The sequence below is a fragment of the Arthrobacter sp. S2(2024) genome (genome assembly GCF_036662515.1).
Classification (GTDB): Bacteria; Actinomycetota; Actinomycetes; order Actinomycetales; family Micrococcaceae; genus Arthrobacter.
The window spans coordinates 169,429-227,099 of record NZ_JAYKZI010000005.1 but is presented as its reverse complement, the minus strand read 5'-3'; the positions used below and the strand labels follow the sequence as shown (position 1 = coordinate 227,099).

48 protein-coding genes (2 of these 48 only partly in view) are annotated in these 57,671 nt (G+C 65.5%); 15 read left to right on the top strand and 33 right to left on the bottom strand.

Annotated elements, in window-relative coordinates; genetic code table 11:
* Positions 1 to 851: the 3' portion of an iron uptake transporter deferrochelatase/peroxidase subunit gene (efeB, locus tag VLA65_RS13230; RefSeq protein WP_332602772.1), read on the top strand. It extends 541 nt beyond the left edge of the window; 851 of the gene's 1,392 nt are visible here — the last part of the coding sequence; its start codon lies beyond the left edge, outside the window; it ends in the stop codon at positions 849 to 851.
* Between the two features lie 50 nt (positions 852 to 901).
* Here efeB and htpX read toward each other — a convergent pair whose 3' ends face one another.
* Both htpX and VLA65_RS13220 read right to left on the bottom strand, forming a co-directional pair.
* Positions 902 to 1,771 carry a zinc metalloprotease HtpX gene (gene htpX, locus VLA65_RS13225; protein ID WP_332602771.1) on the bottom strand — a complete coding sequence of 290 codons (870 nt, stop codon included), beginning with the start codon at positions 1,769 to 1,771 and terminating at the stop codon, positions 902 to 904.
* A gap of 154 nt (positions 1,772 to 1,925) precedes the next feature.
* Positions 1,926 to 3,197, bottom strand: coding sequence for an MFS transporter (locus tag VLA65_RS13220; protein WP_332602770.1), 1,272 nt, complete (start codon positions 3,195 to 3,197; stop codon positions 1,926 to 1,928).
* A gap of 207 nt (positions 3,198 to 3,404) precedes the next feature.
* On the opposite strand from VLA65_RS13220, the gene VLA65_RS13215 reads away from it, so the two are divergent.
* The 3 genes from VLA65_RS13215 to VLA65_RS13205 all read left to right on the top strand — a co-directional run bounded on the left by VLA65_RS13215 (position 3,405) and on the right by VLA65_RS13205 (position 6,170).
* The gene (locus VLA65_RS13215) at positions 3,405 to 3,884 is read left to right on the top strand and encodes a Fur family transcriptional regulator (protein WP_332602769.1); all 480 of its coding nucleotides are present in this window, start codon (positions 3,405 to 3,407) and stop codon (positions 3,882 to 3,884) included.
* A 7-nt stretch (positions 3,885 to 3,891) separates the two neighbouring features.
* Positions 3,892 to 5,376, top strand: a complete 1,485-nt coding sequence (locus VLA65_RS13210) for a catalase (RefSeq protein WP_332602768.1) — start codon at positions 3,892 to 3,894, stop codon at positions 5,374 to 5,376.
* Positions 5,377 to 5,534: 158 nt separating this feature from the next.
* Positions 5,535 to 6,170: a DUF2461 domain-containing protein gene (locus tag VLA65_RS13205; protein WP_332602767.1), complete on the top strand. Its 636-nt coding sequence runs from the start codon at positions 5,535 to 5,537 to the stop codon at positions 6,168 to 6,170.
* A gap of 45 nt (positions 6,171 to 6,215) precedes the next feature.
* On the opposite strand, the gene VLA65_RS13200 is transcribed toward VLA65_RS13205, so the two are convergent.
* The 9 genes from VLA65_RS13200 to VLA65_RS13160 form a co-directional block, all read right to left on the bottom strand.
* Positions 6,216 to 7,787 carry an amino acid permease gene (locus tag VLA65_RS13200; RefSeq protein WP_332602766.1) on the bottom strand — a complete coding sequence of 524 codons (1,572 nt, stop codon included), beginning with the start codon at positions 7,785 to 7,787 and terminating at the stop codon, positions 6,216 to 6,218.
* 112 nt (positions 7,788 to 7,899) lie between these two features.
* Positions 7,900 to 8,316, bottom strand: a complete 417-nt coding sequence (locus VLA65_RS13195; protein WP_332602765.1) for a DUF779 domain-containing protein — start codon at positions 8,314 to 8,316, stop codon at positions 7,900 to 7,902.
* Positions 8,316 to 9,338 carry an alcohol dehydrogenase AdhP gene (gene adhP / locus VLA65_RS13190; protein ID WP_284990979.1) on the bottom strand — a complete coding sequence of 341 codons (1,023 nt, stop codon included), beginning with the start codon at positions 9,336 to 9,338 and terminating at the stop codon, positions 8,316 to 8,318. Before adhP ends, VLA65_RS13195 begins: the two co-directional genes overlap by 1 nt.
* A gap of 124 nt (positions 9,339 to 9,462) precedes the next feature.
* Positions 9,463 to 10,986: an acetaldehyde dehydrogenase ExaC gene (exaC, locus tag VLA65_RS13185; protein ID WP_306959029.1), complete on the bottom strand. Its 1,524-nt coding sequence runs from the start codon at positions 10,984 to 10,986 to the stop codon at positions 9,463 to 9,465.
* 132 nt (positions 10,987 to 11,118) lie between these two features.
* Positions 11,119 to 11,745, bottom strand: a complete 627-nt coding sequence (locus VLA65_RS13180; protein ID WP_332602764.1) for a hypothetical protein — start codon at positions 11,743 to 11,745, stop codon at positions 11,119 to 11,121.
* 82 nt (positions 11,746 to 11,827) lie between these two features.
* Positions 11,828 to 13,192 (bottom strand): GAF domain-containing protein, encoded by a 1,365-nt coding sequence (locus VLA65_RS13175; protein ID WP_284990976.1) that lies wholly within the window; start codon positions 13,190 to 13,192, stop codon positions 11,828 to 11,830.
* A gap of 70 nt (positions 13,193 to 13,262) precedes the next feature.
* The gene (locus VLA65_RS13170) at positions 13,263 to 13,535 is read right to left on the bottom strand and encodes a hypothetical protein (protein ID WP_332602763.1); all 273 of its coding nucleotides are present in this window, start codon (positions 13,533 to 13,535) and stop codon (positions 13,263 to 13,265) included.
* Between the two features lie 26 nt (positions 13,536 to 13,561).
* Positions 13,562 to 15,007: an amidase gene (locus VLA65_RS13165; RefSeq protein ID WP_332602762.1), complete on the bottom strand. Its 1,446-nt coding sequence runs from the start codon at positions 15,005 to 15,007 to the stop codon at positions 13,562 to 13,564.
* Positions 15,008 to 15,124: 117 nt separating this feature from the next.
* Complete coding sequence (locus VLA65_RS13160; RefSeq protein WP_332602761.1) at positions 15,125 to 16,558, bottom strand: FAD-dependent oxidoreductase; 1,434 nt, start codon at positions 16,556 to 16,558, stop codon at positions 15,125 to 15,127.
* Positions 16,559 to 16,744: 186 nt separating this feature from the next.
* Here VLA65_RS13160 and rarD point away from each other — a divergent pair, with 186 nt between their 5' ends.
* The gene (gene rarD / locus VLA65_RS13155; protein ID WP_332602760.1) at positions 16,745 to 17,752 is read left to right on the top strand and encodes an EamA family transporter RarD; all 1,008 of its coding nucleotides are present in this window, start codon (positions 16,745 to 16,747) and stop codon (positions 17,750 to 17,752) included.
* A 122-nt stretch (positions 17,753 to 17,874) separates the two neighbouring features.
* On the opposite strand, the gene gabT is transcribed toward rarD, so the two are convergent.
* The gene (gene gabT / locus VLA65_RS13150; protein WP_284990971.1) at positions 17,875 to 19,239 is read right to left on the bottom strand and encodes a 4-aminobutyrate--2-oxoglutarate transaminase; all 1,365 of its coding nucleotides are present in this window, start codon (positions 19,237 to 19,239) and stop codon (positions 17,875 to 17,877) included.
* A 69-nt stretch (positions 19,240 to 19,308) separates the two neighbouring features.
* Positions 19,309 to 20,739 carry a gamma-aminobutyraldehyde dehydrogenase gene (locus tag VLA65_RS13145; RefSeq protein ID WP_307052452.1) on the bottom strand — a complete coding sequence of 477 codons (1,431 nt, stop codon included), beginning with the start codon at positions 20,737 to 20,739 and terminating at the stop codon, positions 19,309 to 19,311.
* Between the two features lie 144 nt (positions 20,740 to 20,883).
* On the opposite strand from VLA65_RS13145, the gene VLA65_RS13140 reads away from it, so the two are divergent.
* From VLA65_RS13140 to VLA65_RS13130, 3 genes are all read left to right on the top strand, one after another.
* Entirely contained in the window at positions 20,884 to 22,326 is a 1,443-nt protein-coding gene (locus VLA65_RS13140) for a PucR family transcriptional regulator (protein WP_332602759.1), read from the top strand.
* Between the two features lie 174 nt (positions 22,327 to 22,500).
* Positions 22,501 to 23,766: an MFS transporter gene (locus VLA65_RS13135; RefSeq protein WP_332602758.1), complete on the top strand. Its 1,266-nt coding sequence runs from the start codon at positions 22,501 to 22,503 to the stop codon at positions 23,764 to 23,766.
* Complete coding sequence (locus VLA65_RS13130; RefSeq protein ID WP_059387243.1) at positions 23,763 to 24,443, top strand: FadR/GntR family transcriptional regulator; 681 nt, start codon at positions 23,763 to 23,765, stop codon at positions 24,441 to 24,443. The genes VLA65_RS13135 and VLA65_RS13130 overlap by 4 nt, the downstream gene beginning before the upstream one ends.
* A 204-nt stretch (positions 24,444 to 24,647) precedes the next feature.
* On the opposite strand, the gene VLA65_RS13125 is transcribed toward VLA65_RS13130, so the two are convergent.
* From VLA65_RS13125 to VLA65_RS13070, 12 genes are all read right to left on the bottom strand, one after another.
* Entirely contained in the window at positions 24,648 to 26,027 is a 1,380-nt protein-coding gene (locus VLA65_RS13125) for an MBL fold metallo-hydrolase (RefSeq protein ID WP_332602757.1), read from the bottom strand.
* 110 nt (positions 26,028 to 26,137) lie between these two features.
* Positions 26,138 to 27,604 carry an FAD-dependent oxidoreductase gene (locus VLA65_RS13120; protein ID WP_332602756.1) on the bottom strand — a complete coding sequence of 489 codons (1,467 nt, stop codon included), beginning with the start codon at positions 27,602 to 27,604 and terminating at the stop codon, positions 26,138 to 26,140.
* Between the two features lie 30 nt (positions 27,605 to 27,634).
* A complete protein-coding gene (cobA, locus tag VLA65_RS13115) occupies positions 27,635 to 28,891 on the bottom strand; it encodes a uroporphyrinogen-III C-methyltransferase (protein ID WP_332602755.1) in 1,257 nt (418 codons plus the stop codon).
* A 79-nt stretch (positions 28,892 to 28,970) separates the two neighbouring features.
* Positions 28,971 to 30,011, bottom strand: a complete 1,041-nt coding sequence (locus tag VLA65_RS13110; protein ID WP_332602754.1) for an LLM class flavin-dependent oxidoreductase — start codon at positions 30,009 to 30,011, stop codon at positions 28,971 to 28,973.
* Positions 30,012 to 30,078: 67 nt separating this feature from the next.
* Positions 30,079 to 31,029, bottom strand: coding sequence for an ABC transporter permease (locus VLA65_RS13105; protein WP_284990962.1), 951 nt, complete (start codon positions 31,027 to 31,029; stop codon positions 30,079 to 30,081).
* On the bottom strand, positions 31,019 to 31,756 hold the full coding sequence (locus VLA65_RS13100) for an ABC transporter ATP-binding protein (protein WP_307053605.1): 738 nt from the start codon (positions 31,754 to 31,756) through the stop codon (positions 31,019 to 31,021). The genes VLA65_RS13105 and VLA65_RS13100 overlap by 11 nt, the downstream gene beginning before the upstream one ends.
* A gap of 106 nt (positions 31,757 to 31,862) precedes the next feature.
* Complete coding sequence (locus VLA65_RS13095; RefSeq protein ID WP_332602753.1) at positions 31,863 to 33,017, bottom strand: ABC transporter substrate-binding protein; 1,155 nt, start codon at positions 33,015 to 33,017, stop codon at positions 31,863 to 31,865.
* Between the two features lie 279 nt (positions 33,018 to 33,296).
* The gene (locus VLA65_RS13090) at positions 33,297 to 34,709 is read right to left on the bottom strand and encodes a sulfate adenylyltransferase subunit 1 (protein ID WP_332602752.1); all 1,413 of its coding nucleotides are present in this window, start codon (positions 34,707 to 34,709) and stop codon (positions 33,297 to 33,299) included.
* Positions 34,709 to 35,695, bottom strand: a complete 987-nt coding sequence (gene cysD / locus VLA65_RS13085; RefSeq protein ID WP_332602751.1) for a sulfate adenylyltransferase subunit CysD — start codon at positions 35,693 to 35,695, stop codon at positions 34,709 to 34,711. The genes VLA65_RS13090 and cysD overlap by 1 nt, the downstream gene beginning before the upstream one ends.
* The gene (locus tag VLA65_RS13080; protein WP_284990957.1) at positions 35,692 to 36,459 is read right to left on the bottom strand and encodes a phosphoadenylyl-sulfate reductase; all 768 of its coding nucleotides are present in this window, start codon (positions 36,457 to 36,459) and stop codon (positions 35,692 to 35,694) included. The genes cysD and VLA65_RS13080 overlap by 4 nt, the downstream gene beginning before the upstream one ends.
* Positions 36,456 to 38,201: a nitrite/sulfite reductase gene (locus VLA65_RS13075; RefSeq protein ID WP_284755363.1), complete on the bottom strand. Its 1,746-nt coding sequence runs from the start codon at positions 38,199 to 38,201 to the stop codon at positions 36,456 to 36,458. The genes VLA65_RS13080 and VLA65_RS13075 overlap by 4 nt, the downstream gene beginning before the upstream one ends.
* 133 nt (positions 38,202 to 38,334) lie before the next feature.
* Positions 38,335 to 39,063 carry a sirohydrochlorin chelatase gene (locus tag VLA65_RS13070; RefSeq protein ID WP_332602750.1) on the bottom strand — a complete coding sequence of 243 codons (729 nt, stop codon included), beginning with the start codon at positions 39,061 to 39,063 and terminating at the stop codon, positions 38,335 to 38,337.
* Between the two features lie 63 nt (positions 39,064 to 39,126).
* Between VLA65_RS13070 and VLA65_RS13065 the strand changes: the two genes are divergently transcribed.
* A complete protein-coding gene (locus tag VLA65_RS13065; protein ID WP_307053609.1) occupies positions 39,127 to 39,798 on the top strand; it encodes a trimeric intracellular cation channel family protein in 672 nt (223 codons plus the stop codon).
* Between the two features lie 13 nt (positions 39,799 to 39,811).
* Entirely contained in the window at positions 39,812 to 40,234 is a 423-nt protein-coding gene (locus tag VLA65_RS13060) for a hypothetical protein (protein ID WP_059387238.1), read from the top strand.
* 175 nt (positions 40,235 to 40,409) lie between these two features.
* Here the strand turns inward: VLA65_RS13060 and VLA65_RS13055 are convergent, their stop codons facing one another.
* The 4 genes from VLA65_RS13055 to VLA65_RS13040 form a co-directional block, all read right to left on the bottom strand.
* Positions 40,410 to 41,315 (bottom strand): hypothetical protein, encoded by a 906-nt coding sequence (locus VLA65_RS13055; protein ID WP_332602749.1) that lies wholly within the window; start codon positions 41,313 to 41,315, stop codon positions 40,410 to 40,412.
* A gap of 505 nt (positions 41,316 to 41,820) precedes the next feature.
* The gene (locus tag VLA65_RS13050) at positions 41,821 to 42,924 is read right to left on the bottom strand and encodes a polyprenyl synthetase family protein (protein ID WP_059387239.1); all 1,104 of its coding nucleotides are present in this window, start codon (positions 42,922 to 42,924) and stop codon (positions 41,821 to 41,823) included.
* A gap of 9 nt (positions 42,925 to 42,933) precedes the next feature.
* Complete coding sequence (locus VLA65_RS13045; RefSeq protein WP_332602748.1) at positions 42,934 to 44,331, bottom strand: geranylgeranyl reductase family protein; 1,398 nt, start codon at positions 44,329 to 44,331, stop codon at positions 42,934 to 42,936.
* A gap of 22 nt (positions 44,332 to 44,353) precedes the next feature.
* Entirely contained in the window at positions 44,354 to 45,130 is a 777-nt protein-coding gene (locus tag VLA65_RS13040; protein ID WP_084784263.1) for a demethylmenaquinone methyltransferase, read from the bottom strand.
* Between the two features lie 140 nt (positions 45,131 to 45,270).
* On the opposite strand from VLA65_RS13040, the gene VLA65_RS13035 reads away from it, so the two are divergent.
* The 4 genes from VLA65_RS13035 to VLA65_RS13020 all read left to right on the top strand — a co-directional run bounded on the left by VLA65_RS13035 (position 45,271) and on the right by VLA65_RS13020 (position 49,620).
* On the top strand, positions 45,271 to 46,683 hold the full coding sequence (locus VLA65_RS13035; RefSeq protein ID WP_332602747.1) for an isochorismate synthase: 1,413 nt from the start codon (positions 45,271 to 45,273) through the stop codon (positions 46,681 to 46,683).
* 200 nt (positions 46,684 to 46,883) lie between these two features.
* Complete coding sequence (locus VLA65_RS13030; RefSeq protein WP_059387235.1) at positions 46,884 to 47,837, top strand: ABC transporter substrate-binding protein; 954 nt, start codon at positions 46,884 to 46,886, stop codon at positions 47,835 to 47,837.
* Between the two features lie 35 nt (positions 47,838 to 47,872).
* Positions 47,873 to 48,847 (top strand): amino acid ABC transporter permease, encoded by a 975-nt coding sequence (locus VLA65_RS13025; RefSeq protein ID WP_059387234.1) that lies wholly within the window; start codon positions 47,873 to 47,875, stop codon positions 48,845 to 48,847.
* Positions 48,844 to 49,620, top strand: coding sequence for an amino acid ABC transporter ATP-binding protein (locus VLA65_RS13020; protein ID WP_059387233.1), 777 nt, complete (start codon positions 48,844 to 48,846; stop codon positions 49,618 to 49,620). The genes VLA65_RS13025 and VLA65_RS13020 overlap by 4 nt, the downstream gene beginning before the upstream one ends.
* Positions 49,621 to 49,725: 105 nt before the next feature.
* Here the strand turns inward: VLA65_RS13020 and menD are convergent, their stop codons facing one another.
* The 3 genes from menD to VLA65_RS13005 form a co-directional block, all read right to left on the bottom strand.
* On the bottom strand, positions 49,726 to 51,435 hold the full coding sequence (gene menD / locus VLA65_RS13015) for a 2-succinyl-5-enolpyruvyl-6-hydroxy-3-cyclohexene-1-carboxylic-acid synthase (RefSeq protein WP_332602746.1): 1,710 nt from the start codon (positions 51,433 to 51,435) through the stop codon (positions 49,726 to 49,728).
* Between the two features lie 248 nt (positions 51,436 to 51,683).
* Positions 51,684 to 53,768 carry a PhoX family protein gene (locus VLA65_RS13010; RefSeq protein ID WP_332602745.1) on the bottom strand — a complete coding sequence of 695 codons (2,085 nt, stop codon included), beginning with the start codon at positions 53,766 to 53,768 and terminating at the stop codon, positions 51,684 to 51,686.
* Positions 53,769 to 53,877: 109 nt separating this feature from the next.
* Complete coding sequence (locus VLA65_RS13005; protein WP_332602744.1) at positions 53,878 to 54,867, bottom strand: o-succinylbenzoate synthase; 990 nt, start codon at positions 54,865 to 54,867, stop codon at positions 53,878 to 53,880.
* 318 nt (positions 54,868 to 55,185) lie between these two features.
* Between VLA65_RS13005 and VLA65_RS13000 the strand changes: the two genes are divergently transcribed.
* A complete protein-coding gene (locus VLA65_RS13000; RefSeq protein ID WP_332602743.1) occupies positions 55,186 to 56,238 on the top strand; it encodes a LacI family DNA-binding transcriptional regulator in 1,053 nt (350 codons plus the stop codon).
* 115 nt (positions 56,239 to 56,353) lie between these two features.
* Here VLA65_RS13000 and VLA65_RS12995 read toward each other — a convergent pair whose 3' ends face one another.
* Positions 56,354 to 57,671, bottom strand: the 3' portion of a protein-coding gene (locus VLA65_RS12995) for a glycoside hydrolase family 32 protein (RefSeq protein WP_332602742.1). 104 nt of this gene lie beyond the right edge of the window; 1,318 of the gene's 1,422 nt are visible here — the last part of the coding sequence; its start codon lies beyond the right edge, outside the window — the gene reads right to left on this strand; the stop codon is at positions 56,354 to 56,356.

The following is a 57,671-nucleotide window of genomic DNA, read 5'->3' as shown; positions in this document are numbered from 1 at the left end:
AGGACGGCAAGCCGCGCTTCGGGCTGGAGGGCCGCAGGCCCGATGCCCTGATCGACTTGCCGCATTTCCCCGGCGATGCCCTCGAGGCCGCGCGTACCGGCGGCGACATTGTGGTCCAGGCGTGCGCCGACGATCCGCAGGTCGCCGTGCACGCGATCCGGAACCTCGCACGCATCGGCTTCGGCAAGGTGCGCGTCCGCTGGTCCCAGCTGGGGTTCGGCCGCACCTCGTCGACCTCCCTGGCCCAGACCACCGCGCGCAACCTCTTCGGCTTCAAGGACGGCACGGCCAACCTGAAGTCGGAAGACACAGCACTCCTCAACGAGCACGTCTGGGCCACCGCCGGAACCCGCCCGGGTGAAGCGTGGATGGCGGGAGGCAGCTACCTTGTCTCCCGCCGGATTCGGATGCATATCGAGATCTGGGACCGGACCTCGCTCCGCGAACAGGAAGGGCTGATCGGCCGCACGAAAGGTGCCGGAGCGCCGTTGTCCGGAGGGGAAGAATTCACGGTGCCGGACTTCGCAATCAAGGGCCGCGATGGCGAGCCGCTGATTCCCATCGATTCCCACGTCCGCCTCGCCCACGCGGACCAGAACAACGGCGTGAAGATGCTTCGCCGCGGATACAACTACGCCGACGGTTCGGACGGGCTCGGCCACCTCGATGCAGGCCTGTTCTTCATCGCCTTCGTCAAGGACCCGCGGACGCACTACGTGCCCATGCAGATGACGATGGCAAAGAGCGACAAGCTGGCCCTGGAGTACCTCAAGCACACGGGCTCCGGCCTGTTCGCGGTGCCTCCGGGCATCAAGGCGGGCGGCTTCATTGGTGAGGGCTTGTTCGCATGAAGCCGCCCGTCGTCGGACGCGGCCGGTAGGGCGATCTACGGGACCGCTGGCTAGGAAAGCGGCCGTCCGGCCATCCGTTCGAGCCGCTCGATGCGCTCACGCATGGGCGGGTGGGTGGCGAACAGCTTGGTCATGGCACCGCCGCGGAACGGGTTGGCAATCATCAGGTGCGAAGTATTCACGAGGCGCTGATCCTGCGGCAGCGGCACCTGCTTCACGCCTGCTTCGATCCTGCGGAGGGCTGAGGCGAGCGCCAGCGGATCGCCGGTGAGCTCCGCGCCGTCGTGGTCGGCGTCGTACTCCCTGGTGCGGGAAATGGCGAGCTGGATCAGCGAGGCGGCAAACGGCGCCAGGAGGGCCATGGCGATCATGGCAAACGGGTTGGCGTTCCGCCGGTCCCCGCCGCCGAAGAACAGCAGCATTTGGCCCACCGAAGTAATGACGCCGGCGACGGCGGCCGCGATGGACGAAGTGAGGATGTCGCGGTTGTAGACGTGCATGAGTTCATGCCCGAGGACGCCGCGGAGTTCGCGCGCGTCGAGCAAGTTCAAGATCCCCGCGGTGCAGCACACGGCGGCGTTCTTGGGATTGCGTCCCGTGGCGAAGGCATTGGGGGTCATCGTCGGAGAAACGTAGATCCGCGGCATGGGTTGGTTGGCCCTCACGGAGAGCTCCCGGACGATTTGGTACAGCTGCGGTGCCTCCGCTTCCGAAACCGGGTACGCGGCCATGGAGCGGATGGCGATCTTGTCGCTGTTCCAATATCCATAAGCCGTTGTCGCGACGCCGATCACTGCCATGATCCAGATGGGTCCGGCGCTGCGCGTGCTCGCCCCGATCAGGGCACCGAGTCCCAGCAGCACCGCCCAGAGCACACCGAAGAGCGCTGCGGTCTTCAGGCCATTGTGATGATTATGCACTTCACTACTTTCTTGCAGTACGGCTTTTGGTTCTGTTCCGATTAACGCCGACGGCGGCCCGGACGTTCCGCCCAACTAGCTCGCATTTGTTGTCGTTCTGAACCACCATAACGACAACAACTGCGGGCTAGTTGGGCGCGGGGCTGGGTTCGGGCTAAGGCACCGGGTGGAGCGAATCGTACTGGAGGAATCCACGCTGACCGCGCGCCACCAGCCACGCAAGCACTGCGCACAGCACGCCGCCGAGAAGCAGCACCCAGCCTTCGCTGAGAACTTTCGTGACTCCACCGGAGAGCATGTCCCCCACGCGCGGACCACCGGAAACCACCACAATGAACACGCCTTGCAACCGTCCCCGCATGTGGTCCGGAGTGGCCGATTGCAGGATGGTCGTGCGGAAGACCGCGCTGACGGAGTCCGAGATCCCGGCAAGGGCACAACACAAGGCCGCCGGGATGATCCACAGCGTGACGCCATCGCGCCCTGCGTCCCCGGCCAGGACCACCACCAGCCCGAAAGCAGCAATCGAGAAGCCCCATCCTGCCACGGACCACACCACCGCGCTCCCCTGGCGCCGCACCCTCCCCAGGGGCCCGGAGAACAGTCCCGCCAGGAAGGCGCCGACGGCCACGGACGCGAGCAGCACACCCACAGTGGCGTCACCGCCCCCGATCATCGTGGCTCCGATCGCGGGCATGAGGGCACGGGGCTGGGCGCAGATCATCGCAATGAGGTCGATGATGAACGTCATGCGAAGGTTGGGCCGGGTGCCCAGGAAACGGAAGCCCTCGACGACGGAGCGCAGCCCGGGTGCCGACGCGTTCTCCGCCGCGGGAAGGGCCGGGAGCTTGAACAGGCTCCACAGCGCGAAGGCGAAGCTGAGCGCATCGATCGTGTAGGTCCAGCCAAAACCGCTCGACGCGACCAGCACACCGGCCAGCAGGGGGCCTGCCGTCATGGAAATGCCCATGTTGAGCATGCTCAACGCGTTGGCGGCGGGCAGCAGTTCCTTGCGGACCAGCAAGGGAATAATGGCGCTGCGTGCCGGTCCGTTGATGCCCTGCGCGCCGCTCTGGATAGCGACGAGGAGGAACAGGATCCAGACATTGTTGAGCTGGAACCAGGCCTGGAGTGCCAGGGCCACGCTGCAGGCCCACAGGACGAGGGACGCAACAATGGCGACCTTCCGCCGGTCATAGGCATCCGAAAGGGCGCCGCCGAACAAGCCCGCAATCACCAGCGGAACCAGGGCAAAGATGCTGAGCAGTCCCACGTAAAGGCTCTGTTGGGTGATGCTGTAGACCTCGAGGCTCACGGCAACCAGGGTCAGCTGGGATCCGACCATCGACACCGAAGACCCCAGCCACAGGCGGCGGAATGCGGGGCTTTCGCGAAGCGGGGTCATGTCAGCCAAGAGTTTTGCCACCGTCCAACCCTACCCACCAAGCCATCCGCCCTCCCGGAGCGCCGCGGGGGCAGGGTTCGCAGCTGCGGTGCGGTCCGCCGTCGGGCCCGAGTCCGGCCCGCGAGCGGGGTGCCGTCGCGCCCGAGTGCCGGCCCGCCGTCGGCGGGTTCATCCGAAGTTAGCCTCACCTTATTGTGAAGTACTCATAATAAGTGCTTCAATGGGCGTATGGCAGATCACACGGCAGACCAGGAAGAGTGGGCTTCCGCCCTGCATTCCCACGGACGCCGCGTGACCAAGCAGCGCTTGGCGGTCCTCGCGGCCGTTCAGCACAATCCACATTCCCCGGCCGAAGGCATCCTGGCTGCCGCGCGCAAGGAACTTCCCGAACTGACAGCGCAGTCTGTTTATGTGGTGCTGAGCGACCTCACGGACCTACAGATGCTGCGACGGTTCGAACCGCCCCACTCTCCCGCGCTGTATGAGACCCGAGTGGGCGACAACCACCACCACGCCGTCTGCATCAGTTGCGGCCGGGTGGAGGATGTCGACTGTGCCGTCGGCCATGCCCCGTGCCTCACCCCGCACTGGGATGAGCACTCCAAACCCATGACCATCCAGATCGCAGACGTCCTGTACCAAGGCATCTGCCAGGACTGCCAGGCCAAACAACAGCTTCCTACTCACACGCAAGTAACCACGAAATAGGAGAACGATGACCGCGAACATCTCGACCACCCAGTCGGGCGCCCCCGTCACCTCGGACGCGCATTCCAAGTCCGTTGGTGCCGATGGTGCCATCATCCTGACCGACCACTACCTGGTGGAAAAGCTCGCCCAGTTCAACCGCGAGCGCGTCCCGGAGCGTGTTGTCCACGCCAAGGGCGGCGGCGCTTTCGGTACCTTCAAGACTTCCTCGGATGTTTCCAAGTACACCAAGGCTGCTTTCTTGCAGCCCGGTGTCGAGACGGACATGCTCATCCGCTTCTCCTCCGTCGCAGGCGAGAACGGCTCCCCTGACACGTGGCGCGACCCCCGCGGCTTCGCCGTCAAGTTCTACACTTCCGAGGGCAACTACGACCTCGTGGGCAACAACACCCCGGTGTTCTTCATCCGCGACGGCATCAAGTTCCCGGATTTCATCCACTCCCAGAAGCGCCTCCCGGGCACCCACCTGCGCGACGCCGACATGCAGTGGGACTTCTGGACCCTCTCCCCCGAGTCCGCACACCAGGTCACCTGGCTCATGGGCGACCGCGGCCTGCCGGCTTCCTGGCGTGAAATGCAGGGCTACGGCTCGCACACCTACCAGTGGATCAACGCCGAGGGCGAGCGCTTCTGGGTCAAGTACCACTTCAAGTCCAACCAGGGCGTCAAGACCATCACGGGCGACCAGGCTGAAGAGCTGGCCGGTTCGGACGCGGACTTCTACATCCGCGACCTCCAAGAGAACATTGCCGCCGGCAACTTCCCGTCGTGGGAACTGCACGTCCAGGTCATGCCTTACGAAGACGCGAAGACCTACCGCTTCAACCCGTTCGACCTCACCAAGGTGTGGCCGCACGCGGACTACCCGCTGATCCACGTTGGCACCATGGAGCTCAACAAGAACCCGGATAACTACTTCGCGCAGATCGAGCAGGCCACCTTCGCGCCGTCGAACTTCGTTCCGGGCATCGCCGCCTCCCCGGACAAGATGCTGCAAGCCCGCATCTTCTCCTACGCCGACGCACACCGCTACCGCGTGGGCACGAACCACGCCCAGATCCCGGTAAACCAGCCGAAGAACCAGGTCAACAACTACAGCCAGGACGGCGCGGGACGCTACCTGTTCAACGCTCCTTCGGTTCCGGTCTACGCACCGAACTCCGTGGGTGGCCCGGCTGCTGTTGAGCCGCAGAACCCGGCCGGCGGCTGGGAGAACGACGGCGAGCTGACGCTCTCCGCACACTCCCTGCACGCCGAGGACGGCGACTTCGTCCAGGCTGGCGCGCTCTATCGCGAGGTGTACGACGACGGCGCCAAGGCCCGTCTGCTGGACACCATCACCGGCGCCGTCGGTGGCGTCAAGAGCGCCGACATCAAGGAACGCGCCATCCAGTACTGGACCAACGTGGACGCCGAACTCGGTGCCAAGCTGCGCGCCAACCTCGGCGCGGGCGAAGGCGAGTCGGCTGCGGAAGCAGCGAACAAGCTGTAACAACGGCCTCCAACGAAGCAACCCCGCTACGGAATTTACGTGGCGGGGTTGCTTTTTTGGCATGAATAGCGGGTCTTGTTTAGCGTTCCTCGGCGGGTTTTCCACATAGCAAACAATGGCTCTGGCTAGCTCGGCATGGTGATCCATAGGATCCTTACATGAGCACATTTACCGGGATCCCCGCGGAGGCGATCGCCTTCTATGCCGAACTTGAAGAGAACAACAACCGCGAATGGTGGCTGGAGCACAAAGACATCTACGACTCCGCCGTGAAGGAGCCATTGACGCTGTTACTGGAGGAGCTTGAGCCAAGATTCGGGCCAGGCAAGGTGTTCCGTCCGAACCGGGATATCCGTTTTTCCCAGGACAAGTCCCCCTACAAGACGGCACAGGGAGCGTTTGCGGCAGACAAGGAGGGCGTCGGCTTCTACCTCCAGCTCAGTGCAGACGGCCTGTTGGTCGGGGGTGGATGCCACTCGCGCACCCCGGAGCAGATTGCCCGTTTCCGCGCAGCCACGGATTCGCCGGCCAGCGGGGAGCAACTGCAGAAGATCGTCGATTCCATCGCCGCGGCAGGTTTCGCGGTGGAAGGCGAGAAGCTCAAGACCGTGCCTCGTGGTTTCGACAAAGACCATCCCCGGGCCGAGCTTCTGAAGCACAAGTCGTTGTCCGCAGGCATGACCTTGGGCGAACCGGAATGGATGTCCGAGCCCTCGGCCAAAGAAGAAATCGCCAAGCGTTGGGAGGTACTGCGCCCGCTTGTGGAATGGGTCAACGAACACGCGGCGCCGTAAGCGTAGGGCCGTGAATCTAGCCAAGCAGTGAGCCCGGTCCCGGGATCAAACCTTGCTGAGGCTGTCTTCGTCGTCGCCGCTCTTGTCGGAAGCCGCGGCCTTGTCGGACATAGCGGCGTTCCCGGCCACAGCGGCTTTCGCCGATGCGAACTTCTCGTTCAAGCGGGAGTGGCGCTGTCCATAGGCAAAGTAGATGGCAAGTCCGATTGCCAGCCAGATGGCGAAGAAGATCCAGGTCTCCACTGCCAGGTTTGTCATCAGGTAGACGCACAGGACGGCAGAGACCACGGGAAGCACCTTGCCGAACGGAACCCGGAAAGCCGGCTTCAGATCTGGACGCTTCTTACGCAGGACTAGGATGCCCAGGCTCACCATGACGAAGGCCGAAAGGGTACCTATGTTGATCATTTCCTCGAGAAGATCCACGTTGGTCAGGCCAGCGACGATTGCCACGGCAGCGCCGCAGATGATCTGGAGGCGGACCGGCGTCGAACGCTTGGCACTGGTCTTGGACAGCGCGCGCGGGAGCAGGCCGTCACGGCTCATGGCAAGGACCACCCTGGCCAGGCCCATGAGCAGCACCATGATGACGGTGGTCAAACCGATGAGCGAGCCAAACGCAATGACCTTGGCCGCGTCCGTGTTTCCAACCGCCTCGAAGGCCGTGGTCAGGGTGGGGTTCTTGGCTTCGGCCAGTTGGGTGTAAGACACCATGCCGGTCAGGGCCAGGGAGACCAGGATGTACAGCAGCGTCACCAGCGCCAGGCCGCCGAAGATGCCCCGGGGCAAGGTCTTCTGCGGGTTCTTGACCTCTTCCGCTGAGGTGGCAACCACGTCGAAGCCAATGAAGGCAAAGAACACCAACGCTGCGCCGGCAAAGATGCCCAGCGTTCCGTACTGCGCCGGAACCGCACCAGTGAGGAAGCCGAAGAAGGACTGCTTCATGACATCCGCGCCGTCGTTGCCCCCGGTAGGCTGCGATGCCGGGACGAAGGGCGCGTAGTTGGAGAACTTCACGTAGGTGAACCCGACAACAATCACGAACAGCACCACGGCGATCTTGATCAGCGTGAACACGTTGCCCACCCGTGCGGAGAGCTTCGTGCCGAGCACCAGGAGCACCGTGAAGATGGCGACAATGAGGAAAGCACCCCAATAGAGATCCACGCCGGCAACGTTCACGGCCGGCGGCATATCCACACCCATAAGCGCAAACACTTTGCTCAAGTAGATTCCCCAGTACTTGGCGATCACCGCAGCAGCGGTAAAGAGTTCAAGGATGAGGTTCCAACCAATGATCCAAGCGAGGACTTCGCCCATGGTGGCGTAGGTGAAGACGTAGGCGGACCCAGCAACCGGGATCGCGGTAGCGAATTCGGCGTAGCACATGATGGCCAAAGCACACGTGACGGCTGCGACAGCGAACGAGATGGTCACGGCCGGACCGGCGAAGTTCGCAGCGGCCTTGGCGCCGACGGAGAAGATCCCGGCGCCGACCGCAACGGCGACGCCCATGATCATCAGATCCCACGTGCTGAGGGAACGCTTGAGCTTGCGTCCGGGCTCATCGGCGTCCGCAATGGACTGCTCGATCGATTTGGTCCGGAAGAGGTTCATAGAAAAGTCCACAATCTTGATGAGGTGGTAGAAACAGACTCATCAAGAGTAGTGTCCAGCCAATGGACCCCCACATTTGTCCCGAATCGTGAGACACAAGCACGGTCCATCTTCAGAGATTGGAGACGTTCCAATCCATCAACGTGGAACGGATAAGGAAGCGCTTCCCCTCAGGCGATTCCACTGAGAACCCACTCCCGCGGCCGTCCACTACGTCCACCGTCAGATGCGTGTGGGACCAGTAATTGAACTGCTCCCGGGACATCCAGAACTCCAAAGGCCGCGGCCCTTCGGGCTCGCCAATGTCGAAAAGTCCGAGCAGAACGTCCGAATCACCGGTGATGAATTCGCCGGCGGGATAGCACATGGGTGAGGAACCGTCGCAGCAGCCACCCGATTGGTGGAACATGAGGGGACCGTGTTGCTCCCACAGCTTCCGGAGCAGTTCGATCGAAACGGCGGTGAGCGCCACCCGGGAAAAGTCTTCCCCGGGCAGCGTCACTGCGGCGTCAAGCCGGTTGTGGGGCATTAGAACCTCAGCACCACGCGGCCGTCGATCTTGGCATGCTTCATTTCGTCAAAGACCGCGTTCACCTCGGAGAGCTCCCGCGTGGACACGGTCGGGTGGATCTTGCCCTGCGCGTAAAAGTCCAGGGCTTCCTCCAGGTCCTGGCGTGTCCCCACGATCGAACCACGGACGGTCAGGCCCTTGAGCACGATCTCGAAGATCGGCGCAGGGAAGTCTCCCGGCGGGAGTCCGTTGAAGACGATGGTCCCGCCACGGCGGGCCATGCCGATCGCCTGCCCGAACGCCGAGGGGTGCACTGCCGTGACCAAGACGCCGTGGCAGCCTCCGGTTTCCCGTTGAATGACTTCCGCCGGATCTTCGTGCAGGGCGTTGACGGTGAGTTCGGCGCCGTGTTTCCTGGCGAGGGCGAGCTTGTCGTCGGCGATGTCCACAGCGGCAACCCGCAGGCCCATGGCCACGGCGTACTGGACTGCGATGTGTCCCAGGCCGCCGATGCCGGAAATAGTGACCCATTGGCCCGGCTTGGCCTCGGTCATCTTCAATCCCTTGTAGACCGTGACTCCGGCGCACAGCACCGGGGCGACCTCTACGGGGTCCGAACCTGCCGGGATCCTCGCAGCGAACCGGCTGTCCACCAGCATGTACTCACCGAAGGAACCGTCCACGCTATAGCCGGCGTTCTTCTGGGCTTCGCACAGCGTCTCCCAACCGGTCCGGCAGAACTGGCAATCGCCACAGGCGGACCATAGCCAGGCGTTGCCCACCAGGTCCCCGACGGCAAGGTCGGTGACGCCCTCGCCGAGGGCAACCACTTCACCCACGCCTTCGTGGCCGGGCACGAACGGCGGTGAAGGCTTGACCGGCCAGTCCCCCTCGGCGGCGTGCAGGTCTGTGTGGCACACGCCGCTGGTGATGACCTTGACCAGCGCTTCTCCTCGACCGGGCGTGGGAAGGGGAAGTGACTGGATCTGAAGGTCTTGTCCGAATTCTGTTACTACGGCTGCTTGCATTGTCGTCGTCATTGGCGAAATCCTTGCGTCGTTAAAACTAGATGTGCGGTGTAGGTGCTGCTTTCCTGAGGGGTGGCCAGGGTGGGCCGGCGGGGAGGGATCTGTGCTGGTCCCGCCCCGCCAGGTCAAATGAGGCTTAGAAGAAGCCGAGTTTGTTTTCGTTGTAGCTGACCAGGAGGTTTTTGGTCTGCTGGTAGTGGTCCAGCATCATGGCGTGGTTCTCGCGTCCGATGCCGGAGGACTTGTAGCCGCCGAACGCGGCACCGGCCGGGTAGGCGTGGTAGTTGTTGACCCAGACGCGGCCAGCCTGGATCTCCCGGCCTGCCCGGTAGGCAACGTTGCCGTTGCGGGACCAGACGCCGGCGCCGAGTCCGTAGAGGGTGTCGTTGGCGATCCCGATGGCGTCGTTGTAGTCGCTGAACTTCGTCACGGACACCACGGGGCCGAAGATCTCTTCCTGGAAGATCCGCATCCGGTTGTGGCCTTCGAAGATGGTCGGCTGGACGTAGTAGCCGCCGGCGAGGTCACCGGAAAGCTCGGTCCGGGCGCCGCCGGTGAGGACCTTGGCGCCTTCCTGCTTTCCGATGTCGATGTAGGAGAGGATCTTCTCCAGCTGGTCGTTGGAGGCCTGGGCGCCGATCTGGGTGTCGGTGTCCAGCGGGTTGCCTTGGATGATCTTGTTGGTGCGTGCCACGGCGTCGGCGATGAAGGAGTCGTAGATGCCTTCCTGGACCAGGGCGCGGGAGGGGCACGTGCAGACTTCGCCTTGGTTGAAGGCGAAGAGCGTGAAGCCTTCCTGGGCCTTGTCGTAGAACGCATCGTTCTGCGCGGCGACGTCGTCGAAGAAGATGTTCGGGCTCTTGCCGCCCAGCTCCAGGGTCACCGGGATCAGGTTCTGTGACGCGTACTGGCTGATGAGCCGGCCCGTGGTGGTCTCGCCGGTGAAGGCGATCTTGCGGATCCGCGGGCTGGAGGCGAGCGGCTTGCCGGCCTCGACGCCGAAGCCGTTGACCACGTTCACGGCGCCGGCGGGCAGCAGGTCGGAGATGAGTTCCATGAGGACCAGGATGGAGGAGGGGGTCTGCTCGGCGGGCTTGAGCACGACGGCGTTGCCCGCGGCCAGGGCCGGGGCGAGCTTCCACACAGCCATGAGGATCGGGAAGTTCCACGGGATGATCTGGCCCACGACGCCCAAGGGCTCGTGGAAGTGGTACGCGGTGGTGTCCTCGTCCAGCTGGGACAGGTGGCCTTCCTGGGCACGGATCGCGGAGGCGAAGTAGCGGAAGTGGTCCGCCGCCAACGGAATGTCTGCGTTCAGGGTTTCGCGGATGGGTTTGCCGTTGTCCCAGGTCTCGGCGACGGCCAGCAGCTCGACGTTTTCATCGATGCGGTCGGCGATCTTGTTCAGGATTGCGGCGCGTTCGGTCGCGGAGGTCTTGCCCCAGGACGGTGCCACCTTGTGCGCGGCGTCCAGTGCCAGCTCGATGTCCTCGGCCGTGCCGCGGGCCACCTCGCAGAAGGCCTTGCCGGTCACCGGGGTGATGTTCTCGAAGTACTGCCCCTTGACCGGGGCAACCCACTCGCCGCCGATCCAGTTCTCGTAACGGTCCTTGAACGTGACCTTCGAACCCTCGGCACCCGGCTGTGCATAAACAGTCATCTGTAGCTCCTTTGCTGCGCATGATGGTGGCTTTGCTGTGCCATCAGCGTAGGAGCGGGGAGGTTGCAAGCAGGTTGCAACCTTGTGGTTCAGATCACGTCGGGGCAGTACTCCCCTGCCGGGCCCGGAAAGCTAGAGACCTGCAGGGAAATTGTAGGAGCTCGGAACCGGCGAAGGTGCGGAACCGAAGGAGAGCACCACTTCGTCGTGGGCCTTGAGAACCACGTCAGACACCGGCGCACTCTGTTTTACGCCGTTCAGGTATACGGTCCAACCTCCGGTTCCGCCGTGCGGTGCTCCGGTGGCGTCCTTGCCGTCCAACACTCCCCATTCGCTGAGGACTTGGCCGAGCGTGTACTTCAGGCCGGCGGTGGGCGCTTCGATGTGGATGACGCCAGTCGTGTCGTGGGTGTGAAGTGCCGAGATTCCGTTGGGTTGCCCGTCGGCCCCGAAACTGAAACCAATCTCGGCCGGGACCGGGACGGCTTTGCCATCCACCAGGACGTCCAGATGGGCGTGGTAGTGCTCGGCGGTGCCTTCGGCGGTCAGGATATCCAGACCTGCGGACTTGATTCTCTGGGCGCCCGCCGCGGGATCAAGTCCCCAGTCGGCGGCAGCCGTGGTGGCCGAAGCCGAGTGCGTGGCCGAAGCCGAAGGCGTTGCCGACGCGGGGGCTGTCTGGGCGGGTGCCCCGCAAGCTGTGACTCCGGCAAGGAGTCCGGACACAGTCAGGGCAACGGCGAGGCGTTTGTTCAACACGGAGGAAGCTTCTTTCGTTTGGCTCGCTTCTACGATACGGTCCAAAACTCCGTATTGCCCGAGTGCCACACGAGGGCCCGCCTCAGGCCGACAGTTCGCTTTCCAGTCGTTCAAGCTCGGCGACAACGGCGGCCCGCTTTGGCGAGCGCGGCGGCAGGAGCCTGAGGGCGGCAAGCCGGACGTCGACGTCGTTTTTCGCCTCGGGCAGTCCGGCATACTTGAGCAGCGCCTCGGCACTGCCGTCGTTCAGGACCGCCTCGCGCAGGAGCGCCGAAACCTTCTCGCGGAGCTCCACGATGCCGGGCGCTTCCGAATGCGGAAGGACGGCGCCTTTGTAGATCTCCAGCGCGATGCGGTGGGCGCCCCGCTGCAGGCAGGACAGAACCTGGGCCGCATCCTGGCCAAGGTCGATCGGGAGCCGGTAGGGGCGTGATTCCGGGACGGCGGCGGGGTCGAGCTCGTGGAGCACCTTGCGCAGGCGCACCATTTCGGCCCGCAACGTCACGCTCGAGCCATCCCCCGGATAGAGGGCCAGGGCGAGCTCCTCGGCACTGAGCCCTTCGGGACGGGTTCCCAGCAACGCCAGGATCTCGCTGTGCCGTGCGGACAGCGGAATGCTGCGCCCTCCGATGCTCAACAAGGCCTGGTCCCGGCCGAGCAGCTGGAGGCTGTTCCGGTACAGTCCTGTCCCCTGGCGTGAGCCGACGGCGGAAGGCGAGTTCCGGCGTCGGGCAGGCGCAGAGTGCTTAGTGGCCGCGAGTTGGAGCCTTTCCACCCGTAATTGCGCCTGCGCGGCCGCCACGGTTGCTTCAACGAGGGAAAGTGTGTGGGGTGCGACGGCCGCTTCCGTGCCGGTGATGTCGACGACGCCGAGCAGGGCTCCGGAATCAGGGTCATGGAAGGGCACCGCGGTGCAGCTCCACGGGTGGACGGAGCGCTTGTAGTGCTCGGCACCGGAGATCTGGATTCCACGGCCCAAGGCGAGCGCCGTGCCGGGCGCACTCGTGCCGACCGCGGCTTCGGACCAGTCCGCGCCGGCGACGAACATCATGCCTTCGGCGCGGCGCCGCATCGCGGGATTTCCGTCTACCCACAGCAGGCGGCCCAGCTCGTCCCCCACGGCGACCAGCAGCCCGCTCTCATAGCTGGGCTGGATGAGGAGCTTCTGGATGACGGGCATGATGGTGGCCAGCGGGTGTTGGCGGCGGTATTCCTCGAGCTCGTCGAGGTCGATGACCAGCGGCGCCTCGGGCTGGTCCGGGTTTGCTTTGAGCTGGGCGGATCGCTGCCAGGATTCCTTGATCAGGCTGCGTAGACCCGGAAGCTCCGTGGCGTCGGGAAGCCCGTAACGCCACGATTCCAAGTGTTCGTGCCCGGCGCGGGCATGACGCTGCAGCAGCTCGGCGGCGTCATTGACCGAAGCTGCCGGATGGATCGGATTCTTCATCGAACTCCCAAAACCGGACGCAGCACAGTACGGGCCAGTCTAGTTGCGACGCCGGGGTTTGTGTACCCGCTCACTCCGGGTGGATTTCGTACGACTCGACGTCACCCAACGCTTCGATCCGGGGTACGGGCAAGCCGACTTCCGCGACGAGTTCCGCGAAACTGTGGCCGCTGCTGAAGCGGTCAAATGTTGCCCTGTCCGGGCAGGTGTCGTAGACCGAGATGCCACCCTCAGTGGATAGGCACACGTGGATCTTCAACGCACCGGGTGGCAGGAGGCCCACCATGCGCTGGTGGCCTTCCAGCAGTTGAGCGGGATCTCCGTCGAAATGGTAGACGCCCATGAACATTGCTTCTCTCCTGTCGTGCTTCAGCTTGAGTGCGGTGCCGCCAACGCCCGCTCGAGGGCTTCAGGTTTGCGGTCCGCCCAGGGTGCGGCCTTCTCGAGCTGGCCCGCCAAGCGAAAGAGCGTGGCCTCGTCTCCGAACCGGCCAAGGAAGGACATGCCCACCGGCAGGCCGGCCGAGTCGACTCCGAGTGGCACCGACATGGCCGGGTTGCCCGAGATGTTGGCATATTCGCCGTCGAACATGAGGAAGCGGCCCGCTTCGCGCTCGCCGCGCAGCGGTTCTTCCTCGGTTCCATTCAGCGTTCCGAGGGGCAACGGTGGCCAGCCGACGGTGGGTGTCATCCAGACGTCGAATTCCTCGAAGAATCCAGCCAGGCGGCGGCTGAAGCGCTGCAATTCCCCCATGCCGAGGAGATACTGGCCACCTGTCAGAGCCCGCGAGCGCTCGAAGTCGGCTGCGGTGAACGGCTCGATCTCACCGGCTTCCGGAGGCCTACCCATCCGCTGCGTCCAGTACGCCTCGATCCACGCGATCGCGCCACCATAGACGGCCCTGACCGCCCGGTGCCCGGCCCGTCCCAGGCCCTCGGGGTGCGCTTCCGTGACACTGTGGCCCAGCCCGGCCAGCAATTCCACGGTTTCCTCGAACACCCCTAGGTAGTCCGGATGCACTTGTTGCCCGGAGTTGGGCGTCGCGGTTGCGGCGATGCGAAGCTTTCCAGGAGCAGTTCCGGCCTCAAGCAGGAATGGCCGGGCCCGGGGCGGCGCCCAATATGGATCGCCGGGCGACTGACCGGCCGTCGCGTCAAGGAGCGCCGCCGAATCACGAACGCTCCGCGTCAGCGCATGTTCGACGGCGAATCCCCCGGCCACGTCGCCATACTCCGGGCCCATGGGAACCCGTCCGCGGGTCGGCTTGAACCCGAAAACCCCACACCAGGCGGCCGGGTAGCGCAGGGATCCGCCAAGATCGTTCCCGTGCGCCATGGGGACCATTCCGGAGGCGACGGCGGCGGCGGACCCGCCGCTGGAGCCGCTGGTGGACAGCCCCAGGTCCCAAGGGTTTCGGGTGGCACCATGCAAGGCCGGCTCGCAATGCGGGCTGAGCCCGAATTCCGGTGTGTTGGTCTTCCCGAGGATCGCAAGTCCGGCTTGGCGGTACCGGCGGGCAAGTTCCTGGTCCTGGCTTGAGACGTTGTCCTTCAACCAGCGGGAGCCTTCGTTGAAGGGAGCTCCGGCGATCTCGAGCGAGAGGTCCTTCACCAGGAAGGGAACCCGGGGAAACGGAGCGCCAGGAGCCGGGCCTTCTGCTCCGGGCTCCAGGTGCGCGACGATGCAATGCAGGACCGGATCGATCTCGCGGATACGGTCACGGCCGGCGTCGAGCAGTTCGCCCGGCGAGATCGCGCCGCTCTGCACCAGTTCTGCCTGCCCGACGGCGTCCGTCCAGCGGAGCTCCTCGTCCATGGCTCATTTTAGGACCGGTCGGCCGGGGCCGCTAGGCGCGGTCCGCGAGCCGATGGGCGCGGTGCGCGGCTAGCCGCTAGGCGCGGTCCGCGAGTCGTCAGGCGCGAGCCGCGTCCCCTAGCCGCGCGAGATCTCGATCATGTCCTCGCGCGGGACCACCTTGATGCGTTCGCGTACGACGCCGGCGTCCGGGTTTTCGGCGGTCCATGCGGCACCGAGGGCTAGTTCGTGCGCATCGAGCTTGTTCCAGCCTTCCCAGGTGGTGTACTCGATGCCCCGCTCTTCCAGGAGGTTGATGATGGCCTGCGGGTCCGGGTTTTCGGCCGGGGGCAGGGTGAGGCGGTCCTCCAGGAGGCAGCCGATGGTTTCCAGTGCATCGCCCTTGGTGTGCCCGATCAAGCCGACGGGTCCGCGCTTGATCCAGCCAGTTGCGTAGATACCGGGCACCGGCTTGCCGTCGGCGTCCAGCACCCGTCCGCCGTCGTTGGGAATGACGCCGCGGCGGGCATCGTACTCAAGCTCGTCCAGCGGCGATCCGTGGTAGCCGATGGCGCGGTAGACCGCTTGGATCGGATAGTCCACGAACTCGCCGGTGCCCTTGACGTTGCCCGTGCCGTCCAGTTTCATGCGCTCGAACTTGATACTGGAGACTTTCCCGGAGCCGTCTTCGGAAACGATCTCCACCGGGCTGTGCAGGAAGTGCAGGTGCAGGCGGCGGGACGAGGGCTGCTCGGCTTCGGCATGTTCTTCGACGAGCCAGTTGGTCAGAGTGTTGACCATGGTCTTGATCTGGTTGTTGCTGCGGATGGCCTCGTCCGAGGCTTCGTCAAACTCGAAATCTTCCGGGTACAGCACAATGTCCACGTCGTTAGAGTGCGAGAGTTCGCGCAGCTCCAGCGGAGTGAACTTGATCTGGGCGGGGCCACGGCGTCCGAAGACGTGCACATCCGTGACCGGGGAGGCCTTGAGGGCGGCATAGACGTTGTCCGGGATTTCGGTCACCAGGAGGTCGTCGGCGTGCTTGGAGAGCATGCGGGCCACGTCCAGCGCCACGTTGCCGTTGCCGATGACCGCCACTTCCTTGGCATCCAGCGGCCATTCGCGGGGCACGTCGGGGTGTCCGTCGTACCAGGAGACGAAGTCGGCGCCGCCGAAGGAGCCTTCCAGTTCGATTCCCGGGATGTTCAGGTCCGCGTCCTTGATGGCCCCCGTGGAGAAGATCACCGCGTCGTAGAACGAGCGGAAGTCGTGCAGCGTAAGGTCGCGGCCGTACGTCACGTTGCCGAGGAAGCGGATGTCTCCGCGGTCCAGGACCTTGTGAAGCGCGTTGACGATGCCCTTGATGCGGGGGTGGTCAGGAGCTACGCCATAGCGGATCAGGCCGTACGGCGCAGGGTATGCCTCGAAGAGGTCGATGCTGACCTCAACGTCGCCGTCCTTGACCTCGTTCGATTTGGTCAGGATATCCGCGGCGTACACGCCGGCCGGTCCTGCGCCGACGATGGCGACGCGCAACGGACGTTTTGAGGTGGTTTCGGCCGAGTTGGACACCGTGAACCCTTCTGAGACGGGAATCCGCCCCGCGTGGTGGGGCGCGCAGTTTCCAATTCTAGTTCTCGGTTGCGGCCGGAGTGTCAGTACGTGGCGCGAGGTGACACAACGGGGCGAGGAAACTCACAATAACTTTCCGGCCGTACGGTCAGGAATACCTCCGCAATATGTGATGTTCTTGACTTTGTGTCTACGCCCGAGCAAACCGCGCCCGCCCCGTCCGCCACCACCGCTTCGAATGCTGCAACTGCAGCTTCCGCCGCTGCCACGGCGAAGAAAGAGACGACGGCGGGCGTCGTCTTCGGTATCGGCGCGTACGGTCTGTGGGGGCTGCTTCCGCTCTACTTCCTGGTGCTGCACCCCGCCGGAGCGGTGGAAATCGTCGCCAACCGGGTGGTGTGGTCGCTCATTTTCTGCGCCCTGCTCATCACCATCACCCGGACATGGCGCCTCCTCGGCAACGCCTTCAGGGACCGGGCGGTCCTTGGCCCGCTCGCCATCGCTGCCGGGCTCATCGCCATCAACTGGTTGACCTACACTTTCGGCGTTACCACCGGCCACGCGGTCGAAGCCTCGCTCGGTTACTTCATCAACCCGCTCGTGTCGGTCCTTCTTGGGGTGTTCGTCCTGAAGGAAAAGCTCCGCCCGCTCCAGTGGGCCGCCGTCGGGATCGGCTTCATCGCCGTCGGGGTCCTGACGGTCTCCTATGGCAAGCTGCCGTGGATCGCCCTGGTCCTGGCGTTCAGCTTTGGACTCTACGGATTCGTGAAGAAGCGCGTGGGGCCGAAGGTCAATGCCATCACGAGCCTCACGGTGGAGACTGTTGTCCTCGCTCCGATCGCCGGCGCCACCATGATTGTCCTCGGCCTCACGGGAGCCGGAACATTGGGAAGCAACGGCCCGGGCCATTTCTGGCTTTTGGCGGCTTCGGGCATCATCACCGCCGTGCCGCTCCTCTTCTTCGGGGCCTCCGCACGCCGACTGCCCATGACCACCATCGGCCTCCTGCAGTACTTCGCGCCGGTCCTCCAGTTCATCGTGGCCCTGGCCGTCTTCCACGAGGCCATGACGCCGGACCGCTGGGTGGGCTTCGGCATCGTGTGGCTGGCCCTACTGCTCCTGACCCTCGACATGCTGCGCACGGCACGCAAGAACTCGGTCATCAGGAAAAGCGCACGCCTCAGCGCGGCCTAGTCCGCTTGCCTGCCTGGCGCCCATACCGGACATGCCCCTCGTTAAACGCCAAGGATGGACATAGTCAGACTATGTCCATCCTTGGTGCGTAGAGGTGGGCAGGTCCACCTGAAGGTTTGCGGCTAAGCGTTGGCCTTGATGGCCGCTGCCAGGACCTCAAGGCCGTCCAGGAGCAGTTCGTCGCTGATCACCAGCGGCGGCAGCAGGCGGATCACGTTGCCGTAGGTACCGCAGGTCAGGATGATGACGCCTTCCTGGAGGCACGCCGCGGCAACGGCCTTGGTCAGTTCGGCGTTCGGCTCCTTGGAGCCGGCCTGGACCAGTTCGATCGCCAGCATGGCACCGCGTCCACGGACGTCGCCGATGACCCCACCTGCAGAAGGATCAGCCGCGAGTTCGCGCAAGCGGCCGAGTGCGACTTCCTCGATGTGGCGGGCGCGGGCGTTGAGATCGTGCTGCTCCATGGTGCCGATCGCAGCAAGGGCTGCGGCACAAGCAACCGGGTTGCCACCGTAGGTGCCGCCCAGGCCGCCCGGGTGGACGGCGTCGAGCAGGTCCGCGCGGCCGGTGATCGCGGACAGCGGGAGACCGCCGGCGATGCCCTTGGCCATGGTGATGATGTCCGGGACAACGCCCTCGTGGTTGACGGCGAACCATTCACCCGTGCGGCAGAAACCGGACTGGACCTCGTCGGCAATGAAGACGATGCCCTTTTCCTTGGCCCAGGCGGACAGTGCCGGCAGGAAGCCCTCAGCGGGAACGATGAAGCCACCCTCACCCTGGATCGGCTCGATGATGATCGCGGCAACCTGGTCGCCGCCGATCTGCTTCTCGATCATGGTGATGGCGCGCTTGGCGGCCTCCGCACCGGTGATCTCCGGGTTTTCCTCGCGGAACGGGTAGCTCATCGGCATGCGGTAGACCTCGGGCGCGAACGGGCCGAAGTTGGTCTTGTACGGCATGGCCTTGGCCGTGAGTGCCATGGTCAGGTTGGTGCGGCCGTGGTAGGCGTGGTCGAAAGCGACGACGGCGTCACGGCCGGTTGCCAGGCGTGCCACCTTGACGGCGTTCTCCACTGCCTCGGCGCCGGAGTTGAAGAGCACGGTGCGCTTCTCGTGGTCGCCCGGGGTAAGGCGGTTCAGCTGCTCGGCGACGGCGACATAGCCCTCGTACGGGGTAACCATGAAGCAGGTGTGGGTGAAGTGCGCAGCGGCGTCCTGGACGGCGGCGACGACGGCGGGGTCCGAGGCGCCGACGCTCGTCACCGCGATGCCGGAGCCGAGGTCGATGAAGGAGTTGCCGTCGACGTCGCGGATGATGCCGCCGTCGGCGTCCTCAACGTAAACCGGCACGCCCGAGGACACGCCGGCGGCGACGACGGCCGCGCGGCGCTCGTTCAGGGCCTGGGACTTGGGGCCGGGGAAAGCGCCGTTGAGGCTGCGCTTCTGGTCCAGGCGGTAGGTGATTTCATGTGCTGTTGCGGTCATGATGGTTCTTTCTTTCTTATGCTTGCCGTGTTTGGGCGTCGGGCGTTGCGCCTGAGTCAGGCATCTGAGTCATGCGTCCAGCGCACTCATCACGTGCTTGATGCGCGTGTAGTCCTCGACGCCGTACATGGACAGGTCCTTGCCGTAGCCGGACTGCTTGAAGCCGCCGTGCGGCATCTCAGCAGTCAGCAGAATGTGCGTGTTGATCCAGACCGCGCCGAAGTCCAGGTCGCGGCTCATCCGCATGGCGGTGCCGTGGTCCGTGGTCCAGACGCTGGATGCCAGGGCGTATTCGACGTCGTTGGCCAGCTCGAGTGCCTCGGCCTCGGTGGTGAACTTCTGGACGGTGATGACGGGGCCGAAGGTTTCCTTCTGGACGACGTCGTCAGTCTGCTTGGCGCCGGTGATGATGGTCGGCTCGAAGAAGAAGCCCTTGTCACCCGCACGGTGGCCGCCGGTTTCGATCTTGCAGTTGGCCGGAAGGTGCTCCACCACCGAGTTCACGGCGTTGAAGTGGTTCACGTTGTTGAGCGGGCCGAAGTAGTTCTCGTCGTCGTTCTGCGAACCGGTGTGCAGCGTCTTGGTGTGCTCCACCATGGCGGCAACCATGTCGTCGTGGATGGAGTCCTCGATCAGCACACGGGTGATGGCCGTGCAGTCCTGGCCGGCGTTGAAGAAGGCGAATTCGGCGATGGCGGCTGCGCTCTTCTTGATATCGGCATCCTTGAAGACGATGGCCGGGGCCTTGCCGCCGAGCTCCAGGTGGGCACGCTTGAGGCCCTTGGCCGCTCCACTGGCTACGGCAATGCCGGCGCGGACGGAACCGGTGATCGAGACGAGGCCCGGGACCTTGTGCTCAACCATCATGGAGCCCGTGGCCGCGTTGCCGAGGACCACGTTGAGGACGCCGGCCGGGAAGATCTCCCCCGCAAGACGTGCCAGGACCAAGGTGGATTCCGGAGTGGTGTCGGAGGGCTTGAGGACAACGGTGTTGCCTGCTGCGAGGGCGGGGCCGATCTTCCAGATGCCCATGAGGAACGGGTAGTTCCACGGTGCAACCTGGGCCACGACGCCGATCGGTTCGCGGCGGACGTACGAGGTGTGGCCCTCGAAGTACTCGCCGGCGGACTTGCCTTCCATGATGCGCGCGGCGCCCGCGAAGAAGCGGAGCTGGTCTGCGCCCGCGGCAACTTCCTCGGACGCGATGAGGGCGCGGACCTGGCCGGTGTTGCGGTGCTGCGCCTCGACGAGCTCGTCGCTGTTGGCTTCGATGGCATCAGCGAGCTTGAGCAGCATGAGCTGGCGCTGGCCCGGCGTGACATGCTTCCAGGACTTGAAGGCTTCCTTCGCCGCGTTCATGGCAGCATCGACGTCGGCCGCCGTGGAGACAGGCGCATGGGCGACAATCTCCCCGTTGGTGGGGTTCACGATGTCGAGCAATTCGGTGCCTGCCGGCGTGACGAACTCGCCGTTGATGAAGTTCTGCAAGGTTTGGACCACGGTGTACAACCTCTTTCGGTGTCTAGGCATTGGTTGCAGCTGCTCCGAGCCTATGCCAGCACCCCGCGGCGCGGAATAGTCAGGTGCACACCCTGACCACCACGACTTAGTGCGAATGACCAGTGCGGGGATATCCTTTTTGGCATGGCAATGTCAATCGCCGCGCTCGTCGCCGTCCCCTCCCTTCGGCTCCGCAAAGCCGGCCTCGCGGAAACCACCTGGAACGAAGATATCCGCTGGGTGGCCGTGACCGAGCAGGAGGATCCCCAGCGCTTCCTCAACGGCGGCGAGTTGATCCTGACCACCGGGCTCCGGCTCAACGGGGCCGCTGAACAACGCCGCTTCGTGCGCCAGGTCCAGCGCGCGGGAGCAGTCGGCATCGGTTTCGGCACCGGGCTGACCCACGAAGCCGTGCCCCCCGCCCTCGTTGCGGAAGCGAACCGCTGGGGGCTGCCCCTCGTGGAAGTCCCGTACGAGACCCCGTTCATTGCCATCGGCAAACTCGTGGCCGATTCCCAATCCGCCGACCACTACTCCAAGCTGGAGCGCCTTATCGCCGGCCACCAGATCCTGGCCCGGGCCCTGCTGACCGGTGGCGGGCTCGGGGAATTGCTCAAGCAATTGGGCAGCATGCTCCGGTCCGACATCGCACTCACCCAGTTCAGCGCGCAGCTCTACAACAGCGTGGCCGGCAACCCCGCGCCGACGGCCGAAGACTGGGCATCCTTCCCCATCCCGACAGGACGCCGCGACGCCTGCACCCTCTGGATCAAGCAACCCTTCGGCGACACCGGGATTGTCAGTTATGCGCAGAACCTGATCAGCGTGGAACTCAACAACATGGTCAAACAGCGCCAGAGCCAGCGGGCCTTGGCGGGCCAGGTGCTTGACGATGTCATCCACGGAACCCTGGACACCGTCGAGGGCGCCCGCCGCCTGGCCGGCGTCGGAATCAACAGCACCCGCAAGAACGTGGTGCTCCTGGTGGTCTCCGCCGCCCACCACAAACAGCTCAGCAGCACATCGCTGCCGCAGTCGCTCGACGGCGGGGTGACCGCCGTCGTCGGGAAGGACCTGGTGACGGTAGTGCCCGACGACGGCAGTTCCGCGAGCGCGCTCGCCAAGGACCTCAGCGATCACCTGTTGGAAGCGGGAATCCACGCGGTGATCGGGATCGGCGGCGCGTACACCAAGCCGAACGGCGTGCGCTGGAGCTATTTCGAAGCGCGCGACGCCGTGGCGCACGGTTTACCGGTCAACGAACCTGAGCGGCTCAGCCTGACCTCTCTGTTGCTGGCGAGCGAGGACGTGCCGTTGGCGGACATGGCCAGCGAAGCGCTCACTCCCCTGCGCAAGTTCGACGCCACGCACGGCTCCGAGCTCGTCTCGACCCTTGAGAGCTACCTCAACCACAACGGCTCGGTGGCCGCCGTCGCCGAAGCCCTGACTTTGCACCGCAATACGGTGCGCTACCGCTTGGCGCAAATCACCGACCTCACCGGCTACGACCCCGCCCAGACGCCGGACCGCGTGCAGCTGTGGCTTGCCCTCGCGGTGCAGCGGCTGGGTGCCCGGAACCCGCGCTAAGGTCCCCTGCCGCCGTCGGCCAGCCCCGCCGCCGTCGGCCCAACTAGCTCGCATTTGTTGTCGTTTTCGGGGCTGAAAACGCCATTAAGTGCGAGTCAGTTGGGCTCCTGCGCAGCGTGGAGAGATTCACCACAAAACTTCCCGCACCAAACGTCAAACGTCTAACCTTTAAGCATGGCCTCGACTCACCCGACTCCCCACGCAACGGAAGCAACAACTGTGCCCACCAGCGGCGGTACGGTGGCGCCGAAATCCCGGGTGGTCGCCGTCGTCGGGATCATCGCCGTCATCCTGATCGGCCTGAACCTGCGCGCCGGCATCACCAGCGCGGCGGCGCTGTTCCACGATTTGCAGGCGTTCCTCGGCTACGGGGCGCTTGTCGCGTCGATTCTTCCGTCGATCCCCTTGCTGTGCTTCGCCGTGGCAGGGCTGGGAACCTCGTGGCTGTCGCGCCGGATCGGCGTCGAGAAGTCCATCCTCGTTGCGCTGGCCATGCTGGCCGCCGGACTCCTCGTCCGCAGCATCCCCGCGACCGGCGCCCTCCTCGCCGGGACCGTGCTGGCGATGTCCGGCCTGGCGGTGTGCAACGTGGCCATGCCGTCGTACATCCGCGAGCATTATGCAAGCAAGACGTCCATGATGACCGGCCTCTACACCTTCACGATGTCCGCAGGTGCCACCTTCGCGGCAGCGGTCAGCGTCCCCTTGGCCCAACAGCTGGGCTCGCCCTCGATGGGCCTGGCCGCATGGGGACTCCTTGGCGTCGCCGCACTTCTTGGCTTCCTCCCGATGGTCCTCCACACCCATCGCACTTCACGGAAGGCCAGCCAGGAGCACGTGTCGATGTGGCCCCTCCTGCGCACCCGGCTGGGATTCCTCATCACTTCCATCTTCACGTTGCAGGCCCTCCTGGCGTATGCCGTGATGAGCTGGTTTGCCTACATCCTGACAAGCCAAGGACTCAGCGCCTCGGAGAGCGGCCTCCAGTTCGGGCTCATGCAGCTGGTTTCGGTGGCAGCGGGCATGATCCTGCTGGCCATCGGCTCGCGGCCCGGCATGATGCGGCCTGCCCTGTACCTGGGTAGCGGGACCACTCTTCTGGCCATCCCCGCAATGCTGTTGCTCCCGACGTCGTTCGCCGCGGTTCCCGCCGTGATGTTCGGTTTCGGGCTGGGCATCTTCCCCCTGGTCCTGGTGATCATCAGCCGCAGCGGGCGTACGACGGCGGAGACCACCGCCATGTCCACCGTCGCCCAGTCCGTGGGGTACTTGATTGCGGCTTTGGGTCCGTTCGGCATGGGCCTGCTCCATAGCGCCACCGGTGCTTGGACGCTCCCCTTGGCGCTCCTTGCCGCGGTTGCCCTGGCCCTCATGGTCACCTGCCACCAGTTGACCAGCAAGCGGACGCCGATCAAGGCCGGGCCAAGGCCTGTCGCATGAGCCTCACACCTTCGCACCGGCCCGTCCTGGCCGATGAGGTCACCCGCCAGCTGCGCACCATGATCCAGTCCGGGGAGTGGCCCCTGCAGGAGAAGATCCCGGCCGAGCCGGAACTCATGGCCTCGCTCGGAGTCTCGCGCGGGACGCTCCGCGAAGCCATCAAAGCTTTGGCGCACAGCGGCATGTTGGAGGTTCGCCGCGGCGACGGAACCTATGTCCGGGCCACCAGCGAGATCTCCGGCGCGGCCCAACGAATGTACAAGGAACACACGCAGGAGCACGTGGTCGAGGTCCGGGTGGGGCTGGACACCCAGGCCGCCCGACTGGCCACGAAGCACGCCACGGCCGAGGACATCGCCGCAATGCGTGCCCTCCTCCAAGTACGCCACGACGCATGGCTCGCGGCCGACTACCCCGCGTGGGCCCGGGCGGACTGGGATTTCCACGAACGGGTGGCCCTGGCTTCGGGCAACCCGCTGCTGCACCAGTTGTATGTGTCCTTCGGCGGGGTCTTCCACGACGACCTCCTGCGCCAACAGCGCAAGGCCGGCTTCAACGGCATCCCCCACGAAGGCCATGACGAGCTCGCCGACGCCATCGAGGCACGCGACGAGGCCGCCGCCGTCGCGAGCGTTTACCGCAACCTGGACTTCGCCGCGGAATGGCTCACGCACTGACCCTCGCTCACACATGGCTGGTTTTCCCCAACGCCCGCTCACATCTATCGCGGTTTTGACCGACGCCCGCTCACATCTGACCGGCTTTGACCGACGCCCGCTCACATCATGTGAGCGACCGTCTATAGGAAACACCCCAAAGGTGAGCGGGGGTTTCACGAAAAGCCGTCATAGCTGAGCGAGCGTCCGCAGTGGCCCGGGCATCTAGGCCGGCGCGGCGCTCACCAGCTCGACGCCGGCATGAGCCGCCTCGCGGAAGAGTGCGTCGATGAGCACTACGCTGCGGCCGGCACGATGCAGCAGGCTTGCGGCGACGCTGGCCCGGTAGCCGGAAGTGCAATGCACCCAGATCCTTGAGTCCGGCAGTTCGTCCAGCCGAAGCAAAAGCTCGTGCAGCGGAACGTTCACGGCCCCGAGCACATGGGAGGCGGAAAATTCCTCGGTTCGGCGCACGTCCAGAACTGTTTCACCGGAAGCCCGGTCCCGCTCCAGCCCCGCCCAGTCGGTGATCGGATATTGCACCAAAGCAGTGGCTGGTGCAAGAGCCCCAGGATCGTCGCCGACAGCTGCATCCGGGGAGTCGATTCCGATCCTCGCGAGGTCGCGGATTGCCTTTTCGACGTCGTCATGGGCACCTAGCAGGGTCAGCGGCTGGTTCCACGGCAGGACCCAACCGAGGTAGCTCGTGAAGCTCGAGCCTGTCCCGTATTCAAAGGCCACACTGCCGCGCAGGTGGCTCGCGGCGAATGCGACCCGGTTGCGCAGGTCCACCACCCATTCCCCTGCCTCGAGCCTGCGCTCCAGTTCCGCGGACTCCACCGATTCCGACACCTGGAGCGTCGCGGGGCCCGGGCCTAAGGCATTGAGCGGGCTCATGTGCGCGTAGTAGCTCGGGTAGGCCGTGATATTCGCCAGGAGGTGCCGGACAAAATGGTCTTCGTCCGGGTCGGTGAGCGCATGGTTGGTGGCTGCCTGCTCGCCGATCGTCGACGCGGGGATCCTGCTCGCGGGACCGATGGAGCAGAACGAACCGAAGCCATGGGTGGGATACAGGATCGCGTCCGGTGCTGCCTCGGCAACAAGCCGCCGGACCGAGGCGTATTGGTCATGCGCCAGCCCTGCGGTATCTTCCGGGCCAATCAAATCGGTCCGGCCCACCGAACCGTACAGCAGGCTGCCACCGGAGAACACCGCTTGCCGGACGCCCGCCCCTGGATCGGGGTCCGAAACAATATAGGCCAGATGCGTGTGCGTATGGCCCGGCGTGGCCACCGGTTTGACGGAAAGCCTACCTACAGCGAACGCCTGCCCCGGAACAATCGGTTCATGTTGGAAAGCCACCTTGTCCGCGGCATTCACCAAGTAGCGGGCGTCGTGATCACGGGCAAGGATGAGGCCACCCGTGAGGTAGTCGTTGTGGAGGTGGGTCTCAGCGACATGCGTGATGGCAACCCCCGCAGCACGCGCTGCTGTTTCGACGCGGTCGGTATCACGCTGGGGGTCGATCACGAGCGCCACAGTGCCGTCATGAACGAGGTAGCTGCGGTCCCCCAGTGGGGTCGTTTCGACGACGACGACGTCCATGCGGAGAGTCTAACCCCGATAAAGAACAACGCGGGGTCACTTAGCGCCCATTCCGATGCCCCGGATGGGCGCTAAGTGACCCCGCGTTGCTTGGGGCCCCGTTGCTTGTCCTAGACCTGTGCGGCCACGCCGTCGCGGGAAATGTCCACCATGTCCTCACGCGGCACAACCTTGATGCGTTCGCGCTTGACCTCGACGCCGTGCGACGTGCCGGCCTCGGAAGCGGCGGCACCCAACGCGAGCTCGTGGGCGTCGAGGGCCAGCCAACCTTCCCAGCTGGTGAACTTCACGCCGCGGGCGTCCAGGAGCTCGACGACGGCGTCCGCCTCGGGAACGGCGGCCAGCGGCAGGTTTTCGCGGTCTTCCAAGAGGTACGTGACCGTCTCCAGTGCGTCACCCTTGGTGTGGCCAATGAGCCCGATGGGTCCACGCTTGATCCAACCCGTTGCGTACAAGCCCGGAACGTGCTCGCCGGAAGCGTCCAGGACACGGCCGCCGTCGTTCGCAACGACCCCGCGCCGGTGATCGAACTCGACGTCCGGCAGCGCGGAACCGAAGTAGCCGATGGCGCGGTATACGGCCTGGACCGGGTAGTCGACGATCTCGCCGGTACCGCGCGCGTTGCCGGTTCCGTCCAGTTCGGTGCGCTCGAACTTGATCGCGGCAACCTTGCCGGGAGTCTCCGCCGAGTCCACGATCTCCACCGGGCTGTGCAGGAAGTGCAGGTGCAGCCGGCGGGAGGCCTTGAGCTCGGAAAGGTCCTCGGGCTGCTCGGCGATCCAGTTGGTGAGGGTGCCCACCATGGTCTTGGTCTGGTTGTTCGTCTGGATCTGGCGGTCAGACTCGTCGTCGAACTCGAAGTCCTCGGCGTAGAGGATGATGTCCACGTCCTTGGAGTGGGACAATTCGCGGAGCTCCAGCGGGGTGAACTTCACCTGCGCCGGACCGCGACGGCCGAAGACGTGGACGTCGGTGACCGGGGAAGCCTTGAGGCCGGCATAGACGTTGTCCGGAATTTCAGTGACCAGAAGGTCGTCGGCGTGCTTGGAGAGGACACGGGCCACATCCAGTGCTACGTTGCCGTTGCCGAGCACGGCCACCGATGTGGCCTCAAGCGGCCATTCGCGGGAAACGTCGGGGTGGCCGTCATACCAGGAGACGAAGTCGGCGCCGCCGAAGGAACCTTCCAGCTCGATGCCCGGAATGTTCAGGTCCGCGTCCTTGATGGCGCCGGTGGCGAAGATGACGGCGTCGTAGTGCGTGCGCAGGTCTTCGATGGAGATGTCAGTGCCGTAGTCGACGTTGCCGAAGAAGCGGATGTCGCCGCGGTCCAGGACCTTGTGCAAGGCGTTCACGATGCCCTTGATGCGTGGGTGGTCCGGGGCAACGCCATAGCGGATCAGGCCGTAGGGGGCCGGGTAGCGGTCGAAGAGGTCGATGCTGACCGTCAGCTCGCCGCTCTTGACGGCCTCGCTCTTGGTCAGGATGTCAGCTGCGTAGACGCCGGCCGGGCCGGAGCCGACGACGGCGACGCGCAGCGGACGTGCGGCGGTTCCTACGGTGGTGCTAGATGACACGGCTGTGTTCCTTTTCAGTGTGCAACGGGGCTAAGGGGTAACGACGCGGGGCTTGTTGGGGGTCAGGGTGCTGTAGTCAGCGGTCTTGAAATGTTCGGGGGCAAACGGGCTGACACGCACCACATCGCCGATCACAATCACTGCGGGATTTGCGACGCCGGCGGCCTCGGCTTGATCGGCAATCGTCGCCAAAGTGCCGATCGTGACGCGCTGTTCGGGCATGTAGCCGTTCTCTACGATACCTACCGGCGTGTCCAAGGGCATTCCGGAGTCCGCGAGGGCAGCGGCGGATTCGCGGAGTTTGGCTACACCCATGAGCAGGATCACGGTGTGGTCGGGGCGGGCCGGGACCTCGGACAGTTCCTCGTGGCCGGTCACCACGCTGAAACCCTTTGCGAGTCCACGGTGCGTCACGGGAATGCCCGCTGCGGCCGGCACTGAGATCGCCGAGGTCACACCGGGAACAACTTCAACCTCGACGCCGTTCTGCCGGCAGAATTCGGCTTCCTCGCCGCCGCGGCCCAGGACGTAGGGGTCGCCGCCCTTGAGCCGCACCACACAGTGGCCGGCCAGGGCTTCCTCCACCAGGATCCGGTTGATCTCCAGTTGCGGCACGGGGTGGTGGCCGGGGGTCTTGCCGACCTCGATCACGCGGACGTCCGGAGCAAGTTCCTGCAGCAAGTCGCGCGGCCCGAGGCGGTCCGCGACGACGACGTCGGCCTGGCCCAGCAGGCGACGGCCGCGCACCGTGATAAGTCCCGAGTCACCGGGACCACCACCCACGAGCGCGACGCTTCCGGTGGACGCACGACGACGGCGGAGCGGGAGGTCTCCCGTCTCCAGCGCGGTGGCAACTGCGTCGCGCAGGGCCATGGCGCGGCGAGGGTCTCCCCCGGCGTTGATGGCGATCTTCACGTCGTCGACGACGGCGACGGCGGGCGTCCAGGCTGCCGAGGATTCGTGGTCCGAGGCGTTGACGCACCAGATGCGCTGCGCCTCGGCGTCGGCGGCTACCTGGGCGTCCACAGCGGCGACGCCGGTGGCCGTCTGGACGAACCAGGCGCCGTCGACGTCGGAGGAAAGGTAAGTGCGCGGCTCCCAGGTGAGCAGGCCGGAGGCGGCGAGTTCGCGGAGCGCGTCAGAGGCAACGGGGGCCACCACGGTCACCCGGGCGCCGGCGTCGAGCAGTCCCTTGGCGCGTCGGGCAGCCACGGGTCCGCCGCCCACCACCAGCACCGGGCGGCCAAGCAGCCGCAGGGCTGTGGGGTAGATGTCCTGTATTGCCATGAAAAAACTGTAGGGCCGGGCCGTAACATGCTTCAAAGGTCCGGAAACACCAGTTCACGCTAGGTAACCCGGCGTCACATTACGCCTGCGGGGTGGGTGCCTCCCAGCCGATCGCGGGAGCGACGTATTTGGCGATGTTGCCCAGCAGCTTGGCGTTGTATTCCACCCCGAGCTGGTTGGGTACCGTGACCAGCACCGTGTCAGCAGCCTGGACCGCGGCGTCCTGCGCCAGATCCTCGGCCAAGGCATCGGGCGCGCCGACGTAGCTTTTGCCGAACCGCGACAAGGCACCGTCGAGCATGCCCACCTGGTCCCGGTTTTCCACCTGGGCGCGGAGCCCGAAATAGTGTTCGTCCTCGGCGTCCACCACGGGAATGATGCTGCGGCTGACTGAGACGCGCGGCTCAAAACCGTGTCCGGCTGCCGCCCAGGCCTCCCTGAACATGCTGATCTGTTCGGCCTGGAGCTGGTCGAAGGGAACCCCGGTGTCCTCGGTGAGGAGCGTGGAACTCATGAGGTTCATGCCTTGTTCCGCGGCCCACACGGCGGTTTTGCGGGTGCCGGCGCCCCACCAGATGCGTCGCGGCAGCCCGGACGACGTCGGCTGGATCGGCAGGAGCCCGCGTCCGCCGCCCATGAAGGAGGGATCGGCTTCGGCCACTCCATGGCCCGCGATGGCGTGCCGGAATGCGGCGGTGTGGCGGCGGGCCATCGCGGAGTCGTCTTCACCCTCGGCAGGCGCGTAGCCGAAGTACCGGGCGCCGTGCAGGGCCGGCTCGGGTGAACCACGGCTGATGCCCAATTGGAGCCTACCTTGGCTGATGAGGTCCGTGGCCGCGGCTTCTTCTGCCATGTACAGCGGGTTTTCGTAGCGCATGTCGATCACGCCCGTGCCCATCTCGATCCGGCTGGTCCGGGCCGCGATGGCCGCCAACAAGGGGAACGGCGAGGCCTGCTGGCGCGCAAAGTGGTGCACCCGGAAGAAGGCGCCGTTGATGCCGAGTTCCTCCGCCGCAACCGCTAGGTCGATCCCTTGGAGCAAGGCGTCGCCGGCCGAAGGAGTGCGCGAGCCTTGGACTGGACCCCAATGGCCGAAGGAAAGAAAACCGATTCGTTTCATGCCCGCGTCAACCACGGGGCGGGCCGGGGAATTCCTTAGCGCGTGTTCCCCGCATACTCGCCGCCAGTTAGCGCGTGCTGCCCGCGAGCAGGCCGCGGCGCAGCAGGAGGCGGCGCTCAATCGGGGCGAACACGACAAGTTCGATCAGGATGCCCACAAAGAGGATCGCCAGGATCGCGGACATGACCGTGGCCATATCGGACAAGGTGCGGCCCTGGTCCAGGAGCGAACCGAGTCCGAAGCCTATGGTGCCGCCCACCGCGATGATTTCGGCGGCCATGAGTGATCGCCAGGAGAACGCCCAGCCCTGCTTGAGTCCGCCGAGGTACCCGGGGAGGGCCGCCGGCAGGACGATCTGCAGGGCCATCTGTAGTCGCGAGGCTCCGAGGACCTTGCCGACGCTCCGGTATTGCGGCGGGATCTGGTCCACGCCGGAAATCAGCCCGTTGATGATGGACGGGATGGCACCCATCAGGACGACGAAGTACACGGTGCCGTCCGAGAGCCCGAACCAAATGATTGCCGCTGGAACCCACGCCACCGACGGGAGGACCTGGAGCCCTGAAATGAGGGGTCCGAAGGCGCGGCGCAGCGGCTGCACCTGTGCGAGGAGCAGGCCCACCGGGGTGGCGACGGCGACGCTGATGAGGAAGCCGATCACGCCGCGCTGAAGGGAGGTCCAGACGGCTTCCTGGGCTTTGCCTTCGGCCCAGAGGGAACCGAACTGGCTCAGGACGTCGAGCGGTCCGGGAACCTGGTCGCGGCGCTTGAAACCGAGGGAGACATAGAACTGCCACGCCAGGATGAGGACCAGAAGTGCCGCAATCGGGAGGATGATCCGGGTCCAGTCGATGTGCGCCTTGCGGTGGGCATCCGACTGCAGCTTGTCCAGGCCGGCCTCGAGGTCACGGAGTTCGTCCGGGTTTCCCTTCAGGGACGGCGAGGTGATGTGGCGGGACTGTGGAGCTTGCTCGGCGGTGTCTCCTTCGGCAAGCCGGGTCTCTTGTTCAATTGGCATGGCGGCGGATCTCCTCGCGCAGGCGGCGGGTAATGGTTCCAGTCAGTTCCCCGGCACGGCCGGCGTCGGTCCGGTGTTCCTCGGTGACGTTCCACTCGGCCACGACCCGCCCCGGACGGGAGGACAGCAGCAGGACCCGCTGGCCGAGCCTGACGGCTTCGCGCACGTTGTGCGTCACGAACACGATGGTGCGGCCAGTTTCCTTCCAGATCCGCTCAAGCTCGTCGTGCAGAAGGTCGCGTGTGATGGCGTCGAGGGCAGCGAACGGTTCGTCCATGAGCAACAACTGCCGGTCCTGGGCCAAGGCGCGGGCGAGTGCGACGCGTTGCCGCATGCCGCCGGAGAGTTCGTGCGGGCGTTTGTCCCCCGCGCCACCCAAATGGACGAGGTCCAACAGCTCGCCCGCACGGGCAGCACGCGACGCCTTGCTCTGGCTGCCGGACTTGTCCGCGAGCTTCAGCGCGAGTTCGATGTTGCCGCGCGCAGTGAGCCACGGGAACAGCGCCGAATCCTGGAACATGAAGGCGGCGCCGTCGCTGGGCACCTCCAAAGCGCCCGACGTCGGCTGGTCCAGCCCCGCGAGGATGTTCAGCAGGGTGGATTTGCCGCAGCCGGACGCACCGAGCAGGGCGACGAACTCGCCTTGCTGGATGGTGGCGTTGACGTCGTCCAGCACCGGGGCGCCGTCGCCGAAGCGTTTACCCAGGTGTTCCAGTACGACTGGCATGGTCCCGTCCTTCGTTTGTTGCTTGTTGTTTCCCAACTAGCTCGCAGTTGTTGTCGTTATGAGCCGTCAAAACGACAACTAATGCGAGTCAGTTGGGCCGGTCGGTTCAGTCTTGGCCCAGTCCTGCGGCCGAGGTCTTCTGGCCGGTCACGCTGTTGAGGGCGCGGAGGTCGAAGATGCCGTTGATGTCGGCCGGCTTGGTGATGCCGGCGTCGACGCCGTCCTGAAGCAGCTTCTTGTAGGTTCCGGCGAGCGGGTCCACGGTGAAGGTGATGTTCTTCAGGGAGCGGTCGATGACGTCGGCCGGCAGCGTGCTGCCCGCGGTCGCCTTCAGCGCGGCGTTGATCGCGGTGGCCTTGTCGGCCGCCGAAGCGCTGTTGAGCCAGTTGACGGAGGCTTCGTGGCCCTGGAGCAATGCGGTCACGGTCTGCGGGTGTTCGGCAGCGAACTTCTTGCTCACGATCAGGATCGTGGTGGGGAACTGGCCCTTATCCCAGAGGTCCTTCTCATCCACCAGGACCTTGCCGCCGGCCTGGAGAACCAGACGCGAGGCCCACGGCTCAGGCAACCACGCGCCGTCGAGCTTTCCGTCTTGGAAGAGCTTGAGGGTCTGGGCGTTGTCCGTCGGGTTGATGGCGACGTCGCCGCCGCCGTTCGGGTTGGTCTTCAGGCCCTGCTTGCCCAGCCAGGCGCGCAGTGCCACGTCCTGGGTGCCGCCGAGCTGCGGGGAGGCCAGGGTCTTGCCCTTGAGGTCCGCGGCGGTGTTGATGCCTGGCTTGACTACCAGCTGCGCGCCGCCGGAGGCTGCGCCCGCGATGATGCTGATGGACGCGCCCTTGCTCTGGACGAAGGAGTTGATGGCCGGGTTCGGGCCAAGGTAAGCGGCGTCGATCGCGCCGGCGTTCAGGGCCTCAACCGCGGCGGGTCCTGCGTTGAAGATCTGGGTGGTGAGCTTGGTGCTGCCCAGCTTGCCGGCGATGATGCCCTTGCTCACGCCGACGAGTGCGGGGGCGTGGGTGACGTTGCCGAAGTAGCCCAGCTTGAGTTCCGCGGCGGGCGTCGTTGCAGCCGCGGCCTGGGTTTCGTTGTTCTTCGCGACAACCGATGCGACGGCGGCGCCGGCACCGATCAGCAGGACGAGCCCGACGGCGATGCCGATCTCGAGCGTGCGGCGGCGCTTGGGCTTGCTGGTTTCGCCGGCGACGATGCGCGTGGTTCCCGGGTTCGAGCCGGGGGGCGTGGGTTCTGGGGTGTTTGACATGGGGAAATCCTTGGGATGCGTTGCGGAAGGGGCAGAGCGTGTATCAGGCCCTGCGACATCGCCCCGAACGGGCGGGCAAGGACCAATCCGATGAGGTCATGGATTCACCATAGGGACTGTCATATTTGCCGTTCAACGACCCGGAAACCCGGGGTCACGCACGTTCATGCGGCGTCACAATTCGGCTCGCCCCAATGCAAAAAACCGCAGCTTGTTTCCCACCCCAAGCCTTGAAGGCCGGGTTTGGGAAACAAGCTGCGGTTCCGGTCATCGAGAACGTCAGATGACGTAACGTTCGTCCTCATGGTCGCCCGGGTGGTCCTTCACCAAGCCGGCCGCGAGCGTGTTGCCGTCCACGGGATCGATCACCAGGAACGCGCCCGTGCGGCGGTGGTGCAGGTAGTTCTCCAAGGGCAACGGCGCGGCCAGTCGAAGCTGGGCGTTACCGATGTCGTTCAGCTCAAGGCTGGAAGCAGCCTCGACGTTGAACGTGGCCAGGTCCAGCTTGCCCGTCACATTGCGGACCAACGCCTGGACGGTGCGGGTCCCGTGCTTCACGAGCACCTTGGCACCTTCGCGCAACGGCTTCGGCGAAAGCCAGCACAGCGCGGCGTACAGGTCGGCCGAGCTCTCGCGCACCGTCCCTGCTGCGGCAATGGTGTCACCGCGGGCGATGTCGATTTCATCGGCCAGGCGGATCGCCACGGACTGCGGAGCAGTGGCCTCGGCGAGCTCGCTGCCGGCGAAGTCGATCCCGGTCACGGTGGTGATCCTGGGCTCGTGGCCCGGGCTCAGGACAGTGACCTTGTCGCCAAGCTTCACGGTCCCCTCCGTGATCTGGCCGGCGTAGGCGCGGTAGTCGCGGTACGCCTCGACGTCGAGCCCTGCGGCGACGGCGTCGGGAGCCAGCGCGCCCTGCGGGCGGATGACCAGCTGGACCGGGAAGCGGAAGCTCTCCAGGTGGCTTTCGAGCTCATCGGCGGCCGGAAGGGTTTCCAGGACTTCGAGCAGGGCCGGGCCGCTGTACCAGGGGGTGCGGTCCGAGCGGTCCACGACGTTGTCGCCGTCGAGCGCCGATACCGGGATGACCGCGATGTCGGCAATCCCATCGCTGCCCAAGCCAAGCTCGCGGGCAACCTTCTGCACGTCCGTCTCGATCTCGCGGAAGACCGACTCGCTGAAGTCCACGAGGTCGATCTTGTTCACGGCGACGATTACGTGCGCCACGCGCAGCAACTGCAGCACCGACAAGTGGCGGCGGGTCTGCTCCAGGACTCCCTTGCGGGCGTCAATGAGTACGACGACGGCATCCGCAGTGGATGCGCCCGTCACCGTGTTCTTGGTGTACTGAACGTGGCCGGGGCAGTCCGCGAGGATGAAGCTGCGGCGGTCGGTGGCGAAGTAGCGGTAGGCGACATCGATGGTGATGCCCTGTTCCCGTTCGGCGCGAAGGCCGTCGGTCAGGAGGGCAAGGTCAATGGCCTGGCTGCCGGTGGCGCCGGCTCCGCCGAAGCCACGGTCCGCCGAGGTGCGGGCGACGGCGTCGAGCTGGTCCGCGAGGATCGCCTTGGAATCGTGAAGGAGGCGGCCCACCAGGGTGGACTTGCCGTCGTCGACGGATCCAGCGGTGGCGAAGCGGAACAGCGTGGATTCGCGCAGGCCGGTCTCCAGGAGTGCGGTTTCGGTGCTCATTAGAAGTAGCCGTCCTTCTTGCGGTCTTCCATGGCTGCCTCGGAGATGCGGTCATCTGCGCGGGTGGCGCCACGTTCGGTGAGTGTGGATGCGGCAACTTCAACGACGACGTCGGCAACCGTGCGGGCGTCGGAAACGACCGCGCCGGTGCAGGACATGTCGCCCACAGTGCGGTAGCGGACTAGCTTGGTGACGACTTCCTCGTGCGGAAGCGGCATGGAAACCTCGCCGACTGCGCGCCACATGCCGTCGCGTTCGTAGACCTCGCGCTCGTGGGCGTAGTACAGGCCGGGCAGCTCAATGCCTTCGCGCTCGATGTAGCGCCACACGTCCAGCTCGGTCCAGTTGCTGATGGGAAACGCCCGGACGTGCTGGCCCACGGTGTGGCGGCCGTTGTACAGGTTCCACAGTTCGGGGCGCTGGTTACGGGGGTCCCACTGGCCGAACTCGTCGCGCAGGCTCAGGATGCGCTCCTTGGCACGGGCCTTGTCCTCGTCGCGACGTCCGCCGCCGAAAACGGCGTCGAACTTGTTGCGCTGGATGGCGTCCAGGAGCGGCACGGTCTGCAGCGGGTTGCGGGTACCATCGGCACGCTCGGCAAGTTCGCCACGGTCGATGAACTCCTGCACGGAACCCACCACGAGCTTCAGGCCCAGGCGCTCCACCGTGCGGTCGCGGAAGTCGATGACCTCGGGGAAGTTATGGCCGGTGTCCACGTGCAGCACGGGGAACGGAACCTTGCCAGGCCAGAACGCCTTGGTGGCCAGGTGCAGCATGACCACGGAATCCTTGCCGCCGGAGAACAGCAGCGCAGGCTTCTCGAACTCGGCAACAACCTCGCGGATGATATGGATGGCCTCGGACTCGAGGGTGTCCAAAGACGAGAGGCGTGCCGCCCGCAGAGCCTGGGCGGCAGTCGGCGTCTCCACAAGGTCCTTTTCCAGCACTGACAGCTCCGTGTCCTCGTTGGTTGTGTAGATGCTCATACGTGTAGTCCGCATTCTGTCTTGTCGGTTCCTGCCCAGCGGCCGGAGCGGGGGTCCGCTCCCGGGGCCACTTTGCGGGTGCAAGGCTGGCATCCGATGGACGGGTAGCCCTGGCTCAGGAGGGGGTTGACGGGAAGGATGTTGTCTTCGGAGTACTGGACCAACTGGTCAAAGCTCCAGTCCGCCATCGGGTTGACCTTGACCAATCCGTTGGCCTCGTCCCAGCTGATCAGCGGGGTGTTGGTCCGGGTGGGGGCCTCGTCGCGGCGGACTCCGGTGAACCAGACTTCGTAGCCGGCGAGGGTCCGGCGCAGCGGCTGGACCTTGCGGAGCGCGCAGCACTGGGCGGCGTCACGGGCAAACAGGTCCTTGCCGAGGAGGCGGTCCTGCTGCTCCACGGTGTTCTCGGGCAGCACGTCCACGATGTTCACGCGGAGGTTCGCGGCGACTTCGTCCCGCGTGGCGTGGGTTTCCGGGAAGTGGTAGCCGGTCTCCAGGAAGAGGACGTCGACGCCGGGAAACTGGTCCGCGACCAGGGCCGGCAGCACGGCGTCGGCCATGGAGCAGGCCACGGCGACGGCGGGCAGTTCGAAGTTGCGGGCAACCCAGGCGATGACGTCGCGGGCGGGCGCGTTCCAGCCGAGCTCGGCGGCACCGGATTCGGCGAGGGCCTTGAGTTCGTCGTGGGAGCGCTGGCAGGGCCCACGGCCACCGGGGTCCCCGGCCGAGCTTGCGAGGTTGGGGAGTGGCTGGGGATTGGTCACTGGAGATCTCCTTCATCTGCGGAGTGTGCCCATTCGGCGAAGGTCTGGCCTTCGGCGCGGTCGGCCACGAACTTCCGGACTACCCGCTCTACGTAATCGGGCAGGTCCTCGACGTAAACCTTGAGACCGCGCACGGTGCGTCCGAGGCCTGCTTCTTCGCGGTTGGACGAAGCCAGCCCGCCGCCCAGGTGAACCTGGAAGCCCGGGGTGGGGTCGCCGTCGGGCGTTGGCAGCATCATGCCCTTGAGCCCGATGTCCGCGGTCTGGATGCGGGCGCAGGAGTTGGGGCAGCCGTTGATGTGCAGGGACAGGGCCTGCGGCAACTGGCCGCTGTCCGCGAGGTCGGCCAGGCGGCGTTCCAGCTCGGCGACGGCGGTGGCTGCAGTGACCTTGGTTTCCACGATGGCGAGCTTGCAGAACTCGATGCCGGTGCAGGCGATGGTGCCGCGGCGGAACACGGACGGGCGGGCGGAGAGGCCGAGGGTGTCCAGTTCGGCGACGAGCGGTTCCACCTGCTCCTTGGCGACGTCCAGCACAACGATCTTCTGGTGCGGCGTGGTGCGCAGGCGGAAGGAGCCGCGGGCTTCGAGGGTGTCCGCGAGCTTCACGAGCTGGCTGCCGGAGAGACGACCGGCCAAGGGTGTGGCTCCGATGAAGAACTTGCCGTCCTTCTGCTCGTGGATGCCGACGTGGTCGCCGGGCGTCGAGGGCTTGGGCGCTGCGGGGCCGTCGGAAAGCTTGAAGCCGAGGTATTCGTCTTCCAGGATCTGGCGGAACTTTTCGGGACCCCAGTCGGCCATGAGGAACTTCAGGCGTGCCTTGGTGCGCATCCGGCGGTAACCGTAGTCGCGGAAGATACTGGTGACGCCGAGCCACACTTCGGCGGCTTCCTCAGGCTTCACGAACGCGCCGAGGCGCTTGGCGAGCATCGGGTTGGTGGACAGCGCGCCGCCTACCCAGAGGTCATAGCCGACGCCGAGTTCGGGGTGGACCATGCCGACCAGGCCGAAGTCGTTGATCTCGTGGACCACGTCCTGCGAGGGGTGGCCGGTGATGGCGGTCTTGTATTTGCGCGGCAGGTTGGCGAGCTCGGGGTCGCCGATGAAGCGCTCCGCGAGTTCGTGGATCAGCGGCGTGGGATCGATGATCTCGTCCTTGGCGATGCCGGCAACCGGTGAGCCCAGGATGACACGCGGCACGTCGCCGCAGGCCTCGGTGGTGGACAGGCCGACGGATTCGAGGCGGCGCCAGATTTCGGGCACGTCCTCCACCCGGATCCAGTGCAGCTGGATGTTCTGGCGGTCGGTCAGGTCGGCGCTGCCGCGGGCGAAGTCCACGGAGATCTGGCCGATGACGCGCAGTTGCTCGGTGGTGAGTGCGCCGCCGTCGATCCTCACGCGGAGCATGAAGTACTTGTCCTCGAGCTCGTGCGGCTCAAGCGTGGCGGTCTTGCCGCCGTCGATCCCGGGCTTGCGCTGGGTGTAGAGGCCCCACCAGCGGAAACGGCCGTGGAGGTCCGTGCCGTCGATCGAGTCGAAGCCGTGCTTGGAGTAGACAGATTCGATACGCTCGCGGACGTTGAGCCCGTTGTCTTCCTGCTTCCAGGTTTCGTTGGCGTTGAGCGGCGCAGTGCCGTCAACCTTCCACTGGCCATGGGGTTTAGCGGCAGGACGGGCGGTGCGGGCCGGGCGCTTGGGTGCAGCCTCGTCCGCAGACGCTCCGGCTAGAGCTGTATCAGTCATGCATCGACTGTAGGGCTGGCCAGAGAGGCGTAACAAAGGTCCGGGAAACGGAAAGTCACCTAGGGAAACATTTCGTCACGAACCGCCGTCGGGCCTTGTTCAGCTGGCCGCGCTGTGCATTCGACATGCCCGCTCAGGAGCGAGCGGCAACCGCCGCGTCGTAGCGTTCCAAGGCGATCTCCGCGAGCACCGGAGAGGGCAGCAGCGGTGCCGTCACGACGTCGGCGCCGGCCTTGGACAGCTGGTCGTGAAAGTAGCCCGTGGCCAGCAGATACGAGGACACGACCACCCGGCCGCCGTCGTCGGTGACTTCCGCGCCGGTAAATTCCGCGCCGGTGAGTTCGGCGCGCAGGGCCGCGACGCCGTCGGGCACGTTCGGCTCGGCACTCGCGCCATAGGCGACGCGCACCTTGTTGGGCAGCAGCTCGGCGAGCTGGCGCGCCTGCTCTTCCGAATCGACGGAACCGTCCGGCAGCGACGAGCCCGCGGCGGCGAGCAGGACGCCGTCGTCGTCGCCCAGGCCCGAGTCGCGCAGCCGTGCGGCGAGCAGCTCCGCGAGCCGCGGATCCGGCCCCAGCGGCGGCGCCGCGGACACCTCCGGACGGGACTTGATCGCCTTGGGGATGTCCACCTTGACGTGGTAGCCGGTGCTGAGCAGCAAGGGAACGACGACGGCGGGCGTGCCTTCCGGGAGCCCGGCCACCACGCCGCCCAACTCGGGCTCCTGGACGTCTACGTAGGCCTCGACGACGGTCAGGCCGGGGCGCAAGGCCTCAATCTCGGCCATGACCTGGCGGATAGCGGCCTGCCCTTCGACGTTCCGGGTTCCATGGGCGCACGCGATCAAGACGGGGCTGTTCATGCGTGCAAGCGTAACGTTGGGCGAGCATGATCGCCCGTCTGTGAACGAAGAATGGAGCTGCATTTGTTCACTTTTGACCTTGCGCTGGTATGGCTGGATCTGGCCGGCGTCTTCTTTTTCGCCGTGTCCGGATCCTTGCTCGCGGCCAAGAAGCAGTTCGACATCATCGGCTCGCTCCTCTTGGCTTCGCTGGTCGGCCTGGGCGGCGGCGTCATCCGAGACATCGTCATCAATGCCGGCCCGCCCGCGGCGTTCACCAACCCGGTGTACCTGCTGCCACCCTTGTTGGCCGCGGGGCTGGTGTACTTCCTGTTTTCGAGCATCCAGCGCTTCACGTCCCTCTTGACACTGTTCGACGCCGGCGGGCTGGCCTTGTTCTGCATCACGGGGACGCTCAAGGCACTGGCCGCCGGGATGAATCCGGTGGCTGCAATCTTGTTGGGAGTCACCACGGCTGTGGGTGGCGGCTTGCTCCGCGACATTACGGCCAACGAAATTCCCACCCTCTTCAATGCCCGGGATCTTTACGCCCTGCCGGCCTTCACGGGGGCAGCCCTGACCGCGCTGTTCTGGAACATCGGAGCTTTCAACGGACTGACGGCGGCCTTGGTTGCCGGCTGGGTTTTCGCCTTCCGGGTGGTGGCTTGGCGGCGTGGTTGGCGGGTGCCCCTCGCGGTCCGGGGATGGCACCGCGCCGGGGTGTCCCCGGGCGCCGATTCACGTGGCCGCGATTAGCTAGGATGGGAGCATGACTGACATGTTCCTCGAGAAGTTCCGCGCGCTTGTACCGAAGTATCTCGAGGACGAATGGCAGGAAGAAGACGGGCTGTCCGCCGCTGAGCTGGACGAGGCCCTGTCCGCCCACTCGTTCACCATTCCCATGGTGCTGCGCGAGTTCTACCTCGCCCTCGGTGGTTGCGAGGACCTCATGGAGGCCTACCACTACTTCTGGGACCCCGAAGAGCTCGAGGTGGACGACGAAGGTTTCCTCATGTTCTTGGAGGACGAGGAAGAGCAGTTCACTTGGGGCTTCCGCGTAGGCGACCTCGGCGTCCCGGATCCCATCGTGTGGCGCCGCAACAACGCCCGCGGCCAATGGAAATCCGAAGAAGGCACGTTCTCCGAGTTCGTGTTCGACATGTTCGACTGGGCTTTCAGCGACGAAGACTAGGTTTGCGGCGGGCCGCGGGGGCTGCCGAGGGCGCCGGGGGCCGACGGGGGCGCGCCTTCCTGACCCTCTTTGAATTTCGAGGAGCCGCGACACACCTGGATCAGGGTGTGTCGCGGCTTTTTTCGTGCCAAAGAAGGTCAGGACGGTCCGCGCTTTGGTGGAGTCTGCTGCTGGATTACGACGGCGGCACCCACCCGGGCGCGTATCTTGCGGGGGCGAAGCGGCCGACTTCCCGGTGCCGCAACACGGTCAAGACCTCGTTGACCATCTCTTCAGGACGGTGGACCACGTCCTGGTAGAAGTAGTGCAACGACAAGAGCCCACCCTTCACACTGGCGTTGTCCCGGTACCGGTCCTTCTTGACCTGCCGCGGCTCCAGATGCGTATGGCCGTCGAGTTCCACTACAAGGCACTCGTTGATCAGGCAGTCCACCTCCCCCACCCCCGCCAGTTCCACATGCATCCGGACCCGGAGACCCGCCCGGACAAAGTGCGTGTGTGCGAGCACTTCCAGCAAGGAATCAGCTCTGGGCAGCACAAGATCCAGCGCAGCCCTCGCTGCTCCGTTGCGGTTGCCTTGCAGTTTCGTCTTAAGGAAGTCTGCGGTGATCAACCCGCGGCTAATTGCGGACTGGACAATTACCAAGGATTCCAGTTCGGGTCGGCATCTCAGGGCGTGGATAAGCACATCAGCTAGGCCGGCCACAGGAAGGTACGGATGCCCCGGGTGGCTACATCGGGCGTGGTCCACCACACCGTCCCGGACTAGGCCGCTACCGCAGCTGAGATGGATGGCCTCGTGTTTCCGGGAACTCCCCAGTCCTTGGACGCCTCCTGGCTCCTGCAGCTGCCACAAATTGTAGAAACGAACAGCCGAAACGCAGGTCAAGACGCCATTCGCCGCTAGCGCAGCAACGATGCCTGGATCGGCGCCCTCAATCGTGTAGATCCCACGGCGCAACAGGTTGAGCGTTCCGTTGCGGAGCCCTTGGGCCAACGCCGACTTGGGAAAGCCCGCTCTAACCAGTTGCGCAGTCCGGGCCGCACCGCCCCGCCTCTGGAGGAATTGCACTATATCCATGTGGCCACTCCAGCAGCATCGCTCAGGCGACAGTAGCTCCGGGTTCCCCTATGTGGACAACTTTGCTGGCCCTTCCTGACCTTCTTTGGGTCCATAAACTGCCGGACACACCCCTTCTCAGGCGTGTCGGGGCCATTTTGAATTCAAAGAAGGTCAGGACGGCGCGCAGAATTCCCCGAAAACTCCGAAAACCCTTTGACCGGGAAAGTTGCACCCGTGACAAAGTTGTCATATGCTGTAACCGGATTCACTAAATGCCTCCGGTGGATCTGATGCGAACGGAGATTATGGTCCCGGTTCGTTGCAGCGCGTGACTCGTAGCGTTGCAAGGAACCGGGGCCATTGCATTTAAGCCCAGCCCCCGCGCGCCCCACCCAACTAGCTCGCAGGTGTTGTCGTTATAACGGCTCAAAACGACAACAACTGCGAGTCAGTTGGGTCTGCGACGAAGGAAAAGGGGCGAGAACGACGGCACCCTCTGCAGGGCTGCCCACGCCGCCAAGACTCAGCTGGCGCGCTCCACCACAGCGTGTGCGAAGTTGGTCAGCGACTCCTTGACCACGCCTTCGGGCAACGGCTTCAAGGCTTCGATGGCTTCAGCGGACCATTGGCGCGCGATCACCCAGGATTCCGCGGTGACAGGATGCTCGCGGAGCCCCGCGACGGCCAGGGCCAGGGCTTCATCGGAGGACAGGTCGCCGTCAACCAGCTTCAAGAGTTCGACGGCGGAGTGGTCACCGTTGTCGGCGGCCTTGCGGAGCAGGAGGACGGGCAGCGTGGGAACGCCTTCCCGGAGGTCTGTGCCCGGAGACTTGCCGGACTTGACCTTGACGCCGGTCACGTCGATGACGTCATCGGCCAGTTGGAAGGCCACGCCGACCTTCTCGCCGTACTCCACGAGCACGTCTTCGAAGGCTTCGTCGGCGCCGGCAAAGATGGCACCCAGCTGGCCCGAGGCGGCAACCAGGGAACCGGTCTTGTCGGCGATGACGGAGAGGTAGTGCTCCACCGCGTCCTCGCCTTCGCGCGGGCCCACGGTTTCGTGCAGTTGCCCGAGGCACAAGCGTTCGAAGGTGCGGGCCTGGATTCCCAGGGCACGCGAACCGAGCTCTGACACCAGGATCGAGGCGCGGGCAAAGATCAGGTCACCCGTGAGGATGGCTACCGAGTTGCCCCAGACTTCGTGCGCCGTGGGGGCACCGCGGCGGTAGGGCGCGGAGTCCATCACGTCATCGTGATAGAGGGTGGCGAGGTGGGTCAGTTCAACCACGACGGCGGCCTGGACCACTTCCGGACGGGAGGCGTCACCGAGGTGGGCACACAGGAGAGTCAAAAGCGGGCGGATGCGCTTGCCGCCGGCTTCCACCAGGTGACGCGACGTTGCGTCAGCCAGGGGATCCGAGTTGGCGATTGCTTCGCGGAGCTTCTTTTCCACGCGGGCAAGGTTGGTGGTGATGGCAGGACCCAGCTCCACGTCCTTGGCGATAGCCGCAAAACCGGCAGGAAGCTGCAGGCCAGTGGCGATCGCGGTGGTGGTGGGAGCGGGTTCGACAGCGTCCGGCAAGCCGTGCCCGGCGTGCGTCCAGCTGTGTTCGGCAGAGTGAGTCACGGGTTAACCCTAACTTTTCGCGGAGGAAAGCGTTGATTCGGTGCCGGTACGGGTGGAAGCGGCGGTGGACGTGGTGTTGGAGGTGGCCGGGACCAGCATCTCGAGGACGCGGATGGCGCGGTCCTCGAAGCCCTTGGCGGACGGATCCGTGAGGTTGGCGAGCATCCTGACCACAAAGCGCATCAGCACCGGAATGGGCATGCCGGTCCGTAGTGCGAGTTTCATGACGGCGGGCTTGCCAATGAGGGCGGCAAAGACACGGCCCAGGGTGAAGTGTGAACCCCATTGGTCCCGCACGTAGTCCGCGTACCGCGAAAGGTGCGCATCGGCGTCGTCGACCGTCCATCCGGCCGAACGCGAGCGGACGGACGCATCAACAAGAAACTCGGCCGCAAAGCGGGCCGACTCCATGGCGTAGGAAATGCCCTCGCCGTTGAATGGTGAAACCATGCCGCCGGCGTCGCCCAGGAGCATGAGCCCCGGCGAGTAGTGCGGCGTGCGGTTGAAGCCCATCGGCAGCGCGGCGCCGCGGATCTCCCCCACTTGGTTTTCGGGCGTGAAACCCCACTCGGACGGCATGCCGGCGGTCCATTCGCGCAGGACCTGCTTGTAGTCGAGCTTGCCGAATTCTTTGGAGGAGTTCAGGATGCCAAGGCCGACGTTGGACGTGCCGTCACCGACGCCGAAAACCCAACCGTAACCGGGCAGCGGCTTTCCGGACTTGCCAAGAGAGCCGGCGCGGGTACCGCGCCGAGCTTGCGAGGCGTGGGAAGCCGGCGAATGGAGCTCCAGCCAGCCTTCCATCCAGTCGTCGTCGTGTCGGGGCGAGGTGAAGTAGGTGCGGACGGCGACGCCGAGCGGACGGTCGTCGCGTTTGTGCATGCCAAGCGAAACGGCGGTCCGCGTCGAGTTGCCGTCGGCGGCGAGCACGACGTCGGCATGGAAGTCGCGCGTTTCGCCCGTCTTGCGTCCGGACTCGTCGAGCAGCGCGGCGCGCGCGCCGATCACCCGCCCGGCGTCGTCGCGCAGTGCTTCGGTGACGCTGTGGCGTTCAAGGACGACGGCGCCGGCCGACTGGGCGTGCCGGGCCAGTTCCTCGTCGAATCCGAGGCGCGTGCGGATGAGTCCGTAGGTGGGAAAGTCGGCGACCTCGGGCCACGGCAATTCAATGGTGCGGCCGCCGGCGATGAGCCTGAGCCCCTTGTTGCGGCGCCACCCCTCGTCCTCGGCATGCGGGAGGCCGAGCTTCTGGATTTCGCGTACGGCGCGCGGAGTGAGGCCGTCGCCGCAGACTTTCTCACGCGGGAAGCTGGTCTTTTCCAGCACGGTCACGGAAATGCCCGCCCGGGCAAGGTAGTACGCGGCGGTGGACCCGGCTGGCCCTGCGCCGACTATCAGTACGTTCACAGCGTCCTTGTTAATAGGCCGGTTAGCGGGACTGATCGCCGGCTTGGCGGCGCGGCTTGATCTGGCGGCGCAGCTTGGCCACGGGAACGCTTTCCCGGTGTTCGGCTCCGGGCTTCTGGGCGCGGTGCACCGCTACGATGCCGCCGCTCAGGTTGCGGTAGTTGACGTCGGTCCAGCCGGCTTCCTGCAGCCACGCGGCCAGGTGGTCCTGGTCCGGCCAGGCGCGGATGGACTCGGCGAGGTACACGTAGGCGTCCGGGTTGGAGGAGACCTTGGTGGCGATGGCAGGCAGTGCGCGCATGAGGTATTCGGTGTACATGGTCCGCCAAAGGGGCACGACCGGGGCGGAGAATTCGGCGATAACCAGGCGGCCGCCCGGCTTGGTGACACGGAACATCTCCGCGAGGGCCTTGTGTGGTTCGTTGACGTTGCGCAGGCCGAAGGAAATGGTGCACGCGTCGAAGGAGTTGTCCGCGAAGGGCAGCTTGGTGGCGTCCCCGGCAACGAAGTTGATGTCCGGACGGCGGCGCTTGCCCACCTTCAGCATTCCCAACGAGAAGTCGCAGGCCACGACGTCCACTCCGGCGTCCGCGTACGGTTCGCTGGACGTACCGGTACCGGCAGCCAGATCCAGGACCTTTTGGCCTACCCGAACATCCATCGCATCCACGACGACGCGGCGCCAACGCCGGGTCTGCCCCATGGACAGGACATCGTTGACGACATCGTATTTGGGGGCGACATCGTCAAACATCGTCGCAACTTCGTCCGGACGCTTTTCCAAGGATGCTCGGTTCACCCTGCAATTGTCTCAGACAAATATGGGAAGAACTTTCGGGGCACTCCGGTCCCGGCCCGGTTCGCGCGCCGGGTTCCCGTTCCAGGTTCCGTTCCGGCCAGCGCGGCTACCGTTGCGCGCGGGAGTAATGTTGTTCCATCATGACGAGTACGCTCCGCACCTTGACAGTCCCCCTCGATGTTGATTCATCCTCCGGGGGACTGCCGTCATTTCTGGTCCGGGACGATGTCCTGTGCTGGTCCCGCCGAGAGAACGGGCTGGTGGGCTTTGGCGAACTCGCGCGCTTCACCGCTTCCGGGCCCGATCGCTTCCTCGAGGCCGACATCTGGTGGCGCCACCTCGTCATCGAGGCCGACGTCACGGATCCCCTTGAGCTCCCCGGCACCGGCCCAGTGGCCTTTGGCTCCTTTGCCTTCTCCAAGACGTCCGACTTTGAGTCCCGCTTGATCCTTCCTGAAATCGTTGTCGGGATCCGGGATGGGCAGTCCTGGCTCACGCAGCTGACGCTCGACGACGTCGAACTCACCGAGGCGGGAGCACTCGCCACCCTCGCGGATTGGCTCAGCGGCGAGTCAGGGAAACGCGAGTCAGCGGCCGGTGAGCTTACGGCGGCAGGAGGCTCCGGCGTCGGGCACCCAACTAGCTCGCAGTTGTTGTCGTTTAGAGGGCCCAAAACGACAACAAGTGCGAGCCAGTTGGGGGACGGGAAGGTGACGCTGGAGAGCGGTTCACTAAGCGAGGCCGCCTGGAAGCAGGCCGTGGCCGAGGGCGTGGCGGAAATCCGCACCGGAAAGCTGGAGAAGCTCGTTCTCGCGCGCGACGTCGTGGCGACACTGCCCGACGGCGTCAACGCCGCCAAAGTGCTCCAGCAGCTGGCCAGCCGCTACCGCGAATGCTGGACCTACGGCGTCGACGGCTTGGTGGGCGCGACGCCGGAAATGCTCATCCAGGTGGAGGGCCGCACAGCGCAGGCGCGGGTCCTGGCCGGAACGCTGGACCGGCGCGACGCCGAGGGCGTGGACGGCTCCCCTATGGAATACGCCGAACGCGTGCTGGCCGGTTCGGAGAAACAACGGCACGAGCACGAGATCGCCATCCAATCGCTGACCACCCAGCTCGCGCCCTTCTCCGAGGCAATGAACGCCCACAGCGAACCGTTCATCCTGGAACTGCCCAATGTGTGGCACTTGGCATCGGACGTGAAGGCCGAGCTCGCCGATATCGAGGGACATGTCCCTACGTGCCTTGCGCTGATCAACGCCCTCCACCCCACGGCTGCCGTGTGTGGCACACCTACTCTGGTTGCCGGGGAACTGATCCGGGAGCTTGAGCACATGGATCGCGGGCCGTACGCGGGGCCGGTCGGATGGCTCGACGCCGCGGGGAACGGCGAGTGGGGCATCGCACTGCGCGGCGCGATCATCGAGAGTCCTACCACCGTGCGCCTCTATGCGGGCTGCGGGATCGTGGAAGGCTCCGTTCCCGACGCCGAGCTGGCCGAGACCTGGGCAAAATTCCGGCCGATGCTCGAGTCGCTGGGGATCAGCAACTAAGCCCCAAACCCGAGGATTCCGTTCGAAACCTACCCTCCCAACTGTCTGGGGTGCGAGACAATAGCCACGTTGGGGGTCTTGATTTTTTACTTGGTAGGTTATCCAATAGTAAAACTTAGTTTTCTGTGACGCACATCTCATGTTCGGCGCTACACTATGAACCGATTAGTTTCGCATCCACTGCAAAAAAAGGTAAGAAAATGCAGAAATTCCGTTCGCTCCCGGTCAGTTCGACGCTCAAGGCTGCAACCATCATCGCAATCGGCGCCTTGGCACTGACTGCCTGCACCAACGCCTCAGAGGCCGGCCCGTCGAGCGCCGCCTCGCCTTCCGGCAGTGCCAATGCAAGCTTTGACCCCAGCACCATCACCAAGGACGACACCCTCGCTGCGCTGGTCCCCGCGGCCATCAAGTCCAAGGGCACGCTGACCGTCGGCTCGGACACGACCTACGCTCCTGCGGAATTCCTCGGAACCGACGGCCAGACCCCGGTTGGTTACGACGTCGACATCGCCAAGGCAATCGGCGCCACCCTTGGTTTGAAGGTCCAGGTGCAGACCGCCGAATTCACGGGCATCCTCCCCGCCCTCGGCCCCAAGTACGATCTGGGCATCTCGTCCTTCACCATCAACCCTGAGCGTCTCGGCGCCGTTAATATGGTCAGCTACTTCAACGCCGGCACCGCGTGGGCCGTGCAGAAGGGCAACCCGAAGAAGTTCTCCCTGGATGACGTCTGCGGCAAGTCCATCGGCGTGCAGACCGGCACGGTCCAGGAAGACCCGGACCTCTCCGGCCGCAACAAGAAGTGCGCGGCTGACGGCAAGCAGCCCATCAACATCGTGACGCTCAAGAACCAGACCGACGTCACCACCCGGCTCGTCAACGGCAGCATCGACGCGATGGCAGCCGACTCCCCCATCATCGGTTACGCCCTGACGCAGACCAACGGACAGCTTGAGAAGCTCGGCGATGTGTACGACGCCGCTCCCCAGGGCATCGCTGTTGCCAAGTCGGACACCGCCCTCGCCGATGTCATCCAGAAGACCCTGACCAAGCTCATGTCTGACGGTTCCTACAAGAAGATCCTCACTGGCTGGGGCAACGCCGAAGGCGCCATCACCAAGTCCGAGGTCAACCCGGCGGTCAAGTCTTGAGTATTCCCGCCACCGATAACAAATCAGGTGCACAGATGGATCATCATCAACCAGGCCACGCCGCGCCCGTGCTGAACGACGCGGTGCCCGTCAGGCACCCTGGCCGCTGGATCAGCGCCATCGTCATCGTTGGCGTACTAGCACTTATGGTGCAGAGCGTGATCACGAACCACAACTTCCGTTGGGACGTTGTGGGCACCTACATCCTGGACGTGAAGGTCGTCCAGGGTGTTGGCTGGACGCTTCTCCTGACCGTAGCTTCGATGGTCATTGCCATTGTCCTGGCCATCCTGCTGGCCGTGATGCGCCAGTCCGACAACCCCGTCCTGCGCTACACGAGCTGGGTCTGGGTCTGGTTCTTCCGCGGCACCCCGGTCTACACCCAGTTGGTCTTCTGGGGCCTGATCGCCGTCCTCTACCCCAAGATCAGCGCAGGGGTGCCGTTTGGCCCCGAACTGTTCAGCGTGGACACGAGCACCGTCATTACGGCTCTTGTTGCGGCGATCCTGGGGCTAGGCCTGAACGAATCCGCCTATCTGGCGGAGATCTTCCGGGCCGGCCTGAAGTCAGTGGACAAGGGACAGACCGAAGCCGCCGAAGCCCTGGGCATGGGCAACGGCAAGATCATGTGGCGGATCATCCTGCCCCAGGCAATGCGCATCATCGTCCCGCCCACCGGCAACGAAACCATCGGCATGCTCAAGACCACCTCCCTGGTCCTGGCCGTCCCGTTCACCCTGGACCTGACCTTCGCGACCAACGCCCTGGCCAACCGGATCTACCTTCCGGTGCCGCTGCTGATCGTGGCAGCCATCTGGTACTTGGTCATCACCAGCCTCCTCATGGTCGGCCAGCACTACATCGAGGCCTACTACGGCAAGGGCGTGGACACCAACCTGGCCCCGGCCGTCATCAACCCGGCAGCCGCCAAGGCCGCTGCCGCAGTGGCACCGAGCGCCGAAGCTGAGCCGTCCTTAAAGATGGACTTCCCCGAGGAGGACGCAAAATGACGATCACCACCCAGAAACCGCTGGTGCGGATCGAAGGCCTCCACAAGTACTACGGCCAACACCATGTGCTCCGCGGCATCGACCTGACGGTCAACCAGGGCGAAGTGTCCGTTGTCATCGGCCCGTCCGGTTCGGGCAAGTCCACGATGCTCCGCTGCGTGAACCTCCTCGAAACCATCAGCGCCGGCCGCATTTCCGTTGGCGACCAGCTGATCGGCTACCGCGAAGTCAACGGCCGCCTCCACGACCTGAAGGTCAAGGAAATCGCCGCGCAACGCCGGGAAATCGGCATGGTCTTCCAGCGATTCAACCTGTTCCCCCACAAGACCGCGTTGTACAACGTCATGGAAGCGCCCGTGCAGGTCAAGGGCAAATCCAAGAGTGATGCCAAGAAGGCCGCCCTCGAATTGTTGGACCGGGTGGGCCTGGCTGATCGAGCCAACCACTACCCGGCACAGCTCTCCGGCGGCCAGCAGCAACGCGTCGCGATCGCCAGGGCCCTGGCCATGGAACCGGAACTGATGCTCTTCGACGAGCCGACGTCCGCCCTTGACCCCGAGCTCGTGGGCGACGTGCTCAACGTGATGAAGGACCTGGCCAAGTCCGGCATGACCATGATCGTGGTGACCCACGAGATCGGCTTTGCCCGCGAAGTCGGCGACCGCCTGACCTTCATGGACGGAGGTGTGGTGGTGGAATCCGGTGACCCCCGCGAAATCATCGCCAACCCCCAGCACGCCCGCACCAAGGAATTCCTCAGCCGAGTGCTGTAGTTCCTGCTGCACCTGCGACGCGCAAATGCCCTGACGCGGCTGGAAATCCAGCCGCGTCAGGGCATTTCCGTGTCGTCAGCCAGATTGCGCGTCGCCAGGCAGCGCCTACGCCCCGAGCAGCACCTGGGACACTGCCGCGGCGACCGCGGCCTTGATGCGCGCGTGCAAGGGACGCAACCCAGACCGGTCCGTGCGTACTTCCACGATGCTGCGCCCCTTCAAAGGCGAGGCAAGCACTGCGGCGAGCTCCGCCGTCGTACGCACCAAAGTGTGCCCGACGCCGTACGCCGAGGCGAGCGCTGAAATGTCCACGCTGTGCGGGGTGCCGAAGAGGCGCTCGACGGCGGTGCCGTAACCGCCGTCGTCCTCCACCTTGCCGTGCTCAAGGAGACCGAAGATGCCCCCGCCGGCGTCGTTGAGGACCACGATGCGCAGGTCCGGCCCGGGTTCGCCGGCTCCGAGGAGGAGGCCTCCGGCGTCGTGCAGGAAGGTGACATCTCCCAGGAGGAGGGTGGTTTCGCGGCCAGCGCCGAGGGCGATTCCCGTAGCCGTGGAGATAGTTCCGTCAATGCCGGCGAGGCCGCGGTTCGCGAACACCGTGGCGAGGGGCTCGGGGCTGGGCTGTCCCGCGAGGTCGACGTCGCGGATGCCATTGGAGGAGCCCAGGACCAGCTGCCCGCGCGCGTGTTTCCAGACGACGGCTCCCACGGCGGGTCCACTGGCCGCCAGCTCGGCCTCGAGGACGCCGTCGAGCGTGTGTTGGGCCGCAGCCCCGGCCAGGAGCCAGGCGTCGAGCCAATCATCAGAGCCGCGGCCGGCGAACCCGGCCAGTTCAGCCAGGGAATCGAAGCGTTCCTCGCGACGCCGGCCGTGTTCATACCAGGCCACCGGAACGGGCTCGTACATGGCGGCGGGGAGGTCGTTGCGGGCCAGGAGTGCGGCGACGGGCCGGGACAGCGTAGGCCGCCCGAAGACCACCACCCGCTCGATCGGCAGAGCAGACCCGGGCCCGAAGTTGTCCAGCATGAGGCGATACGGGCCGACCGCGTTGGGACCGAAGCGCGCGTTGGAGGAGGGCTCGGCGAGCAAGGGAAGGCCGTGGGCACGGGCGAACGCCTCGGCGACCGGACCGGCGTCGTGCCCTGCCAAAACCACCGTCCGCCGCTCGGTCAGTTCAGCGGGAGCGGGGGGCATGCTCAATGGTTGGGGACCGGAATCGTAGTGGAAAACTCCGTGGCCCTTGGTGGCGGGCAGCGCCTCGCCCGGTTCGGGAACCAACGGCTCGCGGAAAGCCAGGTTGAGCTGCACTGGGCCGGGCGGCGTGTCCGCGAGGGCGCCGGTGGCCGCGTAGATGGCGGTCTCGACGGCCCGCTTCGGGTTGCTGCCCGCGGCGATGTCGACGGCGAAGCGAACGTGGTCGCCGAAGAGGTCGAGTTGGATGGTGGTCTGGTTGGCGCCGGTGCCGTGGAGCTCGGCCGGGCGGTCGGCCGAAAGGACTACGAGGGGCACGGCGGCGTGGTTGGCTTCCATGACCGCAGGCAAAAGATTCCCGACGGCGGTGCCCGAGGTGGTCAGGACGGCCGCCGGGGCTCCCGTCGACAGGGCCAAACCCAGTGCCGTGAAACCGGCCGAACGTTCGTCGATCCTCACCAGGAGGCGGACATTCCCGGCCGCTTCGGCCTCGGCGAGTGCGTAAGCCATGGGTGCCGAGCGCGAACCGGGAGAGATAACCACGTGCCGCACACCGCCGTCGAGCAACGCATTGACGGCGATACGGGCAGCGGCGAGGGAGCTCAGGGAGCCTTGCGAAGTCACCGCACCAGTCTATTAGCGGCGCCTCCCTCCCGACGCTCGCTCACCTATGGGGCCAAAACCCCAAACGCTCGCTCACTCCCTTGAAGAGAGTGAGCGAGCGTCGGCCGAAAGACCCACATACGTGAGCGGGCGTCAGGCGAAAGACCCACATACGTGAGCGAGCGTCAGCCGAAAGACCCACATAGGTGAGCGAGCGTCAGCCGGTGCGTTGGTCGGGAAGGCGTCGGGAAAGGGGGGAACGGAAACCCCTAGCTGTCCTTGCGGAACACCTGCACGATCGACGGACGCGGGGCGCGGACCTGGCCGGCGGCCGGGGCGGCTCCGGCGCCCACGTAATCCGGGAAGAAGGAGTGGGGGGCGTCGAACGTCCCTTCCTCACCCGGGTGCTGCACGGCGACGAAGACGGTCCGCTCGTCGTCGTGCACGATCGGTCCGCACGTCTCGGCGTCGCGCGGCACGGCGAGGAACTGCTCAACCTTGCCGCGTTCGCTGCCATCCAGCGTGACCTTGAAGAGGCCATCCGCGTACCCGATCGACGACGGCGCGCCGTCAGTGGCGATCCACATGTAGCCTGCCGAATCGAAAGCGACGTTGTCCGGGCAGGAAATGGGCGAGACCTTGTCGGCCGGGAAGCCGGAGAAGTAGGTCGAGGAGTTCTTGGCGGGGTCTCCACAAACCATCAGGAGCGTCCAATTGAAGCGCGTAGACGTCTGGTCACCGGTTTCGGTGATTTCCACGATGTGGCCGTCCCGGTTGAGGGTGCGCGGGTTGACCTCGGTGGCGCCTTCCTTTCCAGGCTTGCCGCGGTCCGAGTTGTTGGTGCAGACCACGTAGACCTTGCCGGTGGCCAGGTTCGGTTCGACGTCTTCGCAGCGGTCCATCTTGGTGGGGCCGACCTTGTCCGCGGCGAGGCGGGTGTAGACGAGTACCTCAGGAACGGACATGCCCGGAACTGCGGAGACGCCGCCGACCACCAAGGGAAGCCACTCGCCGGAACCGTCGAAGGCGCCGTCGGAGGGAAGCGCGCCGTTGCCGGTGATCTCCGACGCCGGAGAGTCGCCGGTGAACTTGGCAACGTAGAGGTCGCCCTCGGAGAGCAGGTTCATGTTGCTCCGGCGTGCCGCGGCCGAGTTGCCGGGCATGTACTTGCCCTTGGAGACGAACTTGTAGAGGTAGTCGAAGCGCTCGTCGTCGCCCATGTACGCCACCACGTGGCCCGAGTCGGCAACTATCACGTTGGCGCCCTCGTGCTTGAAGCGGCCCATGGCGGAGTGCTTCTTGGGTGTGGAGGAGGGGTCGAACGGGTCGACTTCAACGATCCAGCCAAAGCGGTTGGACTCGTTGGCGTAGCCGGCGTTGTTGGTGTTGAAACGCGGCTCATCCAGCTCCCACTTACGGGCCGTTGCCTTGTTGGAGAGGCCGTAGCGCTTGTCGCCCGCCGAGGTGCCGGGAGCCACGAAGTAGCCGTTGAAGTTTTCCTCGCCGGAGAGGATGGTGCCCCAGGGAGTGGTGCCTCCGGAGCAGTTGCCGAGGGTGCCTTTGATCTTCCGGCCTGAGGGATCGTCGATGGTCTTCACCAAGTCCGTGCCAGCGGCGGGTCCGGTGAGTTCGTAGGTGGTGTCGGTCAGGAAACGGCGGTTGAGCGGCGCACCCTTGACGTAATTCCATGGTTTGTTCTTGTTCTTGCGCTCAAGTTCCACAACCGTGAGCCCGTGTGCGGCACGCCCGATCGCGCGCGCCTCCGCGGCCGCCAAAGTTGCCGGGAACATGATGTTCTCGTTGGTGTACTCGTGGTTGGTGAAGAGCACGGCACGGCGGTCCTTGGAATCCGGGATGGGCAGGATGTCCGTGTAGTCGTTGTTGTAGCCGAACTGTCGGGCCTGCGCTGCCGCGGTCTGGCCGTTCAGCTCGAAGGCCGGCGAGTCTGCGAAGAGCGGATCGCCCCAACGGATGATCGGCTGCCACGCGAATCCATCCGGGACGGTGAACGCGTCCACGGTGTAGTCGACCGGCTTGATCGGCGCGAACTTGAGCTTGGCCTTGTCGAAGCCCGTCTTCGCCGCCGCTGACAGGCCAGCGCCGCCGGGAACGTTTCCGGAAAGGCTGCCGCCCAGCACGACGGCGAGCGCACCGACGGCGCCGAAGCCCAGGGCGGCGCGGCGGGACACGGCTGCGGAAGCGATGTCGCGGAAGTAGGCGTTGGAGCTCGTGTTGCACACCTCGCCCGAGCAGGCGTTGTCGCACTTCAGGGCGCACGTCACGGGGCTGCGCTTGCCCTTCGTATGGCCGAGCATGGGGAGCAAGTCGAACTTGCGCTTGGTTGATTCAGACATGGGAAATACCTCCGGGGATTGAGTGATTTCCCAACCCTTACAGCGCTATCGGAATCCGAGAGGACGCTCCGGTTAAGTTCCGGTGAATTCCCAGACTTTTCCCAGCAATCTATGCCTCAAGGAGTGCGTGCACGCGACGGAGCCGGTCCAGCCACCACTCGCGACGTTCAGCGGGAGCCGCATACCGCTCCAGCAGTCCCTCGTCGGCGACGGCTTCGCGGACCCGGATCGCGCCGTCGTCGGGCACCAACGGATCCTGCGTGATGTCCGAAGCGAACAGCCGCACGGTCCCCAGCCCGCACGCGTACGGCAGTTCCGGCAGCGCGGCGGCGAGCGCGAGCCCCGCGCGGATCCCCACCGAGGTGTCCAGCGCCGAGCTCACGACGGCGGGAAGCCCGGCTTGCGCCACGATATCCAGCGCGCGCCGCACTCCCCCGAGCGGCGCCACCTTGACCACGATCAGGTCCGCCGCGCCCGCGCGGGCCACCTTGAGGGGATCGTCTTCCTTGCGCACGGATTCGTCGGCGGCGATGAGCACGGGGGTGCCCTGCTGCACGAGCCGCCGGCGGACTTCGGCAAGGCCCTCGATCTGCGGCACGGGCTGCTCGGCGTACTCGAGCCCGACGGCGGAGAGTCGCCCGAGCGCCTCAACCGCCTGCGGCACGTCCCAGCCTGCGTTCGCGTCCACCCGGATCGCGGCGTCCGGCAGGGCGTCCCGGACTGCGGTGACGCGCGCGACGTCGTCGGCCAGTTCCTGTCCGCGCTCGGCGACCTTGACCTTGACGGCGTCCACGCGGCCGAAGCGCTCCAGGACCTCTGGCACCCGGGCGGCCGGCACGGCGGGGACGGTCGCGTTGACGGGAATGGTGTCCCTCAGCGGCGGCGGAAAACCCTGCCATGCGGCTTCGACGGCGGCGGCGAGCCAGCGCGCGGCCTCGGCGTCGCCGTACTCAGGGAACGGACAAAATTCGCCCCATCCGGCCGGTCCGCGGAACAGGAGGGTCTCGCGCTCGGTGATGCCCCGGAACGTGACCCGCATCGGCAGGCTGACCACTTTCGCGGTGGCAAGGAGCTCGTCGAGGGCGGGGAATGGAGGCATGGTTTCACTGTAGCGTGGGGCGGCGCCGGGTCGGTTCCTAGGGCGGGGCGAGCCGGCTACGCCGGGTTGCCGCCCGGCGTCGTGGGGCCCCCGGGCGGGCGGCTAGGCCGGGTCGGCACGCGCCCCTCCGGACGCTCGCTCACCTTTGGGGTGTCTTCGGCCGACGCTCGCTCATGATGTGAGCGAGCGTTCGGCTGGAAGGCCAAATAAGTGAGCGAGCGTCGGGCTGGGGAACGCGGGGAACGTGGACCGGAACCACTCCTCACACGCGTTAGGTAGAATGCAGCAAGAATCGGAACCACAGCCGGAGGAGCCCGCATGCAGCGCAAGGCCACAGCACTCGACGTCGCCAAACGGGCGGGCGTCTCGCGGAGTGCGGTGTCGCTGGTGCTCAACGGCCGGGGAGACGGCAACGTGGCCAAGGAAAGCCAGGACCGCATCCGGCAGGCCGCTGCGGACCTGAACTACTCCCCCAACCCCATCGCACTGAGCCTGCGGAACCAGCGCACGCGCGTGATCGGCATCGTGTCGGACGAGGTGGTGGTGAGCCCGTTCGATGGCAACATCATTGGTGGCGCCGACGACGTCGCCCGCGCCCACGGCTTTGTCACGGTGGTGATGGACACCGAGCGCGACGCCTCCCGTGACGAGAGCGCCGTCGAGACCCTGTTGGACCGGCAAGTGGACGGGCTGATGTACGTCACGGTCGGTTTGAAGCCGCTCGACGTCCCGCAGGGCATGCTGCGGGTCCCCTCCGTGCTGGCCAATTGCTACGACAGCAGCCCCGCCCCACGGCTGCACCACGTGATCCCCGACGAAGTTTCCGGCGGTCGGGAAGCCACTGAGCACCTCCTGCAGCTGGGCCATCGGGATATCGCATTCCTCGCCGGGGCCGCCACCTCACCGGCTGTGCCCCTGCGCATCGTGGGGCATCGGGAGGCAATGGCCAAGGCCGCCATCCCCGTCCGCGAAGACCGCGTGTTCATGGCCGGTTGGGACATCAACGACGGTTTCCATGGCGCCATAAGACTGCTCTCCGCCAACGATCGCCCGACGGCGATTGTCTGCGCGAACGATCGGCTCGCCATCGGCGTCGCCCTGGCTGCGGCGCGGCTGGGCCTTTCCGTACCGCGCGACCTCTCGATTATGGGTTACGACGACGAGTCCCGCATCGCGGCCACCATGGTCCCCGCGCTCACCACCATGGCGCTTCCGTTGCGCGAAATGGGCGCGGCCGCGATGGGCATGTTGCTCGAGCAGATCGAGGACCCGGCCAAGCGGTCGACGTCGGACGGCAGCGGCCATCTGGAAACCATGGTTCCCTGCCGTTTGGTGGTCCGTGAGTCCACCGGGCCCGTACCCGCTCTCTAGATCCGACCACTTTTGGCCGGGCCGCCGCCCGGGAATCCGCGGAAATACGGGGATCCCGGACTGCAGCACCGGCCAAAAGTGGTCAAAAGTTGAGTGCCCGACGGCGGCCTGCCGCCTATTCCGGCAGCTTCAGTTCCCAGACCTCCGCGGCCGCACCTTCGGGAAGCTCAAGGATCCATTCCTCGCCCAAGGCAGGGTAGGCACGGAGTGTCGTGGCGACGGAACCTGTCCGATACACCTCCACCAAGGAAGCATCCACGAAGATGCGGAGTTCCTCGCCCTCGGCCAACGCCCCCGCAAACACGACTTGCCGTTCCGCGCCCGAGGCCAGGACCAGACGAACCTCACCGGCTCCAGCAACAGTCCCAGCCGTCACAATTGCCTCGGCAAACGGCGGCAAGTCAACCACCCCGGAAGCCCCACCCGCAGCCAAGGAACCCCGGTAAGCGTCCACCTCCGGCGCCGGAGCAACCACCAATGCGCCGTCCTCAACCGAGAGGAAGCGCGGGTGGGTTAAGACGCCTGCCCAGCCTGCGGCGTCGATCTCGTCCTGCGAACGGCCACGCCGGCCATCACGGCCCGGGCCTTCGTTGGCCCATCCCCACAGCAGGGCACGCGGCTCCGACTCCGAGCCGGACGAAGACGCAGAGTCCAGCTGGACAATCTGCGGAGCATAGAAGTCCCTGCCAAGGTCGGACCTGCCGCCGGAACGCGGGACGAAAACCGGCAGCCCGGTGGACGGGTCCTCGGCCAGCGAGCCGATCAGGTGCCCCACCCCGTTGGCGTGCTCGTGGTCATCCCCGGAGAGCCACAGGGAGAACATCATGACCCAGGTGTCGTCCCCGCCGGACGCCGCCTCGTCGGACGGCACACGGACCAGTTGCGGGCACTCCCAGATCTCAGCCGGCGTCTGCGCAGCCGCCACCGGGTTTTCCGTGGTCAGCCAAATGCCTTGGTACTTCCAGTCGGACATGTCCTCCACCGTGTACAGCAGCAAAGCAGCATGTCCATTGGCCAGCCCGGCGCCCTGCATGGCGTAGCGCTTGCCGTTGAAGTGGAAGATGAAGGGGTCGCGCACGGCCGTGACAAGGCCGTCGTCCGGCATGGAAGCGGCAATGTGGCCATCCTGTTCCCAGGACACCAGGTCCGCCGAGCCCCGGGAAATCACCACCTGGGAGTGACCACCATCGCCCCGCACGCCGGAGTACGCTGCGGTGGGGACACCGCCGTCGTCGGTCACTACGCCGGTCCAGCAGCCGAACTCGTCCGGCCCGCCATCCTGCGGGCGCAGCGCGACGGGGTGTTCATCCCAGTGGACCAGGTCCGGGGAGCTCACGTGGCCCCACTGGATCCGGTGGTGCCGTGCCGATTCCGGGTTGAACTGGAAGAACACGTGGTAGCGGCCGTTGATGTAGCTGACGCCGTTGGGGTCG

What these genes read in the sequence shown, in the direction of transcription:
- VLA65_RS13030 (WP_059387235.1), top strand. Translation starts at nt 46,884, where the DNA reads ATGCAGAAATTCCGTTCGCTCCCGGTCAGTTCGACGCTCAAGGCTGCA.
- VLA65_RS13165 (WP_332602762.1), bottom strand. Translation starts at nt 15,007, where the DNA reads ATGGACGAGGAGCTCCGCTGGACGGACGCCGTCGGGCAGGCAGAACTG.
- exaC (WP_306959029.1), bottom strand. Translation starts at nt 10,986, where the DNA reads ATGACTGTTTATGCACAGCCGGGTGCCGAGGGTTCGAAGGTCACGTTC.
- VLA65_RS13125 (WP_332602757.1), bottom strand. Translation starts at nt 26,027, where the DNA reads ATGGACGTCGTCGTCGTCGAAACGACCCCACTGGGGGACCGCAGCTAC.
- VLA65_RS13215 (WP_332602769.1), top strand. Translation starts at nt 3,405, where the DNA reads ATGGCAGATCACACGGCAGACCAGGAAGAGTGGGCTTCCGCCCTGCAT.
- VLA65_RS13135 (WP_332602758.1), top strand. Translation starts at nt 22,501, where the DNA reads ATGGCCTCGACTCACCCGACTCCCCACGCAACGGAAGCAACAACTGTG.
- VLA65_RS13005 (WP_332602744.1), bottom strand. Translation starts at nt 54,867, where the DNA reads ATGCCTCCATTCCCCGCCCTCGACGAGCTCCTTGCCACCGCGAAAGTG.
- gabT (WP_284990971.1), bottom strand. Translation starts at nt 19,239, where the DNA reads ATGACCGCAACAGCACATGAAATCACCTACCGCCTGGACCAGAAGCGC.
- VLA65_RS13100 (WP_307053605.1), bottom strand. Translation starts at nt 31,756, where the DNA reads ATGCCAGTCGTACTGGAACACCTGGGTAAACGCTTCGGCGACGGCGCC.
- cysD (WP_332602751.1), bottom strand. Translation starts at nt 35,695, where the DNA reads ATGAGCATCTACACAACCAACGAGGACACGGAGCTGTCAGTGCTGGAA.
- VLA65_RS13020 (WP_059387233.1), top strand. Translation starts at nt 48,844, where the DNA reads ATGACGATCACCACCCAGAAACCGCTGGTGCGGATCGAAGGCCTCCAC.
- adhP (WP_284990979.1), bottom strand. Translation starts at nt 9,338, where the DNA reads ATGACGACGACAATGCAAGCAGCCGTAGTAACAGAATTCGGACAAGAC.
- VLA65_RS13025 (WP_059387234.1), top strand. Translation starts at nt 47,873, where the DNA reads ATGGATCATCATCAACCAGGCCACGCCGCGCCCGTGCTGAACGACGCG.
- VLA65_RS13095 (WP_332602753.1), bottom strand. Translation starts at nt 33,017, where the DNA reads ATGTCAAACACCCCAGAACCCACGCCCCCCGGCTCGAACCCGGGAACC.
- VLA65_RS13170 (WP_332602763.1), bottom strand. Translation starts at nt 13,535, where the DNA reads ATGGGCGTCTACCATTTCGACGGAGATCCCGCTCAACTGCTGGAAGGC.
- VLA65_RS13000 (WP_332602743.1), top strand. Translation starts at nt 55,186, where the DNA reads ATGCAGCGCAAGGCCACAGCACTCGACGTCGCCAAACGGGCGGGCGTC.
- VLA65_RS13035 (WP_332602747.1), top strand. Translation starts at nt 45,271, where the DNA reads ATGACGAGTACGCTCCGCACCTTGACAGTCCCCCTCGATGTTGATTCA.
- VLA65_RS13195 (WP_332602765.1), bottom strand. Translation starts at nt 8,316, where the DNA reads ATGCCCCACAACCGGCTTGACGCCGCAGTGACGCTGCCCGGGGAAGAC.
- VLA65_RS13205 (WP_332602767.1), top strand. Translation starts at nt 5,535, where the DNA reads ATGAGCACATTTACCGGGATCCCCGCGGAGGCGATCGCCTTCTATGCC.
- VLA65_RS13055 (WP_332602749.1), bottom strand. Translation starts at nt 41,315, where the DNA reads ATGGATATAGTGCAATTCCTCCAGAGGCGGGGCGGTGCGGCCCGGACT.
- VLA65_RS13010 (WP_332602745.1), bottom strand. Translation starts at nt 53,768, where the DNA reads ATGTCTGAATCAACCAAGCGCAAGTTCGACTTGCTCCCCATGCTCGGC.
- VLA65_RS13210 (WP_332602768.1), top strand. Translation starts at nt 3,892, where the DNA reads ATGACCGCGAACATCTCGACCACCCAGTCGGGCGCCCCCGTCACCTCG.
- cobA (WP_332602755.1), bottom strand. Translation starts at nt 28,891, where the DNA reads ATGGCAATACAGGACATCTACCCCACAGCCCTGCGGCTGCTTGGCCGC.
- VLA65_RS13140 (WP_332602759.1), top strand. Translation starts at nt 20,884, where the DNA reads ATGGCAATGTCAATCGCCGCGCTCGTCGCCGTCCCCTCCCTTCGGCTC.
- VLA65_RS13105 (WP_284990962.1), bottom strand. Translation starts at nt 31,029, where the DNA reads ATGCCAATTGAACAAGAGACCCGGCTTGCCGAAGGAGACACCGCCGAG.
- VLA65_RS13110 (WP_332602754.1), bottom strand. Translation starts at nt 30,011, where the DNA reads ATGAAACGAATCGGTTTTCTTTCCTTCGGCCATTGGGGTCCAGTCCAA.
- VLA65_RS13130 (WP_059387243.1), top strand. Translation starts at nt 23,763, where the DNA reads ATGAGCCTCACACCTTCGCACCGGCCCGTCCTGGCCGATGAGGTCACC.
- VLA65_RS13060 (WP_059387238.1), top strand. Translation starts at nt 39,812, where the DNA reads ATGACTGACATGTTCCTCGAGAAGTTCCGCGCGCTTGTACCGAAGTAT.
- VLA65_RS13175 (WP_284990976.1), bottom strand. Translation starts at nt 13,192, where the DNA reads ATGAAGAATCCGATCCATCCGGCAGCTTCGGTCAATGACGCCGCCGAG.
- VLA65_RS13075 (WP_284755363.1), bottom strand. Translation starts at nt 38,201, where the DNA reads ATGACTGATACAGCTCTAGCCGGAGCGTCTGCGGACGAGGCTGCACCC.
- VLA65_RS13090 (WP_332602752.1), bottom strand. Translation starts at nt 34,709, where the DNA reads ATGAGCACCGAAACCGCACTCCTGGAGACCGGCCTGCGCGAATCCACG.
- VLA65_RS13200 (WP_332602766.1), bottom strand. Translation starts at nt 7,787, where the DNA reads ATGAACCTCTTCCGGACCAAATCGATCGAGCAGTCCATTGCGGACGCC.
- VLA65_RS13070 (WP_332602750.1), bottom strand. Translation starts at nt 39,063, where the DNA reads ATGAACAGCCCCGTCTTGATCGCGTGCGCCCATGGAACCCGGAACGTC.